At 66.9% G+C, this 55,539-nt stretch carries 52 protein-coding genes (2 of these 52 cut by a window edge); 26 read left to right on the top strand and 26 right to left on the bottom strand.

The features are described 5' to 3' along the window. A protein-coding gene (locus AC3FJ6_RS24800; RefSeq protein WP_488774140.1) for a ChbG/HpnK family deacetylase crosses the window boundary here: on the top strand, nt 1–602 show its 3' portion. 157 nt of this gene lie to the left of the window's left edge; only the last 602 of its 759 coding nucleotides appear in the window; the start codon falls outside the window, past its left edge; its stop codon occupies nt 600–602. A 73-nt stretch (nt 603–675) separates the two neighbouring features. On the opposite strand, the gene AC3FJ6_RS24795 is transcribed toward AC3FJ6_RS24800, so the two are convergent. The 4 genes from AC3FJ6_RS24795 to AC3FJ6_RS24780 form a co-directional block, all read right to left on the bottom strand. Beyond that, nucleotides 676–1,902 carry a glycosyltransferase family 4 protein gene (locus AC3FJ6_RS24795; RefSeq protein WP_488774139.1) on the bottom strand — a complete coding sequence of 409 codons (1,227 nt, stop codon included), beginning with the start codon at nt 1,900–1,902 and terminating at the stop codon, nt 676–678. Between the two features lie 2 nt (nt 1,903–1,904). Then, a complete protein-coding gene (locus AC3FJ6_RS24790; RefSeq protein ID WP_488774138.1) occupies nt 1,905–3,050 on the bottom strand; it encodes a glycosyltransferase family 4 protein in 1,146 nt (381 codons plus the stop codon). Between the two features lie 37 nt (nt 3,051–3,087). Continuing rightward, entirely contained in the window at nt 3,088–3,708 is a 621-nt protein-coding gene (locus tag AC3FJ6_RS24785) for a putative colanic acid biosynthesis acetyltransferase (protein WP_488774137.1), read from the bottom strand. 116 nt (nt 3,709–3,824) lie between these two features. Further along, complete coding sequence (locus AC3FJ6_RS24780; RefSeq protein ID WP_488774136.1) at nt 3,825–5,096, bottom strand: glycosyltransferase WbuB; 1,272 nt, start codon at nt 5,094–5,096, stop codon at nt 3,825–3,827. Nucleotides 5,097–5,406: 310 nt separating this feature from the next. Between AC3FJ6_RS24780 and AC3FJ6_RS24775 the strand changes: the two genes are divergently transcribed. Next, nucleotides 5,407–6,810, top strand: a complete 1,404-nt coding sequence (locus AC3FJ6_RS24775; protein WP_488774135.1) for a polysaccharide biosynthesis protein — start codon at nt 5,407–5,409, stop codon at nt 6,808–6,810. A gap of 301 nt (nt 6,811–7,111) precedes the next feature. Here the strand turns inward: AC3FJ6_RS24775 and AC3FJ6_RS24770 are convergent, their stop codons facing one another. The 7 genes from AC3FJ6_RS24770 to AC3FJ6_RS24740 all read right to left on the bottom strand — a co-directional run bounded on the left by AC3FJ6_RS24770 (nt 7,112) and on the right by AC3FJ6_RS24740 (nt 13,881). Next, nucleotides 7,112–8,560 (bottom strand): hypothetical protein, encoded by a 1,449-nt coding sequence (locus tag AC3FJ6_RS24770; protein WP_488774134.1) that lies wholly within the window; start codon nt 8,558–8,560, stop codon nt 7,112–7,114. Between the two features lie 17 nt (nt 8,561–8,577). Beyond that, entirely contained in the window at nt 8,578–9,567 is a 990-nt protein-coding gene (locus tag AC3FJ6_RS24765) for a GDP-L-fucose synthase family protein (RefSeq protein ID WP_488774133.1), read from the bottom strand. Next, on the bottom strand, nt 9,560–10,750 hold the full coding sequence (gene gmd, locus AC3FJ6_RS24760; protein WP_488774132.1) for a GDP-mannose 4,6-dehydratase: 1,191 nt from the start codon (nt 10,748–10,750) through the stop codon (nt 9,560–9,562). Before gmd ends, AC3FJ6_RS24765 begins: the two co-directional genes overlap by 8 nt. A gap of 107 nt (nt 10,751–10,857) precedes the next feature. Continuing rightward, nucleotides 10,858–11,406 carry a cupin domain-containing protein gene (locus AC3FJ6_RS24755; RefSeq protein WP_488774131.1) on the bottom strand — a complete coding sequence of 183 codons (549 nt, stop codon included), beginning with the start codon at nt 11,404–11,406 and terminating at the stop codon, nt 10,858–10,860. Between the two features lie 195 nt (nt 11,407–11,601). Then, nucleotides 11,602–12,543 (bottom strand): helix-turn-helix transcriptional regulator, encoded by a 942-nt coding sequence (locus tag AC3FJ6_RS24750; RefSeq protein ID WP_488774130.1) that lies wholly within the window; start codon nt 12,541–12,543, stop codon nt 11,602–11,604. Between the two features lie 835 nt (nt 12,544–13,378). Continuing rightward, nucleotides 13,379–13,684: a hypothetical protein gene (locus AC3FJ6_RS24745; RefSeq protein ID WP_488774129.1), complete on the bottom strand. Its 306-nt coding sequence runs from the start codon at nt 13,682–13,684 to the stop codon at nt 13,379–13,381. A 71-nt stretch (nt 13,685–13,755) separates the two neighbouring features. Next, the gene (locus AC3FJ6_RS24740; RefSeq protein WP_029050781.1) at nt 13,756–13,881 is read right to left on the bottom strand and encodes a hypothetical protein; all 126 of its coding nucleotides are present in this window, start codon (nt 13,879–13,881) and stop codon (nt 13,756–13,758) included. 564 nt (nt 13,882–14,445) lie between these two features. On the opposite strand from AC3FJ6_RS24740, the gene AC3FJ6_RS24735 reads away from it, so the two are divergent. Together AC3FJ6_RS24735 and cynS are read left to right on the top strand one after the other, a co-directional pair. Beyond that, the gene (locus AC3FJ6_RS24735) at nt 14,446–14,586 is read left to right on the top strand and encodes a hypothetical protein (RefSeq protein WP_488774128.1); all 141 of its coding nucleotides are present in this window, start codon (nt 14,446–14,448) and stop codon (nt 14,584–14,586) included. 59 nt (nt 14,587–14,645) lie between these two features. Beyond that, complete coding sequence (gene cynS, locus AC3FJ6_RS24730) at nt 14,646–15,089, top strand: cyanase (protein WP_066737728.1); 444 nt, start codon at nt 14,646–14,648, stop codon at nt 15,087–15,089. Between the two features lie 65 nt (nt 15,090–15,154). Here cynS and AC3FJ6_RS24725 read toward each other — a convergent pair whose 3' ends face one another. Then, nucleotides 15,155–15,319, bottom strand: coding sequence for a hypothetical protein (locus tag AC3FJ6_RS24725; protein ID WP_194946549.1), 165 nt, complete (start codon nt 15,317–15,319; stop codon nt 15,155–15,157). A 341-nt stretch (nt 15,320–15,660) separates the two neighbouring features. Between AC3FJ6_RS24725 and AC3FJ6_RS24720 the strand changes: the two genes are divergently transcribed. Continuing rightward, nucleotides 15,661–16,416: a phosphoribosyltransferase gene (locus tag AC3FJ6_RS24720; RefSeq protein ID WP_400395336.1), complete on the top strand. Its 756-nt coding sequence runs from the start codon at nt 15,661–15,663 to the stop codon at nt 16,414–16,416. Here the strand turns inward: AC3FJ6_RS24720 and AC3FJ6_RS24715 are convergent. From AC3FJ6_RS24715 to AC3FJ6_RS24700, 4 genes are all read right to left on the bottom strand, one after another. After that, entirely contained in the window at nt 16,391–16,915 is a 525-nt protein-coding gene (locus AC3FJ6_RS24715) for a LeuD/DmdB family oxidoreductase small subunit (protein ID WP_488774126.1), read from the bottom strand. The two genes, AC3FJ6_RS24720 and AC3FJ6_RS24715, sit on opposite strands and share 26 nt — an antisense overlap. Beyond that, nucleotides 16,912–18,231, bottom strand: a complete 1,320-nt coding sequence (locus tag AC3FJ6_RS24710) for a 3-isopropylmalate dehydratase large subunit (RefSeq protein ID WP_488774125.1) — start codon at nt 18,229–18,231, stop codon at nt 16,912–16,914. Before AC3FJ6_RS24710 ends, AC3FJ6_RS24715 begins: the two co-directional genes overlap by 4 nt. Then, a complete protein-coding gene (locus AC3FJ6_RS24705) occupies nt 18,228–19,244 on the bottom strand; it encodes a tripartite tricarboxylate transporter substrate binding protein (protein ID WP_488774124.1) in 1,017 nt (338 codons plus the stop codon). Before AC3FJ6_RS24705 ends, AC3FJ6_RS24710 begins: the two co-directional genes overlap by 4 nt. Nucleotides 19,245–19,343: 99 nt before the next feature. After that, nucleotides 19,344–20,126, bottom strand: a complete 783-nt coding sequence (locus AC3FJ6_RS24700; RefSeq protein ID WP_029050775.1) for a GntR family transcriptional regulator — start codon at nt 20,124–20,126, stop codon at nt 19,344–19,346. A 696-nt stretch (nt 20,127–20,822) separates the two neighbouring features. Between AC3FJ6_RS24700 and AC3FJ6_RS24695 the strand changes: the two genes are divergently transcribed. The 8 genes from AC3FJ6_RS24695 to AC3FJ6_RS24660 all read left to right on the top strand — a co-directional run bounded on the left by AC3FJ6_RS24695 (nt 20,823) and on the right by AC3FJ6_RS24660 (nt 29,347). Further along, complete coding sequence (locus tag AC3FJ6_RS24695) at nt 20,823–22,391, top strand: hypothetical protein (RefSeq protein WP_488774123.1); 1,569 nt, start codon at nt 20,823–20,825, stop codon at nt 22,389–22,391. Nucleotides 22,392–22,566: 175 nt separating this feature from the next. Next, the gene (locus AC3FJ6_RS24690; protein WP_400396767.1) at nt 22,567–22,980 is read left to right on the top strand and encodes a hypothetical protein; all 414 of its coding nucleotides are present in this window, start codon (nt 22,567–22,569) and stop codon (nt 22,978–22,980) included. Next, a complete protein-coding gene (locus AC3FJ6_RS24685) occupies nt 22,977–23,675 on the top strand; it encodes a C39 family peptidase (RefSeq protein ID WP_488774122.1) in 699 nt (232 codons plus the stop codon). Before AC3FJ6_RS24690 ends, AC3FJ6_RS24685 begins: the two co-directional genes overlap by 4 nt. A 169-nt stretch (nt 23,676–23,844) precedes the next feature. Next, nucleotides 23,845–24,849: a hypothetical protein gene (locus tag AC3FJ6_RS24680; RefSeq protein WP_488774121.1), complete on the top strand. Its 1,005-nt coding sequence runs from the start codon at nt 23,845–23,847 to the stop codon at nt 24,847–24,849. Nucleotides 24,850–24,915: 66 nt separating this feature from the next. Continuing rightward, nucleotides 24,916–26,352: an acetate kinase gene (locus tag AC3FJ6_RS24675; protein ID WP_488774120.1), complete on the top strand. Its 1,437-nt coding sequence runs from the start codon at nt 24,916–24,918 to the stop codon at nt 26,350–26,352. Between the two features lie 166 nt (nt 26,353–26,518). Next, on the top strand, nt 26,519–27,031 hold the full coding sequence (locus AC3FJ6_RS24670; RefSeq protein WP_153948673.1) for a DUF1269 domain-containing protein: 513 nt from the start codon (nt 26,519–26,521) through the stop codon (nt 27,029–27,031). A 320-nt stretch (nt 27,032–27,351) separates the two neighbouring features. Next, nucleotides 27,352–28,494 (top strand): ABC transporter substrate-binding protein, encoded by a 1,143-nt coding sequence (locus AC3FJ6_RS24665; protein ID WP_488774119.1) that lies wholly within the window; start codon nt 27,352–27,354, stop codon nt 28,492–28,494. 73 nt (nt 28,495–28,567) lie between these two features. Continuing rightward, a complete protein-coding gene (locus AC3FJ6_RS24660) occupies nt 28,568–29,347 on the top strand; it encodes an SDR family oxidoreductase (RefSeq protein ID WP_488774118.1) in 780 nt (259 codons plus the stop codon). A 30-nt stretch (nt 29,348–29,377) separates the two neighbouring features. On the opposite strand, the gene AC3FJ6_RS24655 is transcribed toward AC3FJ6_RS24660, so the two are convergent. Continuing rightward, nucleotides 29,378–30,280: a LysR family transcriptional regulator gene (locus AC3FJ6_RS24655; RefSeq protein ID WP_488774162.1), complete on the bottom strand. Its 903-nt coding sequence runs from the start codon at nt 30,278–30,280 to the stop codon at nt 29,378–29,380. 172 nt (nt 30,281–30,452) lie between these two features. Here AC3FJ6_RS24655 and AC3FJ6_RS24650 point away from each other — a divergent pair, with 172 nt between their 5' ends. The 6 genes from AC3FJ6_RS24650 (at nt 30,453) to AC3FJ6_RS24625 (ending at nt 36,466) form a co-directional block, all read left to right on the top strand. Further along, on the top strand, nt 30,453–31,817 hold the full coding sequence (locus AC3FJ6_RS24650) for an acyclic terpene utilization AtuA family protein (protein ID WP_488774117.1): 1,365 nt from the start codon (nt 30,453–30,455) through the stop codon (nt 31,815–31,817). Nucleotides 31,818–31,829: 12 nt separating this feature from the next. Further along, nucleotides 31,830–32,180: an AtuA-related protein gene (locus AC3FJ6_RS24645; protein WP_029050764.1), complete on the top strand. Its 351-nt coding sequence runs from the start codon at nt 31,830–31,832 to the stop codon at nt 32,178–32,180. 44 nt (nt 32,181–32,224) lie between these two features. Next, nucleotides 32,225–33,205: a Bug family tripartite tricarboxylate transporter substrate binding protein gene (locus AC3FJ6_RS24640; protein ID WP_153948668.1), complete on the top strand. Its 981-nt coding sequence runs from the start codon at nt 32,225–32,227 to the stop codon at nt 33,203–33,205. A gap of 501 nt (nt 33,206–33,706) precedes the next feature. Continuing rightward, nucleotides 33,707–34,375 carry a hypothetical protein gene (locus tag AC3FJ6_RS24635; RefSeq protein WP_488774116.1) on the top strand — a complete coding sequence of 223 codons (669 nt, stop codon included), beginning with the start codon at nt 33,707–33,709 and terminating at the stop codon, nt 34,373–34,375. 225 nt (nt 34,376–34,600) lie between these two features. Next, a complete protein-coding gene (locus AC3FJ6_RS24630; protein WP_488774115.1) occupies nt 34,601–35,416 on the top strand; it encodes a hypothetical protein in 816 nt (271 codons plus the stop codon). A 327-nt stretch (nt 35,417–35,743) separates the two neighbouring features. Continuing rightward, nucleotides 35,744–36,466 (top strand): NADPH-dependent F420 reductase, encoded by a 723-nt coding sequence (locus tag AC3FJ6_RS24625; protein WP_488774114.1) that lies wholly within the window; start codon nt 35,744–35,746, stop codon nt 36,464–36,466. A 51-nt stretch (nt 36,467–36,517) separates the two neighbouring features. On the opposite strand, the gene AC3FJ6_RS24620 is transcribed toward AC3FJ6_RS24625, so the two are convergent. Further along, nucleotides 36,518–36,907: a GNAT family N-acetyltransferase gene (locus AC3FJ6_RS24620; protein ID WP_101684913.1), complete on the bottom strand. Its 390-nt coding sequence runs from the start codon at nt 36,905–36,907 to the stop codon at nt 36,518–36,520. Nucleotides 36,908–37,157: 250 nt separating this feature from the next. Here AC3FJ6_RS24620 and AC3FJ6_RS24615 point away from each other — a divergent pair, with 250 nt between their 5' ends. Continuing rightward, nucleotides 37,158–38,648 (top strand): AMP nucleosidase, encoded by a 1,491-nt coding sequence (locus AC3FJ6_RS24615; RefSeq protein ID WP_400394724.1) that lies wholly within the window; start codon nt 37,158–37,160, stop codon nt 38,646–38,648. 171 nt (nt 38,649–38,819) lie between these two features. Here AC3FJ6_RS24615 and AC3FJ6_RS24610 read toward each other — a convergent pair whose 3' ends face one another. Both AC3FJ6_RS24610 and leuA read right to left on the bottom strand, forming a co-directional pair. Continuing rightward, nucleotides 38,820–39,476: an OmpW/AlkL family protein gene (locus AC3FJ6_RS24610; protein ID WP_488774113.1), complete on the bottom strand. Its 657-nt coding sequence runs from the start codon at nt 39,474–39,476 to the stop codon at nt 38,820–38,822. Nucleotides 39,477–39,830: 354 nt separating this feature from the next. After that, entirely contained in the window at nt 39,831–41,519 is a 1,689-nt protein-coding gene (gene leuA, locus AC3FJ6_RS24605; RefSeq protein WP_488774161.1) for a 2-isopropylmalate synthase, read from the bottom strand. 567 nt (nt 41,520–42,086) lie between these two features. Here leuA and AC3FJ6_RS24600 point away from each other — a divergent pair. Further along, nucleotides 42,087–43,478 (top strand): hypothetical protein, encoded by a 1,392-nt coding sequence (locus tag AC3FJ6_RS24600; protein WP_488774112.1) that lies wholly within the window; start codon nt 42,087–42,089, stop codon nt 43,476–43,478. Nucleotides 43,479–43,822: 344 nt separating this feature from the next. Here the strand turns inward: AC3FJ6_RS24600 and AC3FJ6_RS24595 are convergent, their stop codons facing one another. The 3 genes from AC3FJ6_RS24595 to AC3FJ6_RS24585 are packed head-to-tail and all read right to left on the bottom strand — an operon-like array spanning nt 43,823 to nt 46,427. Next, nucleotides 43,823–44,158 carry a DUF6587 family protein gene (locus AC3FJ6_RS24595; RefSeq protein ID WP_400395622.1) on the bottom strand — a complete coding sequence of 112 codons (336 nt, stop codon included), beginning with the start codon at nt 44,156–44,158 and terminating at the stop codon, nt 43,823–43,825. A 40-nt stretch (nt 44,159–44,198) separates the two neighbouring features. Further along, entirely contained in the window at nt 44,199–46,058 is a 1,860-nt protein-coding gene (gene feoB / locus AC3FJ6_RS24590; protein WP_488774111.1) for a ferrous iron transporter B, read from the bottom strand. 33 nt (nt 46,059–46,091) lie between these two features. Beyond that, nucleotides 46,092–46,427 (bottom strand): FeoA family protein, encoded by a 336-nt coding sequence (locus tag AC3FJ6_RS24585; RefSeq protein WP_488774110.1) that lies wholly within the window; start codon nt 46,425–46,427, stop codon nt 46,092–46,094. A gap of 218 nt (nt 46,428–46,645) precedes the next feature. On the opposite strand from AC3FJ6_RS24585, the gene AC3FJ6_RS24580 reads away from it, so the two are divergent. Continuing rightward, nucleotides 46,646–47,164, top strand: coding sequence for a sigma-70 family RNA polymerase sigma factor (locus AC3FJ6_RS24580; protein ID WP_488774109.1), 519 nt, complete (start codon nt 46,646–46,648; stop codon nt 47,162–47,164). After that, nucleotides 47,161–47,940, top strand: coding sequence for an anti-sigma factor family protein (locus tag AC3FJ6_RS24575; RefSeq protein ID WP_488774108.1), 780 nt, complete (start codon nt 47,161–47,163; stop codon nt 47,938–47,940). Before AC3FJ6_RS24580 ends, AC3FJ6_RS24575 begins: the two co-directional genes overlap by 4 nt. A 217-nt stretch (nt 47,941–48,157) precedes the next feature. On the opposite strand, the gene AC3FJ6_RS24570 is transcribed toward AC3FJ6_RS24575, so the two are convergent. Next, nucleotides 48,158–49,048, bottom strand: coding sequence for a LysR family transcriptional regulator (locus AC3FJ6_RS24570; protein ID WP_488774107.1), 891 nt, complete (start codon nt 49,046–49,048; stop codon nt 48,158–48,160). A gap of 126 nt (nt 49,049–49,174) precedes the next feature. Between AC3FJ6_RS24570 and AC3FJ6_RS24565 the strand changes: the two genes are divergently transcribed. The 3 genes from AC3FJ6_RS24565 (at nt 49,175) to AC3FJ6_RS24555 (ending at nt 53,273) form a co-directional block, all read left to right on the top strand. Next, nucleotides 49,175–50,986, top strand: coding sequence for an acyl-CoA dehydrogenase family protein (locus tag AC3FJ6_RS24565; RefSeq protein WP_488774106.1), 1,812 nt, complete (start codon nt 49,175–49,177; stop codon nt 50,984–50,986). Nucleotides 50,987–51,076: 90 nt separating this feature from the next. After that, on the top strand, nt 51,077–52,075 hold the full coding sequence (locus AC3FJ6_RS24560; RefSeq protein WP_488774105.1) for a Bug family tripartite tricarboxylate transporter substrate binding protein: 999 nt from the start codon (nt 51,077–51,079) through the stop codon (nt 52,073–52,075). Nucleotides 52,076–52,106: 31 nt separating this feature from the next. Further along, on the top strand, nt 52,107–53,273 hold the full coding sequence (locus AC3FJ6_RS24555) for a CaiB/BaiF CoA transferase family protein (RefSeq protein ID WP_488774104.1): 1,167 nt from the start codon (nt 52,107–52,109) through the stop codon (nt 53,271–53,273). A gap of 155 nt (nt 53,274–53,428) precedes the next feature. Here the strand turns inward: AC3FJ6_RS24555 and AC3FJ6_RS24550 are convergent, their stop codons facing one another. Together AC3FJ6_RS24550 and AC3FJ6_RS24545 are read right to left on the bottom strand one after the other, a co-directional pair. Continuing rightward, complete coding sequence (locus AC3FJ6_RS24550) at nt 53,429–55,138, bottom strand: lactate permease LctP family transporter (protein ID WP_488774103.1); 1,710 nt, start codon at nt 55,136–55,138, stop codon at nt 53,429–53,431. 66 nt (nt 55,139–55,204) lie between these two features. Continuing rightward, nucleotides 55,205–55,539, bottom strand: the 3' end of a protein-coding gene (locus tag AC3FJ6_RS24545; protein ID WP_488774102.1) for a LutB/LldF family L-lactate oxidation iron-sulfur protein. 1,111 nt of this gene lie beyond the right edge of the window; only the last 335 of its 1,446 coding nucleotides appear in the window; the start codon falls outside the window, past its right edge — the gene reads right to left on this strand; the stop codon is at nt 55,205–55,207.

Raw genomic sequence — 55,539 nt, 5'->3', positions numbered from 1 at the left:
AGCACCGCAAGTCCTTCGGGCTGCATTTCAACATCGTGGAAGGCTGGCGCCCGCCCGCGTCGAGTTCACTGTGCCGCAAGGACGGCTCGCTGTTCCCGCCGAAGATCCAGCGCGCGCGGGCCATGGCCGGCCTGATCGACGCGGCCGATATCCGGCGCGAATTCCGGCTGCAGCTGGAGGAACTGCGCGACCAGGGCGTGGATGTGTCGCACGTGGATGGCCATGGCCACATGCACAAGTACCCGGCCATCATGCGCGTGCTGCGCGATGAAATGCTGCGCGCCGGCATCTCGCGGGTGCGGCGGCCCCAGAACTGCTACTTCATGAAGAACCACGTGCGCGGCGCCATGAACGTGTTGCTGCTGCGACACTTTGGCGGCCTGCGCAGCCCGGACTTCTATGTCGGCGCCGATACGCGCCAGCGCGGCTGGGCGCTGCAACTGCCCGCCATCCTGCCGGAGGGAGTCACCGAGATGTCGGTGCATCCGGGCTACACCGAGACGTGGCGCCAGGAAGAGGGCGCGCCGCTGATGGACCCGGGCCCGCTCCACACCGTGCTTAAGGATGCCGGCATCACCCTGATGCGCTACCACGACATCTGAGGTCCCATCCGGGCTTCGTTCCCTTGTCCAGCGACGTCGCCGGCCTCGAACTTCGAGGCCGGCCGTCATTGGGTCACGCGTTGTGGGCCGCGTTGCTGTTCGCCTTGTGCGCGCTGATGGCGGCAATCGTGCGGTCCAGCACGTCCTCGGCGCGCTGCCGTTGCGCCTGAAAATGGATGAGCAGCGCGGCGCGCCGGGCCTCGGCGTGGCCGTCCGGTGTCATCAGCTTGCGCAGCCAGGCGATGGCGTACTCCGCGAAGTCGGCGTCGCGCGGCACCAGCACCCCGTTGCAGTCATCGATCATCGAGCCGATGCAGCCGCGATCGTTGGTGATCACGGGCACGCCGTGGCTGTGCGCCTCCAGCAGGATCAGCGGCGCGGCCTCGTTGTGGTAGGTCGTCGGGAACAGCAGCGCGTCCAGATGGCGGAAGAATGCTTCCTTCTGTGCGCCGTGCACCGGCCCCAGGTAGCGCACGCACGGGGTGCGGGCCAGCTCGGCATCGAACCGGGCGCGGATGTCGGGCGCCACGGGCCCCGCGATACGCGCGCAGACCGGCATGCCGATTTCCTGCGCCAGCCGCACGACCTCGAAGAACGTGAAGATGCCCTTGGCCGCCGTGATATTCGACAGGAAGCCGACACGGATCGCCTCGTCGGCCGCTTCCGGGGGCGGGGCCTCGGCCGACGCCAGCGCGGACGCGGCCGGCAGGTCGATCAGGCTCAGGTTCGACAGCACCTGGACGTTGCCTGGCGGCAGCCCGTAGATGCGGGACAGCTCGGCGCCCATCGTGTCGCACAGAACCAGGTGCCGGGCGCGCGGCGCGCAACGCATGATCAGGCGGGTGTACCAGGTGGCGCGGTTGATGTAGGCAAAGCTGTGGTGATGGAAGTAGATGGCCATGCCCGCCAGGTTTGCCAGCGCCACGAACGGTGCGTCGAGCAACTGCCCGAAGCCGCCGGACAGACCGAGATACAGCGTGTGGGGCCGCTCGTTCACGATCAGGCGGCTAAGGCGCCACAACTGCCGTGCGCGGTTGGCAAGCGCCTTCAGGCCTGCCGCGCGCCCCGAGGCCCGTTTGGCCACGTCGAGCACCTCCACCGGCGCATGTTCGCGAATGCGGTCGAGCATGCGCTGGTTCGATGCCGAAAAGCCGTTGTGCGGCGGCGGCAAGGGCCCCAGGAAGACCACGGGCCGGGCCAGTGCCGCAGGCGGCCGGTCGGACTCGATACGCGGCGTGGGCGCGGCTGGCGTGCCGGCTTCGGCGGGCTGTTTGGCAATCGGCCCGAAAGCGTTGGGCATGGTCATGCTCGTGCATCCTCCAGTATCTTGAGGCAGCCTTCCATGATCGAGCGGCCGGCGCACTCCGGCGAGTATTGCGCGGCCACGTCCAGGCAGCGCCGCATCGTCACGGCGACGTCGGCAAAGCTCCGGGTGGCGCGCAGCAGGGTACGGCTCAGGTCGGCCACGTCGCGCGTGACAAAGGTGTGGCCGGTCAGTCCGTCCTGGACCAGCTCGGGAATGCAGCCGCAACAATCGCTCACCACGATCGGGCAGCCAAAGCTCAGTGCCTCGTTGACGACGAGGCCCCAGGCCTCGGTGTGGCTGGGCAGCACCAGGCAGGTAGCCCGGCAATACTGTTGCGCCAGCTGGTCGATATCCATGGCCCCCAGGAACTGCACCGCATCGGCAATGCCTAGCGATTCGGCAAGCTGCGGCATCTGTTCGGACTCGACGACCGGCCCCGCCAGCACCAGCGTGGCCGCCGGCTGCTGGCGGCGAACGTCGACAAAGGCGCGTAACAGGTCTTCGATGCCCTTGGCGCGGCATACCAGCCCCACGAACAGGAAGCGGGGACGATCCGGCGCTGGCGCGTTGGCCAGCCGCATGCTGGCGGCCGACTCGGCGCTGTAGGTGTGCGGCAGTGCGGCGGCCTGGCAGCGGTAGACAATGCGCGCGGGATCGGCGCCCATGGCGATCACGTACTCGGCGGAACGCTGGCCGTAGACGAAGATGCCGTCGCACTGGCGGAAGAAAAAGCGCTTGAGCTGCCGCTTGAGCGGGTGATCGGCCTGGTCGCGCATGGTCGAATCGCAGAACACGCCGCGGCGCTTGCCCGCCAGCATGCAGGCGGCCAGCATGGCCCAGAACTCCACCCGGTGGTAGCCGGGCATGAGGATCAGCCGGCTGCGCGAGCGGAACACCTCGCGCATCAGCCGCAGCGATACCTTCCACGCCGGAATGGTCTCGTAGGGTGCGTCGAACAGGATCTGGTACGGGTACCGGTGGTAGCTGGTGTCGACACTGCTGTAGGCCGAGCGGCCGTAGCCGGTGGCGGAGATGTGGAAGAAGCGTACGTCCTGCCCCTTGCCGCGCGCGTGCGAAAACGCCTCCGTGAACACGGCGCCCTTGTACTTGGGCCAAAGCATGTTGTGATAGATGTCGATCATCGTCAGTCCCTGGGCTGCGAAATGACCTGGCGGCCGTCTAGTCGGCGTGGAGTGCTTCCACGTCCAGCGGCGCTCCGGCCGAAAGCGATGGCGATGTGTCGCCGGGCGGCGCGTCGTCCAGCCTCGGACGCCGCGGGCGGCACGGACTTCCCATGCAGACCATGCCGGCAGGCATGTCGCGGAACACGGCACTGTGGGCGCCGATCACCGCGCCGCGGCCAATCGTGACGCCCGGCGCGACGAAGCAGTGGCTGGCCACCCAGGCTTCATCGGCGATGCGTATCGGACGGCCGCGTATGGCGAAGTCGCTGCGCCGGTAGTCGTGGTCGCCGGCGCAAAGGTAGGTGTACTGCGATACCACGGCGTGGTTGCCGATCTCGATCTCGGCCAGGCTGTACAGCTCGGCGCCATCGCCAATCCACGCGTAGTCGCCGATCCTGACCTTCCACGGGTAGGTCACCCGTACGCTCGGGCGAATCACCACGTCGCGACCCACATGGGCGCCGAAGCAGCGCAGCAGCCAGCGGCGGAAGCCGTTGGCAAACTGGGGCGAGCGATGGAACAGCAGGCTCTGCACACACCACCAGAGCTGCACGACCAGCGCCGAGCGGCCACGAAACCCGGGCGGCATCCGGAAGGTCGACAGATCCTGAAACATGTTGGGGCTCCCTTCATCCGGCGGACCGGAAACGATGTCCCGATGCTGGCGCTGCAGCGCCGCATCTACAGTACGGAAGCCCACAGAACCGTGGCGCACGCCAGCTCGCTGCACCGTCACGAGTCGCCGACGGAGTCGACCGTGGCGGTGGCGGTGGCGGCGATCGTGTCGGCGGAAAGCAGGCGCAGCAACGTTTCCTCGAACGTGGCAAGCACGGCGTCCCGGTCCAGGTGCGCCTCGGCCCACGCCTTGCCCGCCGCGCCAAGCATGCGGCTGCGCAGCGGGTCGTCGGCAAGGGTGACGATGGCCTCGGCAAGCGCCAGACTGTCGCCCGGTTCCACCACGATGCCGCACTGGATGACGAGCTTGCCCAGTTCGGTCCCCGGCGCGGCGGTGGCCACCACGGGTTTGCCGCTGGCAAGCATCGCCGCGAGCTTGGACGGCAGCACCAGGTCCGCCGCGTCGGCGCGCTGGGGCATCAGGTGGATGTCGGCCGCCGCCAGGAGTGCGGAGAAGTCCGCCCACGGCTGCAGGGGCAGGAAGTGGATGCGCGGCAGGCCCTTGCACCGCGTGCGCAGGTCCTCGACGCCGGCCCCCTCGCCACAGAAGACGAAATGCAGGTTTTCCCGTTCGCGCAGGTGCTCCGCCGCCTCCGCCAGGATTTCGATGCCCTGCTTGGCGCCGATGGTGCCGGAGTAAAGGGCGATCACGGCATCGGCCGGGATGCCGAGCCGCTTGCGGTAGTCGGCGTCGCTGCGGCGTGCAAGGCCCTGCAGGTCCAGCCAGTTCGGCAACATGGTCAGGCGGCTTTCGTCGGCGCCCTTGCGCCTGGCCAGGGCCACCATCGCGTTCGAGACCGACGAGACATGGTCAAAGCGCGTCAGTACAAAGCGTTCCAGGGCCGTGGCCATGCGGCGCAGCCATTTGCCCTTGAGCAGGCCCAGTTCGAACGCGGCATCGACTTCGTAGTCGTGGATGTGAAGCCAGATCCTGGCATTGGTCAGCCGTGCGAACAGCAATGCCGCGGGGCTGCAGAACAACGGCGGCTCGACGATGAAGATCACGTCGGGGCGCCACTTTGCCTGGCGCACCAGCCAGCCGATGCTGGTCAGCGCGAACGACGCCAGGTGCAGCACGCGCTTCAGGCCGCTCGGGCGCGCGGGAACCCAGAGCGGTGCCCGCATGACGTCGACGCCATTGCGCATCTCTCGCTGGTAACGCAGGCCGGCGTAGGCCGGATCGACCTTCCAGGCGGGATAGTAGGGCGGTGCGGTAATGACCCGCACGTCGTAGCCGCGGGCGGCCAGCCATTCCGCCTGCTCGCCGGTGTACTTGCCAATGCCGGTCAGTTCGGGAGCATAGTTGAGGCAATAGAGCAGGATTTTCATCGCTTGTTCTGTCCTGGCGCCGTGCGGCGGACGCGGGGGGCGTGGATGGCACTGCGCCGGGCGCGCCTACCCCCGCTCGGCGAGCCAGCTTCGCAGTCTACGCAGCGCATGCCGTCGGCAATGTTCGAGGCCGCACGCTCTGTGCCCGGCGCTGCGCACCTGTGGGGGAGCGAACAGAGATGTGAGGTGCAAGCGGCTACCCTCCACTGCGACGGGACTTTCCATCGTTGCGGAAGTCCACGCTCCAGCATGTGCCGCACAGGCCATTCGGGGCGGGCGTGCAACGGTTGCTGGCAATGCGGAGGCGTGCGTGACGACAACAAAAGGCGGGCTGCTCGAGAGCGATACGACCATGGGTATATCGCCTCAGGGAAGCGATTCCCGCGATCAGGGCGCGACCGAACGGGCGCGCCAGGCTACCCGGGCGTTGCGCCTGGCCGTCGCAAGCTCGATGGTGTCCAAAGCGTGCAGCATCGGGCTGCAGGTGGTGAGTATCCCGCTGTTTGCCAAGGTGCTGGCCCCCGACGATTTCAGCGCGATGATGGTCTATTTCGGCATCTCGGCATGGCTGTCGCTCGTGGCGATCGGCGTCTGGCCCACGATCACGTCGATCGCCGCCGATGACAAGAAGGGGGGCCTGCTTCCGGGCGTGCTGGCGGTGTCGGTCGGCGGCCTGTCGGCCATCTTCGCATCGGTGGTGGCGCTGGTGCTGATCCTGCGGCCGACGCTGGAGTCCAGCGGCGTTAACCTGTTCTCCGCCAGTCACTACGGTCTGTTCACGGCGGCGCTGATCTGCTACGCCATGCTGACCGTGCTGTCCGTGGGCGAAGCCGTGAACCAGGGGCAGCATCGCCAGCACGTCAACAACCTGATCACGGCGGGGGGCAGCGTGCTGAACGTCGTGTTCATCCTGCTGGTGACGTTCGCGCGTGAACCCGGCCAGGAACATGTGGACGTGACGCTGCTGTTCGTGGCCAGCCAGCTCGGCTTCATCCTGTTGCGCGTGTTCAATATGACGACCGTGCTGATACGCGTCGGACGGCCACACTCGTATCCCGGGAAATCGTTCGCCCGGGAACTGGCCGGCAACACGCGTGCGCTGGTGCAGGCCCAGCTTGCGGTGGCGTTCCTGCAGCAGGGCACCGTGCTGCTCTGCTACGAAATGGGCATGCCGCGCGACGCCGCGCTGTTGGCCCTGCTGTTCCGCGCCATCATGCTGCTGCACAGCTTCGTCTTCATGATCAACCAGCCGCTCTGGCCCATCATCCATCGCAACATGCTGGCGGGCGACTGGCGCTGGGTGTCGCGCACGTACCGCAGGCTGGCCACGTGCTACATCAGCTACGGCCTGCTGGCCATTGCCGTCGCGGCCGTGGCCGGAAGCGCGGCGGTATCGCTGTGGACCGCCCACGAGTACGTAATCTCCAATGGCCTGGCGGCGCTGTGTGCCGTGTACTTTGCCGTGCTGGTGACCTCGGCCGCGAGCACGCCCGTGCTGATGGGCGGCCAGGCATTCGGCAGCCTGGGCAACATCGGCACGATGGAGTTCGTGGCCGCCTCCGTGGGCTGCATCGTGCTCTACGCCTGCCACGCCGTGAACTTTCCGAACATCGTTGCCATCCTGATCGCCGCCAATGCGGTGACCGCGCTCTGGATGACGCCGACGCGGGCCGTGGGCCTGATCCGTCGCGGCCGACTTGCCGGAAGGCACTGATCTGGCGGCGAGCGCAAGGCGCAGAGAGGAGGGCGCCAGGCCAGTCGTAGGCCCGGGTCCCGTGTAGCAGGAGCGGGAGGAGCGGCAGGAGCCGCCCGCCACGGTATTCGGCGCCAGTGCCGTCGCGAATGGCCGGCCGGGAACGGTCGGCCGGTGTGGCCGGTCATGATCCGCCATTCGCAACGAAACACCCCAGAGCCAATGCAGAACGCCCCGTCGTGCCGAATGCCGCGGGGCGTTTTGTTTGTCTGGGTGCAGCGAGGCTGGCGAAGCCACCGGGCAGCGAACCGCCCGGCCGATGTCAGTGAGCAGCGCGGGCCGGCTGTGTTCGTGGCAGTTGCACGCGCTGGCTGCGCGGGACACGACGCTTCCGCCTGCCGCCGACGAACCAGCCGATCGTCATGAACGCCAGCACGGCGCCGCTGCCGTAGGCCACCGCAATCATCAAGGCGCCTCGCAGCGCAAAGATCAGGAACAGGGCGAAATAGATACCGGCGGGCCGGGCCACGGGGCCATCGGCGCGGTACAGGCGGTCGAGCAGGCGCACGCACCACGCCAGGCCGACGGCGTAGGCAATGACACCGAACACGGAGAAGTCGATATAGGCTTCCGCGATCAGCGGCGCCGACAGGTTATCGAATTCGAGCTTGTAGTAGACCATCAGGAACTGGCCGATATCGATGCCGGTGGCATGCGGCTTGGCTTCCCATAGCGTGTGGGGCACGAAGAACAACAGGCTGCCCAGCAGCTGTTCGCCATAGCGCACGCCGTTCATGTTCACCATTTCGAGCACGGTGGAGATATTGGCCCAGGCGTCGTAATGCAGATCGATGAAGTGCTCGAAGTATATCCAGGGGTCGAGCACGTCGGTAGGACGCCAGGACGTCATGTCCGCGTGAGTGAAGACCGACAGCAACGGAAAAAAGACGCCGGTCAGCAACAACAGCGTGGCGGCCTGCCGGCGTGACGTGCGCGAGAACCACGGCACCACCAGCAGCATGAGCCCCAGGTAGACTGGGCCGATGGCGTTGCGTTTCTCGATCAGCGGATTCTGCGCGAAGAACACGCAGACCAGCAGGAACAGGGCCAACAGCAGCCAGAACGGCTGGCGCAGCAGTTTCCAGCCCTTTACGTTCACCAGCATCAGCAAAGCGGGAACGGGCAGGAAGCACAGGAACTTCTGCTGCAGCAGGTACTGCGGCGTAGCCTCGATGATTTCGGACTGCGCCCGCAGGTCGATCGACTGCCAGGAAAGTGCTGCCGCCACGGCGGCCACGCCAGCCAGGACGAAGCCGCGCGGCACGGTCAACCGTGCCGCGTAGCCGTGGTGGGCGGGGTGCGCCTGGCGAGGGCCCGGGCGCGGACGCTGGTACCGGTCGCGCCTGGCGATGTAGCAGCGCGCGCCGACATACACCATGATAAACAGCGTGCACAGCAGGTTGGTGGCCACGGCGGGCGCCTCGGACAGCGTGGCGGTGTTCACCATCTGCCCGTCGAAGTAGGCGCGCTGCACCGCGGGCGCCACGACCAGGAACAGGATCTCGAACAGCAGGACCCCCGAGTCTCCCAGCGACGGCTCGCGCTCGCGCGCGTGGACCATCCAGTGCATGACGACGGTCGCCGCCAGCAACAGGGTGGACAGCAGAAGCATCGGCGAATCGATGTTCGAGATCGCGTGGCAATAGCCCACGATCCCGAACAGCGTCGTCGCCAGCAACATGTCCCAGAGGGACCCGGCCGACAGGCGCATGATGTCCTCCCTACTTGCTATGCGGGGGTTTCCATTACGAGGAATTCCGGCAGCCGTTTGGTCGACAGGGCATCCTGGTACGCGATCCGCAGGCCCGTCTCCAGCGCCATGAGGGGTCGCCAGCCGGTGGCATTGATCAGGCTGCTGTTGAGCCGCTTGCGCGGCGTGCCGTCCGGGCGCGTGGTGTCGAACCGGATGTTCCCCTCGAAGCCGACCACCTTGCCAACCAGCAGTGCCAGGTCGCGGATCGTCACTTCCTCGTCGGTGCCCACGTTGAGGAAGCCTGGTGCGCCCGCATGCTTGCGGTAGACCTGGCTCGACAGCGTCATCACGTGCACGCATGCGCGCGCCAGGTCGTCCGCGTACAGGAATTCGCGCAACGGCGTGCCCGAGCCCCAGATGCTGACTTCCGAAGCACCCGCCAGCTTGGCTTCGTGGAAGCGCCGGAGCAGTGCCGGGATGACGTGGCTGTTTTCGGGGTGGTAGTTGTCGCCCGGGCCGTACAGGTTCGTGGGCATCACGCACCGATAGTCGGAGCCGTACTGGCGGTTATAGCTTTCGCACAGCATTATCCCGGCGATCTTGGCCACCGCATACGGCGCGTTGGTGGGCTCCAGGGGTCCGCTGAGCAGCGCCGATTCCTGGATGGGCTGCGCCGCAAGCTTCGGATAGATGCAGCTCGACCCCAGGAACAGCAGTTGGTTGACGCCGCTGCTCCACGCCTCGTGGATCACATTGGCCGCGATCATCAGGTTCTGCTGGATGAATTCGGCGGGGTACGTATCGTTCGCGTGGATGCCCCCGACGCGGGCGGCCGCCAGGTAGACCTGGGAGATCCGCTCGGTCGCGAAGAAGTGCCGGACCTCCAGCTGGTCGGTCAAATCGAGTTCACTGTGCGTGCGCAAGACAAGTTCCACGTCATCGCGCGTGGAAAGTGCACGGGCAATGGCGGAGCCGACCATGCCCCGGTGGCCTGCGATGAAGATTCTCTGGATATCTTTATTCATGGTGGTCGTATGTCCTGAAGCCTGCCATTTTGACCAGCGCATCGCGGCGGGCGGAAAGAAAGTCCGCCTCGATCATTTCATTGACCAGCTCCGTGAAGCTGATGCGCGGCGTCCAGCCCAGTTTTTCGCGAGCCCGCGTGGCGTCGCCAAGCAGCGTTTCCACCTCCGTGGGCCGGAAGTATCGGGGGTCAACGCGCACGATCACATCGCCCACCTTGCAGCGGGACGACAACTGCCGGCCATCGTGGTGGATCGCCGAAATGATGCCCACCTCGTCCACGCCGCTGCCTTCGAACGTGACCGTGATGCCCAGGCGCTGCGCCGCACATGCCACGAATTCGCGCACGCTGTGCTGTTCGCCGGTAGCAATGACAAAGTCTTCCGCCACGGATTGCTGGAGCATCAGCCATTGCATCTCCACGTAATCGCGGGCATGGCCCCAGTCGCGCAGCGCGGACAGGTTGCCCAGATAAAGCGTGTCCTGCAGCCCCAGCGCAATCCGGGCGATCGCGCGCGTGATCTTGCGCGTGACGAACGTCTCGCCGCGCACCGGGCTTTCGTGGTTGAACAGGATGCCGTTGCAGGCGTACATGTTGTAGGCCTCGCGGTAGTTCACCGTGATCCAGTAGGCGTACAGCTTGGCGGCCGCATACGGGCTGCGCGGATAGAACGGCGTGGTTTCCTTCTGCGGGATCTCCTGCACGAGGCCGTAGAGTTCGGACGTGGACGCCTGGTAGAACCGCGTGTCCTTTTCCAGCCCCAGGATGCGCATCGCCTCGAGCAGCCGCAGCGTGCCGACGCCATCGGTGTTGGCGGTGTATTCGGGCTCTTCGAACGACACCTGGACATGGCTTTGCGCGGCCAGGTTGTAGATCTCGTCGGGCTGGGACTGCTGCACCACGCGCACCAGGCTGGCCGTATCGGTCATGTCGCCGTGATGCAGGATAAGCCGGCGGTTGTCCGCCTGCGGGTCCTGGTAAAGGTGGTCGATGCGATCCGTGTTGAACAGCGAACTGCGCCGCTTGATGCCGTGGACCTCGTAGCCTTTCTCCAGCAGGAATTCCGCCAGGTACGAGCCGTCCTGGCCGGTGATACCAGTGATCAGCGCGCGACGGGTACCGTTGCGTCCACGCGGCAGCTGCGCCGCCTGATTGTCGAGTTTTTCCAGATCGCTTGCGCCCATGACCGTCACATGTTGGTTGCGGATGGGATGGACTCTATGGGCGGCGCAGGGGTGTCACTGTCTGGTATCCCACATAGTCGGCCGGCCCTCCCGCGCGCAGTACGGCCTCAGAGCGGCACTCCCATCAGGACGACGGTGGCGGCCACGCGTCCCGTGCGACGCAGCACAGGGGCCAGCCGATCGCCAAAGCGCGCAAGCAGCCCGGCCTTGCCGTGCCGCCCACGCGCCAGACGGCGCGCCACGCGGACCGGGAGCCGCATTCCGGGCGGAATCGAGGCGTGGCAAAAGGCGATCTTGCGCACGTAGTGGTCAACCTCCCACACCCACGAGGAGCCGTACGGAAAATACGCCACGTCGCCCTGGCAAAGGGTGCGGCTCATGCCATGGCAGTCCGTGACCCGCACACTGCCTTCGAGGATGACGACGACTTCGTCGAACTGATAGTGCCAGTCGAACTTGCTGCGCGTGCAATCCCAGATCGTGGTCCACGCGCCGCCGTCGTGCGTCGCGGAGTGATCGCGGCAGCGGGTGACGGGCGTGCCAGCACGAATCCAGGTGGGCTCTATCGGGCTCGGCTGGTCCGGCATGGCGCTGGTATGGCCGAAGACGCCAGAGTGTGGGAGATGTCGCGGATCGGCTTTGGGGCTGCCGAGCATGGAAGTTCCTCCTGTCACGTTGGGCCGCCGTGGGGGCGAGAGGCAATCGTTGCCGATCACGCCAGGTGGAAATGTGCGAAAACGCACGCATGAAACAGGACCGTCGGCGAAACGCCGCGCCATGCGTGGTCCCAAAACAAAGCGGGCGCCGCGTGATGCCGGCGCCCGACTGTTGAGGTAGCGCGACGGCGTCTTCTAGAGAGGCAGGCCGGTCTCGAAGGAAGCGTCATCGAGGCGCGAAAGCGGCTTGCGTGCGCTGGCCGCGCGTGCGGAATGCGGGTCGCCATTGACCCACTCCAGCGTCGCGCCGCGCTGCAGAGCCGCATAGACCGCCTCGCCCTTGTTGCGCACCTTGAGTCGCTGGTAAAGCGTGCAGGCGTGGCTCTTCACCGTGGCCACGGAGATATTGAGCATGCGGCTGACCGTCTTGATCGGATAGCCGCGCGCCAGCAGCACCAGCACTTCGTACTGGCGCGGCGTGATCTTGAGCATCTCCGCTTCGTCGTAGCTGGGCTCTTCCTCGGCCATCGGCAGGCCGTGGGCGGGCGCGACGGGCGCCGCGGCGATGGGTGTGCCAGGGCGCAGGCTGGTCAGGTCGCGGACTGCCACTGCGGCACGCATGGCACTGGCGCAGGCCGATGGCGAAGCCGCGTCCTGCGGTGTGACTGGCGACAGCGGCAGCGGGGCCGCAGACGCCAGCGACGTGGTGGCCGGCATGGCCGACCGCGAGGCCACGGGCGGTGCCGCGGCGTCACCGGCGAACATCAGTCCCTGCACGCTGGATATGGCCAGCCGGATGGCGGCCTCGATCACGGCCAGCGATGCCGATTTGGGCAGGCAGCCGCAGATGCCGCGTGCGGCGTCGGGCGATGGCACATGCAGCGGAAGGCTGTCGGACAGAACCAGGATGCGCTGTGGCGTCAGCCGTTCCCGGGCCTGTTCCAGCTGTTCCCAGCCGGTGGCCTGGTCGGCAGGCATGCCGAAGACCAACAGGTCGGCGTTTCGGTGCGGGATCTCCAGGCGGTTGATGTCGGCTGGCGCCAGCGCCAGTACATGTCCGGATTCCTGGATGGTTTCGAGCATCTGCAGCAGCCCGAGCCGGAGCAGCGGATGCTCCTCGATCAGCAAGGCGTTCATTCTTCTTGACTCCCCGTTTGTGGGTGAGATGCGGGACGCTTTGCGTGTGGGAACTACACCGCTGCACTGTGCGGACCACCGTGGATGGCACCGCTTGCTTCAGCTGTAACCCCGTGCTTCCGTGTCTGTCGACGCCCGCTTGTTAGAAGGGCTTGTCCGCGCGACCAGAAGTATGACCCGTACCTTAACCCGAAAGAAAATCTCGCTCCTAAATCGAAACTTAAATTCATCTTATGGGCTGGTTGGTACGAATGCAAGCGCACGGGTTGGGGTTGATGTGGAGATGTAATGCACTCCACCTCATAATCCATTGCCTGGATCGTGCATATGGCTGGAGAAGTATTTGCAAAGCCATCCAGCCGGCTCTGCCACAGGGGTTTCACGATTGATACATCATGCCGGCAAGTTGTTTCACGCATGCAACCGATCGGAATGAAAATGGTGTGGTGAATATCAAAAACTCACCCGCTTGGGGGGTGTGGCATTAACGGAAATGGTGTTTGGTGACGCATTGCTGAAACCCCTCGAAAATGTTCCGGATGTCAGTATTTTCCGCTGCGACTTTGGTGGGGATTCCGTCGGACTAGTGCAAAAGGATGAAGGGCGGATCGTGCCTCGGCACGAAAGAAAATCGCGTTGTACCGTTGCGGTCTCCCGGCCTTCAACCTGCCCGGGGTGGCTGCTGCGGCACGTTCCGGAAAGCGTTGCGGGCCGGACCCCATGCCCGTGGGTCCGGCCCGCTTCGCTGTCTTGATGCCGTATCGGTTGCCATGATCGTCCGCGGCATCAACGGTCGGGCACGCGCATGCGCGGACTTATCCGGCGTTGCCGGACATCAGCGTCCCCAGTAGCCGGGGCGCTTGTACCAGCCGTGCGGGCCATGCACCCAGCGGTCCGGCACATAACGCTGGCCGTGGCGCGCCGACTGCCAGTAGCCGCCACGCCACGCATACCCGTTGCTGGCGCGGTCGTAGTGTCCCGGCACCCAGACCTGTCCCGGGCGCGGTGCCGGCCGTACCTCGTGGCGCGGGGCCGGGGGCGGGTTGTCGTAGTACCCGTGGGCCTGCGCGGCAGGGGACAGCAGTCCAAAGACGCCACCCGTGGCAAGGACGGTGGCAGCAAGCAGGATCTGGCGTTTCATGTGGATCTCCTTGAGGCGAGGGCGCCGGAAATATGAGGGAAGCAAGCGGTCGATCGTCAGGCGCGATTCACTTAGTAGCGCCCGCCGCGGTAGTAGTCGTGGTGATAGTGCGGGCCACGCGGCGGCACCACGATGCACGCCGACAGCAGGGCGCTGGTGGTGGTCAGCAGGATGGCCAGGGCAATTGCGCGTTTCATGAGAGGGACTCCGTATCCGGTTCGCGTTGAACACGGGTTCACTCTAGCGGCGCACACTGTGCGAACGCGGTTGCACTTGTAAGCCTGTCTCACATGCGGTCCGGTCCCGGCCAGTTTCCCCGTGCACGCCGATGCCACCCGTAAAGGCTTATAGGGCAAGGGTTTGCAGGAATGTGACGTAGGCGTCCGAAAGATGTCTGACGGGTCAGCAGCAGGTAATGTGGCGTTACATCGGAAATGAGTCCTGCAAAGATTCGGCGATGTCCGCTGCGGTGTCGGCCGCTGCCGTATCCGTTTGCGAGGGCGCCTCGCACGCCTTGGCGGCTCGTGTCATCGCAAGCGACGTCCGCGACGTTCTCCGCAGAAACGGGTACGCTTGGGGCATGCCGGATGCGTTGCCGGTTCCCCGTGGCGGTGCGTGCGCCGCGCCATCGGGGGTGGCGGCGCGATGTCGAACGCCCCACGATGCGTCATCGCACCCGCCGAATATCCCAAAGTACGTGCCGGAGCGATGGCACGAAGCTTGCGCCAGTCTGTTTGCCGTATTCCCGGAGGGAGGACGTCATGCCGGTCATGTTCATCGTGCTGGTTCTGCAGGCACTTGAAGGGCTGAGCCCGCTTACCGTGCCCCAGTTCGCACGGGCAAGGTTCGACGATGGCCCGGCCGATGCCGTAGCGGTCATCGAGCGCACGCAGTCGCCCTAACCGCGCCGGCGCGCAGGTTCTCCGGGAAACACCATTCACACCAGACCGGAGCAACCGACATGAATCGCCAGGACGTGACCGACCTCATCATCGAAGCCAAGGTAACGCGCGGTATCTCGTGGGCCCAGGTGGCCGACCGCGTGGGCAAAAGCAAGGAATGGACGACCGCCGCCTGCCTGGGCCAGATGACCTTCGACGAGGCCGGCGCACGCGCCGTGATGGAGATCTTCGACCTGCCCGCCGAGGCGGAGCCGTGGCTGCGAACCGTTCCCTATAAAGGATCTCTGCCGACGCAGGTACCCACTGACCCGCTGATCTACCGGTTCTATGAATTGATCAGCGTGTACGGCACCACGTTCAAGGCGTTGATCAACGAGGAATTCGGCGACGGCATCATGAGCGCCATCGATTTCCGGATGGACCTGCAGCGCGAGGCCGATCCCAACGGAGACCGCGTGCGGATCGAGATGTCCGGGAAGTTCCTGCCTTACAAGACCTACTGAAGCCTGGCGGGGGGCGGCCGCCTTGCGCGGCCTTGCCCCATTGCCGGCGCAAGGCCAGCCCCGATTCAGCCGAAGTATTCCTGGTAGTAGCGCGCACACGTGCCCGTCGGGCGGAACGTGTAGGGCAGTTCGGCCATGGCGGCCGCTTCCAGCGAACCAAACGGGATGTCGAGATCGGCCTCGGTGCGATCGGCCACGTCGTCAGGGCGGGAGATGTGTTGCGGATTCACGATAACGCTCACTCAGTCGGGGGCGGCTTGTGGGCCGCCGCGTTGCACGGGATTGGTGGTCGGGCGGAATTTGTCGCCCCGCAGCAATCGTACGGAACCATCGCGCCGAGATCATCGGGCGGACGCTGAAAAGACTGTTCCAGTTACAGGATCAATCGCCGGCGCCTATCGCCGTGATAGCGGCGTATGCGCAACAAACCGCGCAGCCGGCCGACGCAACCCGGACAGAGAAAATCCCCCGCCGCCCGCACGCCCGGGGTCTATAGTGGCTGTGGAACGCGCGCCGCAAGCGATTCGTAAGCGGTCATTCACTTTCACGCCATCTGATGCGGGAGCCCGCCATGAGCCTGCCGCCCTGCTTTGCCGACCGCCGCGAGGCGGGCCAGTATCTGGGCCGCCGCCTGGTCGAACTTGGCTATGCGCGTCGTGCCGACGGAGATCCGCCGCTGGTGCTGGCCTTGCCGCGTGGCGGTGTACCTGTCGCCCACGAGGTGGCGCTGGCTGTGGAGGGCAAGCTGGACATCCTGCTGGTCCGCAAGATCGGCGCACCGGGCTACCCCGAACTGGCGCTCGGTGCCGTGGTGGAGGGGGATGACAGCGGCCACGGCCCGCATACGGTCATCAACGACGACCCCTGGGTGCAGCGGGCGGTGGAATCGGGTGCCTTCGATGCAGAACGCGGACGGCAGCTTGGCGAGATCTGCCGCCGCCAGCAGCGTTATCGGCAGGGGCGCCCTGTGGTGGCAATGGCAGGCCGATGCGTGATCGTGGTCGATGATGGCGTGGCGACGGGCGCGACGATGCGTGCCGCGCTCGATGCCGCGCGCATGGCGCGGGCGGCGCGTATCGTGGCCGCCGTGCCGGTGGGCTCCGCGCAGGGGCTCGACACGCTGCGCGAAGTCGCCGACGAAGTCGTCTGCCTCAACACGCCCGCCAGCTTCGGCGCGGTCGGTGCGTTCTATCTTGATTTCACCCAGACGTCGGACGACGAGGCCATGACGCTGCTGCGCGAGGCCCGGTGCGCGTCCACGCTGCCGCACCCGGCGGCACGGCCCCGTGGCGATCTGCCGCTCAGGGACGGCCCGTTTGCCCGCTGAGGCGCACTTTCAGGTGAGGCACCAGGCCGCCCGCATGCAGCAGGGCGCGCAGGAAGTCGGGCACCGGTTCGCATGCCACGCGGGAGCCGTCCTCCAGCCGCACTTGCGCGCCGTCGAGATCGAATGTGACGCGCGTGGCATCGATCAGCGTATCGGCCTGCTGGCAGACCAGCACGGGCAGGCCGATGTTGATCGCATTCCGGTAGAACAGGCCCGCGAACGACCGGGCCAGTACGGCGGCCACGCCCAGATGCCTGAGCGCCTGCGCGGCCTGCTCGCGCGACGATCCCATCCCGAAATTGGTGCCCGCCACCACGATGTCGCCCGGCCGGACATGCGTGGGAAAGTCCGCGCGCAGGTTCTCCAGGCAATGGCGCGCCAGTTCGTCGAGGCCGGACTTCATGTACGGACCCGGCGCCATGGCGTCGGTATCCACATCGTCGCCAAAGCGCCAGATGCGTCCTGCGGGCGGATGGGAGAAATCGGGTGCAACGGTCATGCCAGCAGCGTCCGAGGGTCGGTGATCCTGCCCGTGACGGCGGTGGCCGCCACGGTCATCGGCGATGCCAGCCAGACCGCGCTGCCGGCGTCGCCCATGCGGCCCGCGAAATTGCGTGCGGTCGAGGCTATCGCCCGGCTGCCGGCCGGAAAGCGGCTGGCGCCGTAGCCGGCGCAGGCGTTACAGGCGTTCGGCAGCAGTTCGGCGCCGGCATCGAGCAGCACGCCGAGCGTGCCTTCGTGCAGGGCCAGTTGCTGGTCGCGCGCCGACGCCGGCGCCACGCGCAGCGACATGCCGGCAGCCACCTTGCGCCCGCGCAGCACGCTTGCCGCCATGCGCAGGTCTTCGAGCTTGGCGCCGGTACACGCGCCGATATAGGCGATGTCGATCGCCTGACCGGCAGCCTGCGTCACGGGCGCGCCATTGGCCGGGCTGTGCGGCGCGGCCACATACGGCACGAGCGTCGTGGCGTCGAAGCGATGCGTCAGCAGCACCGGCGCATCGGCATCGCTGCGCCACTGGCGCGGGTCGATGGCCGCCAGCGTTGCCGTGGCCACTCCGGCCTGCGCCAGCCACGCCATGGTCGTGGCATCGGGCGCGATCAGTCCCGTCTGCGCACCCAGTTCGGTACACATGTTGGTGAGCGTCATGCGCTCCTGCATCGGCATGGCGGCAATCGCCGTGCCGGTGAATTCGATGGCCTCGTAGCGGCCGCCTGCCAGGCCCAGCGTGGCGCACAGGAACAGCATGATGTCCTTGGCGCAGACGCCCTCGGCCAGCTTGCCGTGCCAGTCCAGGCGGATGGTCTGCGGCACGCGCAGCCAGATTTCGCCCGTGGCCAGTACGCCGGCCATTTCCGTGGCGCCCACGCCGAACATGTACGCGCCAAAGGCGCCGCCGGTGGGGCTGTGGCTGTCGCCACCGACGATGAAGCGGCCCGGCAGCACGAAGCCCCGCTCGGGCAGCACCAGATGGCAAATGCCCTGGTTGTCGATCAGATGGGGGATGCCGGCCTCGCGCACCCAGTCGCGCGTGAAGCGCACGATGGCTTCGGCATCGGGGTCCGCAGCAGGTACATAGTGGTCGGTGACCACGACATAGCGCGATGGGTCCCACACCCGGGCGCCCAGTTCCCGCAACAGCGGCGCCACGCGGCGCGGCCCGCTGGAGTCGTGCGACATCGCCAGGTCGACCTTGCACATCACGATGCTGCCCGGTGTGACATGGGCCGTGCCGGCCGCGCGCGCAACCAGTTTTTGCGCGAGCGTCGCCGGCAGCTGCAGGGGGTCGACGGCGTTGCCGCTGGACAGGGTCATTCCGGCTGGGCTCCGGAGTACTTCACCACCGTGGCCCAGCGTTTGACGTCCTGCTTCACGAAATTGGCGAATTCGGCGGGCGGCATGGCGCTGGGCTGGGCACCGTCGTTTTCCAGACGCTTGCGCACGGCTGGCTGTTCCAGGCCATGGCGTGCTGCCTGATAGATCGTCTGTGTGATCTCGGGCGGCAGGTTGGCCGGACCGAACAGGCCGAACCAGGCGCTCGACTCGAAGCCCTTCACGGTCGCGCCGATTGGCTGCACACCGGGAAACTGCGGTAGCGGCGTGGGGCTGGTCACGCCCAGCACCTTGAGCTTGCCGGCCTTGACATGCTGCGCCACGTTGATGGTGCTGGCGAACATCAGGTCCACCTGGCCGGCCAGCAGGTCGGTGATGGCGGGGGTGGTGCCCTTGTACGGAATATTGACGATGTACGTGCCCGTCATCATCTTGAACATGTCGCCGGCCAGATGCACCGACGAGCCCACCGACCCGATGCCGAAATTGAGCTTGCCGGGTTCGGCGCGTGCCAGCCTGATCAGTTCGGGAATGTTGTTGGCGGGCAGCTTCGGCGTGGCGACCAGCACGCTCGGCACATTGGCCACCAGCGTGATCGGCGTGAAGTCCGCGATCGGATCGAACGGCAGCTTCTTGTACAGCGACGCGTTGATCGTATGGCTGGTGAAACTCATGAGCAGCGTGGTGCCGTCGGCCGGGCTCTTGGCCACCATGTCGGCGGCGATGTTGCCGCCGGCGCCGGGACGGTTCTCGACCACCACGGGCTGGTCAAGCGTCTGCGAGAGTTCCTGCGCGATGGTGCGGGCCAGCGTGTCGGTGGTGCCGCCGGCGGGAGCCCCCACCAGAATGCGGATCGGCTTGCCGCCGGCAATGGCCGCATGGGCGGCCGGCACTGCCAGCAATGATGCCAGGGCCAGCAGCGCAAGCGCGCGGCGGCGGCCTGGTCGGGTGGGGGTGCGGGCCGGATGATGCGCGCCCGGGCGAATGACTGGCATGACAAAGGCTCCTCGCAGTGTGATCTGGAGTGCGCAGTATGGCCCGAAATGTCTGGCCCGGAAAAGGCTTTGGGGCGCGGGGATATCCCTGCGCCGCGATCAGTCGCGCAGGCCGGTGCGGGTTTCGTTTTCCACCCACACGTTCGCGCTGTCGCCGCCGCCCATGGGGGACAGTTCCATCCGGTACTCATAGCGGTCGGGACGATACTGGCCCATCAGCAGCTGCACCGGGCGCCCGGCCTTGTCCAGCACCACACGGCGTACCGCCAGCAGCGCACCGCCCACGGGGACGTCGAGCAGCGGCGCCACGACGACATCGGCCAGGCGCGCGGTCAGCACTTGCGACGCGCGGCCCAGCTCGACACCGGCGGCTTCCAGCAGGCGCAGCATCGGCGTGGACTCGAGGTCCTTGCGCGCCAGCGGGCGGCCCAGGTCGGCAGGCAGGTACGTGGTGATGTGCGACAGCGGCCGGCTCTTGTAGTGGCGCACGCGCACGATCTTGATGACGGGGTCGCCCACCTGGATCTGCAGTGCCTCGGCCACTTCCGGCGTGGCATGCACTTCGTCGATCGAGATGACCTTGACCGCCGTCTTCTCGCCCATGTCGATGATGGTGCCGAGCAGGCTGGTGACACGTTCCTCGGCGGCCTGCGGCTTGACCGGGTGCGGGTTCACGAAGGTGCCCAGACCGCGGTGCCGGCGGACCAGGCCTTCCTGCACCAGGCGGTCGAACACGCGACGCATCGTCACGCGAGACGCATGGAACTGTTTGGCTAGGTCGATCTCGCCAGGCAGCGGACCCTGGCCGAAACGGCCTTCCACGATCTGCTGGCGGAGCACCACGTAAATCTGGTGATACAGGGGGACGACGGCTTCACTCATGGTTTGCCCTGGCGAATGCGCTAACAAGTGTTGACGCGACTAATGTACTGTAAATCAGACATAGAGCCTAGCATGAAACACCGCTGCGGCGTCCCGGCTACTGTGTTACGACACATTTAAAGGCGGCGGCCGTCGCAGCATCCAGGTTCCGCAAGAAACGTTGCCTGATCCATGCGATTCCCGTCGCGTGCAGGTTGCCTGTGCGGGCAACCCGCGGGCCCCCTGTCCATGTGCCGCCGCATGGATGACCTCTGGATAACCCCTGAATGACCGCGGCGGCCCGAGAGCGGCGTACAGATCATCGCCGGCCGCCTGTTTCATGGCCGTTACGCCGCGTGGCCATGTGGGTTGGCGGGAAGGTGCGCGCTAACTCCTTGAATGAAGGCGGGTTTTCGGCGGGGTGTTGGATGCTGGCCGACTACCGGCCGGAACCGGTGTCACAGCCCTGTGACATGTCTACTGCCAAGCACAGGCCGGCGCGGGCCGATAGGCGCGAATCCATCCCGAAAGTTCCTTCAAGCGCGTCCGGGAGCCGTTGTATTTCAACAGAATTCTGCGATGTGCTTGCGGGCTGGCACTGAATATGCGCAAGGGGAGGCTGGTCTGGTCACCGTGCCGGACCTGAACCTCCAGCCGATGTTCTCGAGAGCGCCGGCCGGAGGCTGAGCCGCAGTACAAACTTCCTGGGAGCTTCGTATGAAAAAGACTTTACTTGCGTCGGCGATTACCCTGGTTTTTGCAGGCACGGCCTGGGCGAATCCGACGAACAACAACACCACCGGAGGCGGCAACGATCAGACGGCCACGGCGACTTCCACGCAGTCCGGACCGGGAAACCACGCCAACGAGAATTCCACTGCGACTCAGGACAACTCCGACCGTAGCACCACCACCAGCACCGATACACGGACGGCAACGCTGACGTCGAACCGGACGTCCACCCGGACGTCGACCGCCACGAACTCGCGCAACCGTACCGACCAGGACATGTCCGGCTACGGTAACGCGGCTGCCGCCAACGGCAGCTCCGCAACCGCCAACTTCACCAACTCGTTCAACAGCAGCCGGGCCCTGGCTGTCAGCAGGCTGAGCGGCACGGTGTCAGGCAATGCCATCTCGAACATCGGCAACTACGCCACGAACAGCGGTGGCGCCAACGGCGCGACGGGCGGCGCAGGCGGAAATGGTACGGGCGGCACGGGCAACGGTGGCACGGGCGGTAATGGCGGCAATGGCGGCGCCAGCGGCAATGGCGGCGCTGGCGGCAGCGGCGGTTCGGCCACCAACGGCAGCGCCACGGCGGGTGCCGCAAGCAATGGCAGCTCGACGGCTGGCACCGGCGGCGCCGGCGGCGCGGCGTCCGGCCTTGGCGGCGCCGGCAGCGGCGGCCGCGGCTATGGCGGCGATGCCCTGTCGGCCAGCCTCAGTGCTGGCGGCCGTGGCGGTTCTGCCCTGGGCGCGGGCGGCAGCGCAGGCTCCGGGTCGCGTGGCGGCGCGGGCGGCGACGGTGGCTCGGCTCGTGGCAGCGGCGGCTCCGGCCTGGGTGGCGGTCTGGGCGCAGGCCTGGGCGGCGGCCTGGGTGCTGGTGGCAGCAGCGGCTCATCGAACCAGTCGAATGACCGTGGCGCAGGCAATGCGGGCACCGGTACGGCAACGGCCGGCGCTGGCGGCCTGGGTTCCGGCACCGGTACGGGCACGGGCACTGGCACTGGCACTGGCACGGGTGCAACCGGCACGGGCACGGGCGGTGCAGGCGCGGCAGGCGGCGCCGCAGCGGCGACGGCAAGCGCCGGTGCGGGCACTGGCACGGGCGGCGCTGGCGGTACTGGAACCGCCACGGCAGGCGCCTCCACGGGCGGTGCTGGCTCGGGTACCGGCGGCAACGGCGGTGCGCAAACCAGCCTGGCCGGCAACGGCGGCGCCGGCGGTACTTCCACCAACGGTGGTGCATCGACCTCGGCCTCGAACGGCAGCGCCACGGCCGGCAACGGCGCCGTGGGCGCCACCTCGGGCGCTGGCGGTGTGGGTGGTGCTGGCGGTGTTGGCCAGGGCGGCACGGGCGGTACCGGCAATGGTGCGGTCGGTGGCGCTGGCGGCTCTGGCGGCACCAACTACGTCGATGCCGGTACCTTCAACATGTCCAACGCCATGACCAGTGTCGGTCAATCGGCCGCGGGCATCATGATCGCCAACCAGAACAGCGGCATGGCATCGCTGGTGCAACAAAGCGTCAATGTGCAGGCCAACATGCAAGTTGGGAAGTAAGCCGTCCTGACGCGTGGTCTGTGCCGCTCCGCACGGAGCGGCACGGCCCGCCAGGATCGAATGACAGGACAGCGCGGCGCGCGGTTGCGTTTGCGCTGTCATGTCGAAAGCCTGCAGGTCCGAAGTCATGGCCCGGATGGGGGCCATGTCCACGGAGCACGAGGGGAGACGCACCATGCGATCGCATCGCCCAGCTGTCGTGGCACTCTCGACAGCCTTACTGGCCTGGCCGTTCATGCAGGCCAATGCAGGGCCGCCCAGCGCCGAGGCTTCCGCCACGGCCGTAGCGGTCGCAAGCCGTGACACGGGCGCGGCCACAGGTCCGAAACTGAACATATTTGGCACGGCCGCAGCGGCCGTGGCGACCGAGAAACTCGACGATGTGCGCGGTGGCGCCGAAGTGGTGGTCAACGACATGCGCCTGCATGGCACGGTTGGCGACAACGCGGCCATCAACACATTCTCCGGCAGCAATATCGTGTCGGAAGGATCGTTCTCGAACGCTTCGGGCTTGCCCACCGTGATCCAGAACACGGGCAACAACGTACTGATCCAGAACGCGACCATTCTTAACGTCCAGTTCAAATGATCATGCGCCGCCTGCTGTGTAAGACCGCTTGCGCGATGGCGGTGCTGGGCGGCGTTGCGGCCGCCCACGCCGACACGATCCGCGTGCCGGGCGACCAGGGCAACTCGTACTACGTGCCGGTGACCAGCCTGCGCGAGGCGCGTTTCCGGACCACGATCCGCCAGCAGTACGACTTCAGCTGCGGCTCGGCGGCAGTGGCCACGCTATTGACGTACCAGTACAACGTCCCGACGTCGGAGCAGACGGTCTTCGCCAACATGTACGTCAACGGCGACCAGGCGAAGATCCGCGCCGAGGGCTTTTCGCTGCTCGACATGAAGCGGTTCCTGGAGTCGCGCGGCTTCCAGGCCGACGGCTACGAAATGCCGCTGTCGAAACTGGAGGAGGCGCAGATTCCGGCGATCGTGCTGATCGTCGAGAACGGCTATCACCACTTCGTCGTCGTGAAGGGCGTCAAGGGCGACCGTGTCCTGATTGGCGATCCGGCGCGCGGCACGCGTGCGCTGGAGCGCGCGCACTTCGAACAGATCTGGGACAGCAGCCTGCTGTTCGTGATCCACAACCGCACCGAACAGGCGCGATTCAACATGGCCGCGGACTGGCGTGTCGCGCCGAGCGGCCCTTACTGGATGGGAGTACCCCGAGACAACCTGTTCTTCACCGTCATGCCCAAGCATGGCGCCTCTGATTTTTGAGTTGAGGAACATCATGGCCCAGACAAGCAATTCCAACGCGCCCAGACGCACAGCCGGTCAAGCCACCGCTGCCGTGCTGCTGGGCGCGGGCCTGGCCTGCGCTGGCAATGCGCAGGCCGGCGCCGGCGCGCTGGCCACGGAACGCACCGACGTCGCGGAAAGCGCCGCCGTGGCGATTCCGACCGCGATCGACATGGTCGCGCTGCCGGCCGCCACCGAACTGGCGGCACTGGCGCCACTGGCTGAACCCGCGGCCGATCCGCCTTCCGTGGTGGCCCGATTGCCAGGCGTGCCGACTGTTCCGGACCATGTCGCCGCCAGGGCAGCATCCATTTCCGAACCCGTTTCAGAACCTGTAGTCGTCGCAGCGGTCGCCGAAGCGCCTGCGCGAGTGGTTCCGGTCGACAAGGCCAGCGTGGCCCGGCATCACCCCCCTGAGGATCCGCTCGCGGTGGCCATGACACTGGCCGGGCGGGATCCCGGTGCGCCGGTGGCCGATGCGCGCAAGCAGATGGCCAAGTGGAAGCCGGTCGCGCAGGCGCGGCTTGAGGAATCCCGTGGTGGCTTCGATGCCGGGGGCCTGCAGGTGGGCTTCGGCATCGACCGCGCAGTGTTCGTCAACGGCGCGCTGGCGGTATCCACCAGCATCACCATTCCCGATATCAGCAGCATCACCGCCGCGCAGGCCAGCCAGCTGGCCCAGGCGCTGGGGCAGGTGACCGTGGCGGTGACAGCGGCCAACAGCGCGGCCAACGCCGCCGTGGCCGCCGCCGGACGAGCCGGACAGCCCGCCGTGGCCGCCGCCCAGGGCGCCGCAGCCAACGCGCAGGGTGCGGCGGGCACGGCCAGCAGCACGGCCAGCGCCGCGGCCACCGGCGCCTCGAGCATGGCGGCTGGGGCGGCGGGCGTGGCGCAGCAGGCCGTGGCCAATGCAACGGGCACGGTCGTGACCAACGGGTTGCTGACGGTGATCCAGAACGGCGCCGGCAATACGGCCAACCTCGGTGCGGTATCGAACATGCCCGGTACTGTGATCCAGAATAATCTCAACAACCAGAATATCCAAAGCCTGATGACGCTCAACGCAAGCGTGAATACCCTGGCCGCATTCCGTACACAAATGGCCAACACCGCGTTGAACAGCGTTCTTCAAAGGTCAGCCGCAATGAGGTAGTCGCGTGTAGTCATGAACAGGCGCGGGCCCCGCAGTATGCCCGCGGCCCCGGGGGAGGAAGACGTCATGAAGAAGCGTTCACTGCAGGGCATCGGCTATGCCGGATGCTCGATGCTGCTGTTGGGTGGCATGGCCCAGGCCCAGACGCCGCCCGATGCGGGGCCGCCGGCCGCCGCCAGGCTCGAATTGCTGCAAAAGGAACTGGCGGCCCAGGCGAGACAGCTCGAGGAAATGAAGCGGGCGCTGGCCGAACAGCAGGCCACGATCCGCGAACTGCGCCGCACCGTCGACAGCGAGACGCTGCAGCGCAAGCGCGGCGGGCAGGGGACTGCCGTGACGGGTGGCAACATGGCGACCAACGCCGCCGCCGCGGGCGCGGCAGCCAGCGCCACGCAGATCAACAACACGGCACAGCAAGGCGTGCAGGCCCAGCAGGCCCCCGAAGCCGCGCCGCCAGACGCGCCGCCGCAGGGCCAGGCCGCGCAGCCCGGCGAATCGGCCGCGGGGGTCGAGGAGCCCGTAGGCAAGCCGCCGGAGCGCGACACGCGTCCGCCGGAGATCGCGCCGATCTTCGATCAGCCTGGCGTGCTGACGCCCGCCGGCAAGATCATCGTCGAACCCAGCCTCCAGTACGGCTATTCGTCCAGCGACCGCGTGGCGCTGGTTGGCTACACGGTGATCCCCGCCATCCTGATCGGGCTGGTCGACGTGCGCCAGGTCAAGACGTCCACGTACGTCGGCGCGCTGGCCTTCCGCTACGGCATCACGAAGCGGCTTGAAATCGAAGCCAAGATTCCGTACGTGCATGCGAGCAGCGACACCGTCAGCCGCGAGGTGTTCACCGGCACCGCCGTGGACAACGTGTTCAATTCCAGCGGCAGCGGGCTGGGCGACGTGGAAGCGACGCTGCGCTACCAGCTCAACTACGGCAACGAGAAGATGCCGTTCTTCATCGGCTGGCTGCGCTACAAGTCGAACACGGGCCGCGATCCGTTCGAGGTGGTGACCGACTGCGTGACCCGCTGCGTGAGCAACACCACGGGTACCGGGCTGCCGCTGGGCATGCCGACCGGCACGGGCTTCCAGGCGATCCAGCCCGGCGTGACGTGGCTGCTGCCGACCGACCCCGCGGTGTTCTTCGGCACCTTCAGCTACCTGCACAACTTTGCGCGCGACAACGTCAGCCGCACGGTGCTCAATGGCCAGACCGAGAACCTGGGCAAGATCGCGCCGGGGGACATCTTCCAGTTCAACTTCGGCATGGGCCTGTCGCTCAACGAGCATGCGTCGTTCTCGATCGGCTACGACCAGAGCATCATCTGGCCGACCAAGCAGAACGGCCAGACCGTGCCGGGGTCGGTGCGCATTACGCAGGGCACGCTGCTGGTGGGCTACTCGTACCGTTTCAACAACCGCTACACGCTGAACCTTTCGGTGGGTGCGGGGCTGACGCGCGACACCCCCGATCTCACGGTGACGGTGCGCCTGCCGATCACATTCTGAACGCATGATGCGGCGCGAGGTGACGCCCGGAATTCTTCCGGCGCGCCTCGTGCGGAAGTCAGCCGTTCGGTACCTTGCACAGTCCTTTCGGAGAGAGTAGAACGAAACGAAACCGTCCCAGACGGATGACCCGGACACCGGGGCGGCCTGACAGAGGAGGCAAGTCATGCGCAAACGGATCTTCTGGTTGTTGCCCGACCTGGCAAGCGCCCGCCGTACCATGGACGACCTGCTGCTGGCCCGTATCGAGAACAGTCACATCCACTTCGTCGGCCGCGATGGCGCGGACATGACCGGCCTGCACGAAGCGAACCTGTTCCAGACCTCGGACATCGTGCACGCGGCGGAAATGGGCCTGATGGTGGGCGGTGGCGTCGGTATCGTCGCCGGGGTCGTGGTGGCGATGTTCCCGATCGTCAGCGATACGCCGCAATGGGGCCTGGTCGGTGTGCTCGCCGTGCTGGGCGCGGTGTTCGGTGCCTGGGCCGCCAGCATGATCGGCAGTTCGGCGCCCAACAGCCGGCTGCGGGGCTTCGAGAAAGACATCGAGGCTGGCAGGCTGCTGCTGATGGTTGACGTGCCGCGCGGCCGCGTGGAAGAAATCGAGGCGCTGCTGCAGAGGGCCCATCCGGAAGCCCGTTTCGCGGGGCTCGATCCCGCGGTGCCAGCCTTCCCCTGATCCGTACGCCGGCAGCCCCGGGCGCGCCGTGTCCGGGCTGCCGTTCCGATCGTCTTCGCGCGCCCCACGTGGCGCGCCCTGGCGCATGTTCCCCCATGCGCCACGCTGCGGCCACACCGGACCGCCACCGGACCAACGGGCCCTGGTGTGATGCCGCAGCAACAGTTCCCCGCCCTCGATTGTTCCAGCGTTTGAACAATTACCTCTGATGAGGTACTTTGCGCCATGCCGCCGTGTGGTGCATCGTGACGATGCGTACTGCCGCGCGGCGGGCAGCGGCACAAAACAATTCAAGCCAGCAGCTTCAGGAGGGGTCAACAATGAGGAACGCGCGATACATCGCGTGCGGCATGCTTGCCGTCACGCTCGGGTTTGTCACGTCCATGGCGGCGCATGCGGAACCCGGCATCAGCAAGTCAACCATCCGGATCGGCCAGTCGGCCGGTGTCAGCGGGCCCGTGGCCGGATCGGTCAAGGAACAGATCGCGGGTGCCCAGGTGTACCTGAACCACGTGAACGCCAATGGCGGCGTGGCCGGCCGGCGCATCGAACTGCTGACCTACGACGATGGCTTCGACGCCAGGCGCACGCCCGACAACGTACGCAAGCTGATCGGCGAGGACAAGGTGTTCGCGCTGTTCATGGTGCGCGGCACGCCGCAGAACGAGAGCATCCTGCCCATCATCGGAGCCGAGAAGGTGCCGCTGATCGCGCCGCTGACGGGTGCCATCACGCTGCACCGGCCAGTGAACCGCTACGTGTTCAACGTCCGCGCCAAATACCAGGACGAAGTGGCCCGCGCCATCAACCACCTGGCAACGTCCGGCATGAGCCGCATCGCCATTTTCTACGCCAACGACGGCTTCGGGCAGGACGTCTTCGAAGGCTTCAACACGGCGTTGCAGGCGCGCGGCGTGCAGCCGGCGGGCGCGGCGTCGTTCAACCGTCCCATGGGCGACATCAGCCAGGGCGTGGCCAGCGTCAACAAGGCCAACCCGCAGGCGGTGATGGTGATCGGCTCCGGCTCGGAGGCCGCGCGGATCATCCGCGAAATGAAGAAGGCCGGCAGCGAGGCGCAGTTCGTCACGCTGTCCAACAACGCGGCGGATTCGTTCATCAAGGAGCTGGGCGACGATGGCAAGGGCCTGATCATCACCCAGGTGGTGCCGGGCATGAATTCGAGCCAGATGAGCATTGCCAGCGAGTATCGCGGCCTGGCCAAGGCCCAGAAGCTGGAGCCCAGCAACGCGGGCATGGAGGGCTTCATGTCGGCCAAGGTGCTGGTGGAAGGGCTGCGCCGTGCCGGCCCCGAGCCCACGCGCGAAAAGCTGGTGGCCGCGCTGGAGGGCCTGCGCGATTACGACCTGGGCGGCATCCTGATCAGCTACAGCCCCACGCGTCACACCGGGTCGTCTTTCGTGGAAATGTCGATCGTTTCGTCGACCGGCAAGCTGATCCGCTGACCGGCGGCTCGCCCGCCCCCGCCCGCCCCGCGGGCCGCCAACGCGGCTCGAGGGCTGCGGTATAGTTGCCGCCATGGCGACTTCCAACGCAGCTCATCCTTTTTCGCTGGCCGGACGCGTGGCCCTGGTCACGGGCGGCGCGCAGGGCCTTGGCCTGGCCATGGCCGGTGCGCTGGCCGATGCCGGCGCGCATGTGCTGGTCTGCGCGCGCAACGCGCAGCGCGTGGCCGATGCCGTATCGCAACTGCAGGCGCAGGGCGCCATGGCCGAGGCGCTCGTGCTGGACATCACCGACGCGGCCGCCGTTGCGCAGGCCTTCGAAGGCATCGCGTCCCGGCATGGCCGGCTCGACATCCTGGTCAACAACGCCGGCACGCGCAATCGCAACAGCATGGCGCACCTGGATGCCGATGACCTGCGCGCGATGCTCGACACCAACCTCGTGGCACCCTACGCGCTGTGCCGGCATGCCGCGCGGCTGATGCAGCAGGGCCAGTACGGCCGCATCGTCAACGTGACGTCGATTGCCGGGCAGGTGGCGCGCGCCAACGACGTGCTGTATCCCGCCACCAAGGGCGGCCTCGACGCGCTCACGCGTGCGATGTCCGCAGACCTGGGCCGGTTCGGCATCACCGTCAATGCCGTGGCCCCCGGCTACTTTGCCACCGAGCCGAACCAGGCCATGGTGGACGATGCATCCGTGGCCGAATGGCTGCGCAATCGCACGTCACTGGGCCGCTGGGGCCAGCCTGCCGAGGTGGCGGGCGCCGTGGTCTTCCTGGCCTCGCCCGCCGCGTCCTACGTCACCGGCCAGGTGCTGGCCGTCGATGGCGGCTACCTCGGCCACTTCTGACTTCGGCAAACCGCCGGTCTCCCGGACGATTCAGATCCGCTTGCTCGCGCCATAGTGGGCGCGCAGGCAGTCGATCATGGCCGCCGAGGCGGCCGAATCGCTGCGCTCCCTGAGCCGCACCAGGCAGATCTCGCGCACCAGCGCGGGCATCTGCATCGGCCGGATGGCCAACCCCTCGCGCCGGAACTGGAACAGCGCCAGCGCCGGCACCACCGATACGCCCAGGCCCGCCTGGACCAGCGCGGCCACCGTGGCCAGGTGCTCCACCTCCATCACCCCGTGCAGCTTCAGCGGATGCATGGCGGCGTCCAGATGCTGCCGCACACTGCTGGTCCGCGACAGCTGGATGAACGGCAGCCCGGCCAGCGACTGGGGGGCGATGCGCCGCCTCGTGGCCAGCGGATGGTCGGCCGGGCACACCAGGTGGAAGGTGTCATGGACCAGCGATTCCACGCGCAGGTCGGCGTCCTGCGCCGGGGCCGGCGCCAGCGCGAAGTCCGCCTGCCCGCGTCGCACCATGTCGATGCAGCCATCGGCCAGCTGGTCGTACAGTTCCAGCGAGATGCCCGGATAGCGCCGATGAAAGTCCGCCAGCAGCGGCGGCAGGTCGCCGCCCGCCAGCGAGGGCAGCGCGGCAATGGCCACGCGCCCCTTGCGGCGTTCCGCGTGGTCGCGCAGGTCTTCGAACGCGCTCTCGAAATCGGCCAGCAGGCGGCGCGCCACTTCCTCGAACCGCTTGCCGTCGGCACTGAGGTCCACGTGCCGCGTGGTGCGCTCGAACAGCCGGCTCCCGGCCTGGTCTTCCAGCGTCTGGATCAGTGTGCTGAAGGCAGATTGAGACAGGTGGCAGGCCTGCGCCGCCCGGGTGAAATTGCGATGCGTGGCCAGCGCCACGAAGGCGCGCAGGTGCTTGACCGAGAGATTCGACAGCATGGCGGGATAGTCCGGCGGATTCATCCAGGAAGTCGATAGATTAATCCAAATAATCCGTTTTCGCGTGGCAGAACCCGGCCCTAGAATGAGACCGCTGCCAACCCGGCCACCGTGGCCGGTCTGGCCAGCACCCATTGCCGAAGAGTCATTCCTCCAGACGTTGCCAACGCCCATGACTGCTCCCCTGCTGATCGGGTCCGGGGCCGGATTCTCCGGCGACCGTACCGACGCCGCCCTGCCGGTGGTGCGTACGCTGATCGCCGCCGGCGGCCCGGCGGCGCTGATTTTCGAAACGCTGGCCGAGCGCACGCTGGCACTGGCCCAACTGGCGCGCCGCGACAACCCCGAGCACGGCTACGAGCCGTTGCTGGACCATCTGCTGACGCCTGTGCTGGGCCTTTGCCTGGCCAACCGCATCCCGATCATCGGCAATTTCGGGGCCGCCAATCCGCGCGCCGCCGCCCGCCGCATCCTGGCGCTGGCTGCCGAACTGGGGCTGGCCGCCCCGCGCGTGGCGGTGGTGGAGGGCGACGACCTGTCGCATGACGCCGGCCGCACCATGCTGCGCGGCATCGTCGGCGATGCGTTTCCCGAAGCGCGCTTCGTTTGCGCCAACGCCTATATCGGCGCCCAAGGCATTGCCGACGCGCTGGGCGACGGCGCGCAGGTGGTGGTTTGCGGCCGCGTGGCCGACCCGGCTTTGGCCGTGGGCCCGGCAATGGCCCATTTCGGCTGGGCCTGGGACGACTGGACCCGCCTGGCCGCCGCTACCATGGCCGGCCATCTGCTGGAGTGCGGCGCGCAGGTCAGCGGCGGCTATTTTGCCGACCCCGGCATGAAGGATGTGCCCGACGTCCACGACGTGGGCTTCCCGATTGCCCGGCTCGACGCCGACGGCGGCATCGAGATCTTCAAGGCGGCCAATACGGGCGGCTGCGTGGACCTGCGCACGGTCAAGGAACAACTGCTGTACGAAGTGCACGACCCCTGTGCCTACCTGACGCCCGACGTGGTGGCCGATATCGGCCAGGTCACCGTCGAGCAGATCGGCCCCGATCGCGTGGCCGTGCGCAATATCCGCGGCCATGCGCGGCCGGCGGAACTGAAGGCCAACCTGTTTCACCTGGGCGGCTGGTTTGCCGAAGGCGAGATTTCCTACGCAGGCCCCAATGCCGCCGCCAGGGCGCGTCTGGCCGCCGACATCGTGCGCAAGCGCATGCAGGGGCTGGGGTTCGATGTGCCGATCCGCTTCGACCTGATCGGCGTGCTGAGCGTGTTCGGCGACGATGCCGGCACCATGCTGGCCGCGCCACAGCCTGGCGAGGCCGAAGCCCGCGACGTGCGCATGCGCGCTGCGCTGGCGCACGAGGACAAGGCCGTGGCGCAGGCGCTGCTGCGCGAAGTCAACGCGCTCTATACCTGCGGACCGGCCGGCGGTGGCGGCGTACGCACCGCGCTACGGACGCGCCTGAACGCCACGTCGTGCCTGGTGCCGCGCCAGGCCGTGGCGGCGTCCCATTCGATCGTGACTGCCTGACCGGAGCCCGCCATGACCGCAACCCAGCAAGCGCCGCTCTACCAGTTCGCCCATGGCCGTACCGGCGACAAGGGCGACCGTTCCAACATCAGCGTGATTGCCTACGATGCACGCGATTTTGACCACCTGGTGGCCCATGTCACCGAAGACGCCGTGCGCGCGCTGTTCGCCGCGCGCCAGCCCCGGGCCGTGAAGCGCCACGTCGTGCCCTCCATCCAGGCCATGAATTTCGTGATCGACGGCGTGCTGGACGGCGGCGTCAACGATGCGCTGAATCTCGATACCCACGGCAAGGCGCTGGCCTTTCTGCTGCTGGGTTTGCCGATCCCCTTGCCGCCGCGGCTCGCCGGCGGCGCCGCATGAGTGCCGAGCCGTCCCATATGTCAAAACGATTCGAGGAGACACAGATGTACGGAATTCGCAGGCCGCAGGCCGTTGCCGCCGCTATCGCCACGTTCGCGTGCCTGGCCTTGCCCGCTGGCAGCGCATGGGCGGACTTCCCGGACAAGCCGATCCGCTTTGTCGTGCCGTTCGCGGCCGGCAGCGCCACCGACCAGCTTGCGCGGGCCATCGGACAAGCCATGACGGTGGACAGCAAGGCCACCGTCGTGGTGGACAACAAGCCCGGCGCGAACGGCTTCATTGCCGCCTCCGACGTGGCCAAGGCCGCGCCGGACGGCTACACGGTGCTGATCACCACCAACACCACCCACGCTGCCAACGAACACCTGTTCAAGAAGCTGCCCTATGACCCGGTGAAGGACTACGCGCCGGTGTCGGCGCTGGGCCGTGGCGGCCAGATCATGGTGGTCAACCCGCAGGTGCCGGCCAAGACCGTGGGCGAGTTCATCGCGCTGGCCAGGAAGGAACCGGGCAAGCTCAGCTTCGGCAGCGGCAGTTCGTCGTCGCGCATCGCCGGAGAGCTGTTCCAGCAGATGGCCCATGTGCAGCTGCTGCACGTACCGTACAAGAGCAATCCGCTGGCCATCACCGACCTGCTGGGCAACCAGATCCAGATGATGATCACGGACACCGCCACGGGCCTGCCGCAGGTCAAGACCGGCAAGCTCCGCGCGCTGGGCGTGTCGGGCAAGGCCCGCTCGCCGCTGGCGCCGGACGTGCCCACCATCGACGAAGCCGGCGTGAAAGGCTACGAGATGAGCTACTGGTTTGCCGCCTATGCCCCGGCCGGCACGCCGCCCGCAGTGGTCACGAAGCTGAACCAGATGCTGGTCAAGGCCGCGAAGAGCGATACGGCATCGAACTTCTACAAGTCGACCGGCACCGAAGTGTTCACCAGCACGCCGGCCGAACTGGCCAAGTTCCAGACCCAGGAATCGGACAAGTGGGGCCGCATCATCAAGGCCGCCAATATCCAGCCCGAATAAGACCGCAGCCCCCCTGCCTCCCGCGCTCCTTTCGTCCCTGCCGGCCAGGCGGACGAAGGGGGCCGGGACGGCCGCGCAGGCCGGCCCAGCCCAGCCTGCCCTCACACTTGCCTCACCCCGCCCCACCGGGATACAGCGTTTCGGCGTCCGCAGAAACGGGTACGCCTGTCGCAAGATCGTTGCACTCCGTTGTCCCCGCACATCACCAAAATCAGAATTCAAAAAGTTTGATATCAGGCACTTCCGATATTCGATTCTGGCGATTCTGCGAGATCGTCTTGCTCACTCCCTTGACCGGCGCGGCATTCCGGGCGGCGGGATTGCAGGCGTAACAGATTTGTGATCGGAAATGTGAAACGAGTAGGCATGAAGGGGGGTATCCATCACTTCCATTCATGGTTTACCCTGCGGGCCATTTTCGGATGCTTACATCCGGTGACGAGCGGCAATGTGTGGGTAGGCAGATGCTGGGGTTATGGAGCCGCCGTTAAGGCGTCCAACTTGGATGACAGCCTGTGCTTGGGTCACACATATGCATTCGCAAGACATATCAGTCATCTGACGGTCAACATGAAGTTTCCCCTTTTCGCAGCCCTATCCTTCTCTAGCGCCACCGCCATGGCGGCCACGCAAGCCGTTGTTCTGGAAACCCCGGTAACCTACGCTCCCGGTTCCGAGGTCGTCCAGCAGGTCAAGAACGAATGCCATATCGAGGACATGCTGGCCACCCGGGTGGGAGACGTCCTCCGCAAGCGCAACAAAGGCGGCCCCGGCACGGTAGCGGTGGGCGCCGATGCCAGCGGGTCGCAAGTGCTAAGGCTTCAGATTTCCCACGTGCTCGGCATTGGCGGCGGTGCGTGGACGGGTCCGAAGGCCATTACCGTCAATGCCGAGTTGCTCGAAGATGGCAAGGTTGTCCGGAATACGAAGGTAAATCGCTGGTCTATCGGCGGATTCTGGGGCGCGTTCAAGGGAACTTGCTCGATCCTGGATCGCAGCGCCATCGTGATTGCCAAGGATATGGCCCGGTGGGTGCGTGACCCGTCCTATGTCGTAAAGGACGAGGGCCCGCCGAAGGATGCGTCGTCCGCAGAGCCTGTAGCCGCCGAACCGGCGACCCCACCACTGCATGCACCCGCAGCCGAGCCCGCGCCCGCGCCGGTCGAGTAACACCAATCCAGATTATTTCCCAGTGCTTTGACGGGTGCGAAAACCCCGTCTGGCCCGTGTTACGCCGATGTCTTTCAAACCGTCTCACATTGCTGCTGCCGGGCACTCGCGGTAGCCCGCAGCCGTCCAGCATTCAACAGACCTGTCCCACTTAGCCTTCGATTTCCCAACCCAGGGCAGCACAGACTGCCCGCTCTCTTAATGCCCGCAAGGGGTCAAATATCCATGAAGAAGACGCTCGCATTTACGCTGTTGGCATCCGCCGCCGTCATCGCCGCCTGTGGCGGCTCGGACGGGGAAAGCACGAACAGCGCCGGCACCACCGGCGCCACAGCCGGTTCCACTGCAAACGCGATGGCGCCGCTCGATGCGCCTTGCCTGACGCCGATGGGGGATGGCAATAAGATGACCGTGTCGGCGAATGCCGGTCCGGTGACGGAGGTCGTGACGTTCGAAGGCAAGCACATCGGCCAGACCACGTTCGATGGCAAGCGCCTCGATACCATCGACGTTCAGGCCAGCGGCACGCTGTTCCACGCCGTATCGTCCAACTTCCGCATCTATCTGGATCCGGAAACCGTGCTGTTTCCGCTCGGCGTGACCGAGTTCGGGCACCGGGGCTATCCTGATGGGCCTTGGGTCAAGTATCGGCGCTTTACCTATGAGGATGCCGCGGGCAAGCCGGCCAGGCTGTCGCTGCTGGGCATGCAGCCCAACGAGACGCGCACCGTGACCATGGCGGAGGAGCGGGAGTCCGCGTTGGCCACCGATCCGCAGCCGGCGTTTACCCGTGGCGTTGATCGGAAGGTCCAGTTGACGGTGCAATACATTGGACGCGAAGACGTGGCCGCGATGGGCAAGTCCTACACCAACACGTGCAAGGTCAAGATCCGGTTTGACCGTGAGCCGGGGAGCTACTTTCCCAACCTTGAGGCGACTGTCTGGCTGGCGCCCGGCCTGGGCCCAGTCAAGCTGAGCGGCTTGCCGCTGCTGCGCGTGGACACCTTGTCGGCCGAGACGTCGGGCATCGTGGCCAACTGATCGGCCGTGCATTGCCCCCGCGCGATGCCCCAAGGCAAAACACCCGAGCCCTGCCTCCAGGCGCTGGGGTGTTCGCCTTGGCCTTCTGAGCGCCCGGCACTTGGCGCAGCGGCTAAGCCAGCTTGCGCCGGCCGGAACGTCAAGCGTGCAGCAGTTCGGCATGTGAGTCGTATGCAGCACATATCCGCGCGACAGACGATGAACGAGGGCTGACGTACCCGTGACAGCCTGCGGCCCCGACATCCCCGGATTTTTCCTGGGGATTCGCATAGAGTGATCGGAGCGGGACACTACGGAGGGCGGCCAATGGCGCACGGATTCCAACGAATGTCGCACGGACGGCGCAGGCTTGTGATCGCGGGCGGGTGGTCCATGCTGCTGGCGGCGCCCGCCTGGCACGCCATGGCGCAGCCGGTGCAGGGCAAGGCGAAATCGAAGGTTGGCGTAGTCGGCTCGGGCCGGCTGGGCAGCGCGGTGGGCAGTCTGCTGGTGAAGGCGGGACACCCGGTGATGTTCGCGTCGCGCCATCCTGAGGAACTGAAGGCGCTGACCGATTCGCTCGGGCCGTTGGCCCAGGCCGGTACCGTCGCCCAGGCCGTGGCATTTGCTGACGTGATCCTGCTGGCGGTGCCCTACGGTGCGGTGCCCGATGTGGGCCAGCAGAACCGTTGGCAGGGCAAGATCGTGCTGGATGCCACCAACGCCGTGGCGGCGCGCGACGGCGCCATCGTGGACGAGGTCAAGGCCAACGGCATTGGCGTCACCACGGCCAAATACCTGGCCGGTGCGCGCATCGTGCGCGTGTTCAATTTCACGGGGGCGGCTGAGTTCACGCGCGAAAGTCACCGCAAGCCGCCGCTGATGGCGGTGCCGATGGCCGGCAACGACGCCGAGGCGCTATCCGTGGCGGCCGGGCTGGTGCGCGACGCGGGGTTCGATCCAGTGGTGGTTGGGGGACTGTCCAGTGCCGACCGGTTCGCGCCCGGTGGCAAGCTGTTCCGCCAGATGGGGACTGCCGAAGAATTTCGCCGTGTGATGGACCAGCCGTAGTATGGACTGGCCGTTGCCGGCCGGCGCGGTGGGGGGCGAACGGGCAGCGCGTTAGCGCCGGCGCCACTCCATGGCCACCATCGATGGCGTGAAGCCCAGTTGGCCGAAGAATGCGGCTTCCGAGGAGCGCGCTGCGCGCAGGACCCAGGTGATGTCCGGGTCGTTGCCCATCACGTGGCGCAGCAAAGCGCGGCCGATGCCGCGGCGTCGATGCTGGGGCGCCACGGCGACCATCGAGATGTATCCGTTGGAGATATCGTCGCAGAGTGCTCGGGCGAAGCCGATGACCTCGCCGTTTTCCACCGCTACCGCCACGCGTTGGGAGTTGGCGATCAGTTGCGCGAACCGCTCGGGATTGCCGACCCGTTGTTCCCAACCGTTGGCAGCCAGCAGCAGCCGGGCCGCCTCCACCTCTGCGGGCAACGGATTACGGATTTCCATCGACAATTCCTCCTGCGTGATTCCGGAGCGCATGCATGCAGACCCTCCAGAAGTGGGGGGGCGCAGAGCGGCTGCGCCGCGTTTTCGCGCGATATGTCGCGACAATTCGTCGCGCATTTCGGCGCAGAGTGTAGCGAAGCCGATGCGGCGGCGTCAAACAACTTTGTCCGCAAAATGCGACCGTCCGCACGCACGGGCGCGTCCCGATGCGCGGCGCGCAACGGCCTGTCGCGCGCCGGAAGCTGGCGGTATGATGGCTGCCATGAACGCCCCCATCTTCTCCTCCGCACACCCGGCCGATCAGCTGGCCGAGTTCAGCAATGCCGATAGCGCCATGGCGCGTATCCGCGAGATCTACGACAGTTCCGTGGCGGCCGTGCGTGCGCGCTTCGACGCGTTTGCCAAGGGCAAGCCGCTGCCATCGGCGGCCCACGCGTGCTACCCGTATCTCGGCATCTCCGTCAACCTGGAAACCATGGTCACCGACAGCCGCCCGTCGTGGGGCACGGTGGCCTACCCCGGGGTGTACGGCACCACGGTCACGCGGCCGGATCTGCTGTGCGACTACTACCGCGACCAGATCGAACGGCTGATGCGCTATCACCGCGTGCCGGTGGTGGTGGGCCTGTCGCGCCGGCCGATTCCGCTGCCGTTCGTGATCGAGGCATCGACCACCGACATCAGCTACACCCAGGCCCGCGAACTGGAAGCCTCGTTCGTGCTGCCCGAGCTGAGCCGCATCGACGATTCGATTGCCAACGGCACCTACGAGCCCACACCGGGCGAAGCCTGGCCGTTGTCGCTGTTCCCGGCCGAACGCGTGGACCTGGCGCTGCAGCGGCTTTACCACTACACGGGCACGGCGCCGCATCACTTCCAGCGGTTCGTGCTGTTCACGAACTATCAGCGATATGTCGACGAGTTCGTGACATTGGGGCGCAACCTGATGTCTGGTGACGGTGGCGACGGCTATGTGCGGTTTGTCGAGCCGGGCGATGTGGTGCAGGACCTGGGCGGCGTCGAACCTGACGACGCGTCGCGCCCAAAGGCGCTGCCGCAGATGCCGGCCTATCACCTGGTGCGCGAGGACGGGCTCGGCGTGACGCTGGTGAACATCGGCGTGGGGCCGTCGAACGCCAAGACCATGACCGACCACCTGGCCGTCTTGCGGCCACATTGCTGGCTGATGGTGGGCCACTGCGGCGGACTGCGCCGCTCGCAGCAACTGGGCGATTACGTGCTGGCGCACGCCTACGTGCGCGACGATCATGTGCTGGACCACGACCTGCCGCCGTGGGTGCCGGTGCCCCCGATCGCCGAAATCCAGGTGGCGCTGCAGGAAGCGGTGGCCCGCGTGACGGGTTTGTCCGGCACCGAGATGAAGACGCGCATGCGCACCGGCACGGTGGTATCGACCGACGACCGTAACTGGGAGCTGAAGTCGAAGGCGCTGTACGCGCGCTTCAACCAGTCGCGCGCGATTGCGATCGACATGGAAAGCGCGGCCGTGGCTGCCAATGGCTTCCGCCTGCGCGTACCCTATGGCACGTTGCTGTGCGTATCCGACAAGCCACTGCATGGCGAGTTGAAACTGCGCGGCATGGCCAACGCGTTCTACCGCCAGCGCGTCAGCCAGCACATGACGATCGGCCTGGAAGCCATCCGCATCCTGCGCGAGAACGGCGTCGAGGAACTGCACTCGCGCAAGTTGCGCAGCTTCGACGAACCGGCGTTCCGCTAACGCCGGGGGCCCGGAGACCATGGCCGGCCTCACGCCCTTCGACGGGAAACAGAAATAAAAAAGCGCGCGGCGTTGCCGCGCGCAGTGAGGCGGGAAGGACGTCGGTTAGGCGGCCTTCCCTCGAGGAGACAAAGTGGAAAGTCTCGGAAAAACCTTAATTTCGTAGACCCCTCAGAAGCGATAGCCCACGCCGGCGCTGAACAGCCACGGGTCGAGGCTGACCGTCGACACCTTGACACCATTGGCGTAGACGTTGCTGGAAATCCAGACCTTCTTGGCGTCCACGTTCAGGAACCAGTTCTTGGTGAGCTTGTAGTCCATGCCGATCTGCAGGGCCGGACCCACGCTCCACTTGTCCAGACCCAGCGTGCCACCGGCCAGATCGGCGCCATAGATGCGCGTCGCGTTCACGCCGGCCCCGACGTACGGGCGGAACGTGCCGTTCGGCAGGAAGTGGTACTGCAGCAGGAGGCTCGGCGGCAGGTGCTTGAACGTGCCGATCTTCGTGCCGTCAAGGCTTACGTCCTGCTTCTGCGGAATGGTCAGCACCAGTTCGGCCGCGATATGCGGGACGATGAAGTAGGTGATATCGACTTCCGGGATCCACTTGTTGTTGACGTGGATGCGATCCGATGCACCCACCCCACCCACGGGATCCGACTTGTTGGCCATGTCCAGATAGGTGCCGCGCAGGCGGACCATCCAGTTGCCCTGCGCTTCGTCAGCGGCAATGGCGGGCGCGGAAATGCTGCCGAAGGTGGCGGCGGCGAGCGCCATGCAGATCGAGGAAACGAGGGTCTTGCGGCGGGGAGAAGTTGCAGTGGTCATGTTGGTCAGGCACAAAACATCGAAAAAGTGCGACCAGTGTGTCTTGAGCGAGGCCCCCAAACCTTGATGCAGGACAAGTGAAGTGCAGCCCACGCAAATTGGATGGAACTGCGTCGTCAATGCGCGACACCGGCGGTGGCGCAGCCCGGCAGGGGCTTGCGACACGCGGTGAATGCTTCTATGGACATGCGGATTTATTCGTGGCGCCCGCGCGTTGCGGCCCGTACGCTGTGGGCTCGTGGTTGTGCACCGCGCATGTCGTGGGCGTCCGCCAGGACGTCTTTTCAGGTGTGCCCTGTGGGGGCAGGGCACACCGTTTTTCCGCCAGATCGGACGATCAGCGCAAGCCGCGGATCAAGCCGCCTCGGCCTGGTCCTGATCCTGCGCCTGCAGATGCCGGTTGACACCCGACACCATGGCCTTCAGCGATGCCGTGACGATGCTGGCGTCCACGCCGGCGCCAAAGCCCGTCGGCGAATCGCCAACACGAACTTCCACATAGCAGGCCGCATTGGCATCGGCGCCAGTGGTCATGGCGTGCTCGTGATAGTCCATCACCCGCACGGCAATGCCCAGGCCGCGTGAGAACGCATCGACGGTGGCGTCGATGGGCCCGTTGCCCGCACCGCGCACCCGCACGGGCTGCCCGTCGCGTGTCACTTCCATCTCGATTTCCACGGCGTTGTCGCGGGTCGACACCATGCGGTGCGACACATAGCGCAGCGGCGCCTCTACGTCGAGGTATTCGCGGCGGAACAGCGCGTAGAGGTCCTCTGCACTGGCTTCGAGCCCGGTCTGGTCGGTCATCACCTGCACCGCGCGGCTGAATTCGATCTGCAGGCGGCGCGGCATGAAGATGCCATGGGCCTGCTCCAGCAGATACGCCATGCCGCCCTTGCCCGACTGGCTGTTCACGCGGATGACCGCGTCGTAGCTGCGGCCCAGGTCGGCGGGGTCGATCGGCAGGTAGGGCACTTCCCAGATGGCGTCAGGCTTCTGCTGCGCAAAGCCCTTGCGGATGGCGTCCTGGTGAGAGCCGGAAAAGGCCGTGAAGACCAGGTCGCCCACGTACGGATGGCGCGGGTGCACGGGCAGCTGGTTGCAGTGTTCCACGCACTGGCGCACTTCGTCGATATCGGAAAAATCGAGTTCGGGGTCTACGCCCTGGGTGTAAAGATTCAGCGCCAGCGTGACCAGATCGACGTTGCCGGTGCGTTCGCCGTTGCCGAAGAGGCAGCCTTCCACGCGGTCGGCGCCGGCCATCACGGCCAGTTCGGCGGCGGCCACGGCGGTGCCGCGGTCGTTATGCGGATGGACGGACAGCACGATGTGTTCGCGTCGCGCCAGATGCCGATGCATCCATTCGATCTGGTCGGCAAAGATGTTGGGCGTGCTGCATTCCACCGTGGTGGGCAGGTTCAGGATCATCGGGCGCGTGGCATCCGGTTGCCAGACGGCCGACACCGCGTCAGATACTTCCAGCGAGAAATCGAGCTCGGCCAGGCTGAAGGTCTCGGGCGAGTATTCGTACGACCAGGCTGTTTCCGGCATGGCATCGGTCAGCTCGCGGATCAGGCGCGTGCCGGACACGGCCACCTCCTTGATCTCGTCGCGCGACGCATTGAACACGATGCGCCGCCAGGCCGGGGCGATCGGGTTGTACAGGTGCACGGTGGCGCGTTTGGCGCCGCGCACCGATTCCACGGTGCGGCGGATCAGGTCATCGCGCGCCTGGGTCAGCACCACGATGGTGACGTCGTCCGGAATGCGGTCTTCCTCGATCAGCATGCGGACAAAATCGAAATCGGTCTGCGATGCAGACGGGAACGCGACCTCGATTTCCTTGAGACCGACCTTCACCAGCTGTTCGAAGAAGCGCAGCTTGCGGGCGCTGTTCATCGGCTCGATCAGCGCCTGGTTGCCGTCGCGCAGATCGGTGCTCATCCAGCGCGGTGCGCGGGTGATCTGGCGCGATGGCCACGCGCGGTCGGGCAAATCGACAACGGTGGCGGGACGGTACTTGGCGGCGGGGTTGCGCAACATGGGCATGGGTATCTCCTTCCTCGCTAAGGAAGCATCAGGAAGCGCCTCGCGGTACGAGGGCTTCGTGTGAACGGAAAAACAGGAAAACGGAAAAAGGGTGGCGAAAGGCTGCCGAACTGCCACGGGGCACTAGGCCCGGCAACCGATCGGTAGGCCTAGCAGTAGCGAGGAAGCGCCCAGCAGGGCGCGGCACGACGTCAGGGCGGCCAGCGAACCCTCAACACGCGCGCGCACGGCGGCACCGATGCGCGAGGCATCTGCGGCGTGGCGGAGGGTGAAGGTGTTGGCTGGCATCGTGCGAGAAGGATATCGTCGCGCCATCTGGCACGGACGAACAGGATGAGGGTAGTGCAAAACTGGCCACAGCGTCAACCGTCGGCATGTCGTCTGACAGGTCTGATTCGGCCTGGAATGCGAGGCACCGCACGTCAAAGCCTTACCCCGAACGGATGGACTCCACCCGATATGTGGGTTGGCGCTCAGTCCTCTGGCCGGTACATCGCCATCCACTTCCCGCCTAGGCTGACAGCAGCAGGAACGGGATCGATAACGACAGAGGGGGCAATCATGCGTACACGTACGTGGACGGGGTGGATCGCGTGCATGGCGACCGCCATGCTGCTGGGGGCATGTGGCGGCGGTGGCGGCAGCTCGGGCGCCGGCGCGACGGCACCCGCGGGAACCGGCGGCGATGCCGGTGGCAGCGCAGGTGGCAACGGTGGTAGCGGCAGCACGGCCGTCGCCAAGTCGTACACGCTGGTCATGAACCGTACGTCGGGGCAGGTAGGCGTGGGCAGCACCCTCTCGCTGACGGCATCGGTTGTCGACGATCTCGGCAACGACGTCACGAGCGCCACGACCTTCGTCTGGACCAGCGGCAACGGCTCCGTGGCAGCGGTGGCCAACGGCACCATCCCCGGCAGCGCCGTGGTGACAGGCGTGGGCGTGGGCACTACGGCCGTGAACGTGGCCGCGACGGTGGCCGGCGCCAATGGCACGGCAACCGCGCTCCCGCAGGTGGCCGCCACGATCACCGTGGTGGCACCGGGTGTGCGTACGTACAGCCTGGCGCTGCCGTATCCGGTGCTGTCGATGACCAACGGCCAGGTGCTGCCGGTAACGGCATCGCTGATCGACAGCGACGGCGCGGACCGCTCGGGCGCCGCCACCGGCTGGACGTGGCGCAGCAGCACGACGGCCGTCCAGGCCACCGGCTCCACCAACGTGGGCACACTGCGCGGCGTCAACACCAGCGACACCACGGCGCAGTCCATGGTGACGGTGCAGGTCACCGCGCCCGACGGCAATACCCTGACCGGCGCCTTCCTGGTGTCGGTGTTCAAGACCAGCGTGTCGACCTATCGCCTGGTGCTGTCGCAGTACGGCAAGCAGATCAACGCGCTGAACGTGCTGAATGGCTACCCACAGACCTACGATTCGCGCGTGCTGCGCAATGACGAGAGCGATGCCACGGCCGACTTCACCGGGCTGTGGACGTACATGACCACCTCGCCGTCGCTGGCGGTGGTGCCAAACGCGTCCACGCGCGTGACCACGGTCAGCACCAGCCGCCCGACCGGCATCGCCCCGCTGCAAAGCGTGCTGGACGAAATGGCCGGCAGCCTGACCATCACCGCCAAGCCGCGCGCCCAGCTGCTGGTGACCGAGCAGCCGACGTGGGGCCTGATCTACAGCGGCCCGAGCCCGTTCGTCGTGCCGAATGGCGGGGCACCGGTTTCCGCCCACCTGTTGCACCGTGGCATTGACGAAGGCGTCACGGGTTGCAACGGTACGTGGAACTGGCAGGTGGGCAGCGGTCCGGTGTCGATCGTGCCGCACGGGGGCAACCTGGCATCGGTGGTGCCCACCGGATCGGGACCCTTCACGGTGATCGTCTCATGTACCGCCGGGACCGAGGCCATGCCGGTGTCGCTGACGATTCCGGGGGTGGCGCAATAGGGCAGGGTGGACGCGAAGCATGCACGCTGGCGGGGGGTGTTTCGTTGGGTGGGCGCCACGCAGAAATGGGTACGCTTCGCCGATCGACCGCGGGTTTGCTCCCCTCTCCCGTACACGGGAGAGGGGTCGGGGGAGAGGGCAAGGGGGTTCAATCGGCGATATCGGTGCCTTGTGGGCCAACCCTCTCCCCCACCCCTCTCCCGCAGGCGGGAGAGGGGAGCGCATAGCGAGCGGCGCCGCGCTGGTACGCAGAAACGGGTACGCAAGGGCGCCGCGCCAAAACAAAACGGCGACCCCAAGGGATCGCCGTTGTCATTGCCGAGCCGCTCGGGCCGGTGCCGTCATCAGGATTTGCGTACGAAGCGGATGACCTGCTCGTTGCTGCCGCCGGAAGCGGTACTGCCCGTATCGCCGGAACCGGCGCCCGACGTGTTCGCGTCGCACGTGCCGCAGCCGCTGTTCGTATCGCAGCCGCTGGCGCACCCCGCGGCCTGGGTCGGGGCCAGGCGTCGTGCCAGCCATCCGCGCCAGCCGCTGGCCGCCGCGCCGCCCAGCATCGCCGCCAGCCGTGCCTTCGCGCGCTCGCGGGTGCGCGGCATATAGCGGCCCGCCACGTGGATGGCGCAGCCCAGCACGATTAGCGGAACGATCAGGGTTTCGAAGGCGTGATAGAGGGTCATGGCCGTTGGACTTGAAGGCAGCGCGTCAGTTTCCTCGCAGTCAGGTAAGCGCCAGCGCCACGCGGTACGTGATGAACGACGCGAGATAGGCCAGCCCGGCCAGGTAGGCGGCCGAGGCCGCCATCACCTTCCATGAGTTGGTCTCGCGACGGATCACCGCCAGCGTGGAAATGCACTGTGGCGCGAAGACATACCAGGCCAGCAGCGACAGCGCCGTGGCCAGCGACCATTGCGCCGCGATCATCGGCGCCAGCTGCACCGCCACGGCATCGTCGCTGCCCGACAGCGCGTACACCGTGGCCAGCGCACCCACCGCCACTTCGCGCGCGGCCAGGCCCGGTACCAGCGCGATGCAGATCTGCCAGTTGAAGCCGATCGGGGCAAACACATGCTCCAGCGCGCGGCCGATCATGCCGGCGAAGCTGTAGTCGATCGGCGGCATGGTGGCGCCTTCGGGCGGCGACGGGAACGTGGCCAGGAACCACAGCAGCACGGTCAGCGTCAGGATCACCTTGCCCACGCGCGACAGGAAGATGCGCGCACGCTCCCACAGGCCGATGCCGATATCGCGCGGATTCGGCACGCGGTACGACGGCAGTTCCATCAGCAGTGGATGGTCGGTGCGGTCGCGGCGGAACCACTTCAGCACGTAGGCCACCAGCAGCGCGCTGACGATGCCGGCCACGTACAGCACGAACAGCACCAGGCCCTGCAGGTTGAACAGGCCGGCCACGGTGCGTTGCGGAATGAATGCGCCGATCAGCAGCGCATACACCGGCAGGCGCGCCGAGCAGGTCATCAGCGGCGCCACCAGGATGGTGGTCAGCCGGTCGCGCGGGTCCTGGATCGTGCGGGTGGCCATGATGCCCGGAATCGCGCAGGCAAAGCTGGACAGCAGCGGGATGAACGACCGGCCCGACAGGCCCGCGCCCATCATCAGCCGGTCCAGCAGGAACGCGGCACGCGGCAGGTAGCCCGATTCCTCGAGCGTCAGGATGAACAGGAACAGGATCAGGATCTGCGGCAGGAACACGATCACGCTGCCCAGGCCGGCGATCAGGCCGTCCACCAGCACGCTTTTCAGCATGCCGTCGGGCATCAGGCCGCCGATCCATTCGCCAAAGACATGCACGCCGGCCTCGATGCCGTCCATCATCGGCTCGGCCCACGAGAACACGGCCTGGAACATGAAGAACAGCAGCACGGCCAGGATCACCAGGCCGAACACCGGGTGCAGCACCACGCGGTCCACGGCGTCGTCGAAGCGTGCGGTGCGCGTGGGCATCGTCACGGCGGCGTCCAGCAGGCGCTTGACCTCGGCGTGGGTATCGAGCTCGGACACGCTGTCGAGTGCCTGCGCGGGCGGCGCCGGGGGCAGCGTCTCGTCGAACAGCTTCACCAGCGCGGCGGCGCCGTCGCGCTTGACGGCCACGGTCTGCACCACGGGCACACCCAGCGCCCGCGACAGCGCATCGCGGTCGATCACGATGCCACGGCGTGCCGCCGCATCGCTCATGTTGAGCACCACCACCATGGGCAGGCCCAGGCGGCGCAGTTCCAGCACGAAGCGCAGGTGCAGGCGCAGGTTGGTGGCGTCGACCACCGACACCAGCAGGTCGGGCCGCACCTCGCCGGCACGCTGGCCCATGCAGACCTCGCGCGTGATGGCTTCGTCCAGGCTGGCCGAATGCAGGCTGTATGCGCCGGGCAGATCCAGGATGCGCACGGTGCGGCCGGCCGGCGAGACGAACTGGCCTTCCTTGCGCTCGACGGTCACGCCGGCGTAGTTGGCCACCTTCTGGCGGCTGCCGGTGAGGCGGTTGAACAGTGCGGTCTTGCCGCAATTGGGGTTGCCTACCAGCGCGATGCGCAAGGCGGAGGCATTCTGGGCAACTGACATGATGGGATAGGGTCAGGCGACGCGCGGGGGCCGTCAGGCGATGCGCTGGGCGTCGGAATCGGAAGCGTCGGTCGTACCGGCCGTCCTGGCCATATCGGCCTGGCCTGCCGGCGCGATGCGCGACACGGTGGCGGTGGCCACCTCCACGGCAATCCGGTCGGCCTCCGAGCGGCGCAGTGCAAAGCGCGTGTAGCCTACCTGGGCGACCAACGGATCCTTGCCGAACGGGCCGAAGGTGACAATCTGCACGGATTCGCCGGGCACGAAGCCAAGATCGCGCAGGCGTCGCGCAACAGGGTCGCCAGGGGTGGCATCGTCCACCGATTTCACGATGGCGACCGTGCGCCGGGGCAGTTCAGACAACCGCATATGCTTCCAGTCCAAGGGCGGGATCGCCGCCGCGCGGCAGGGAAAATCCTGCTGGGTACGTAAATAGAAATCGTTCTCGATTGTATAGCATCCGCGCCATTTGCGCGCTGAAGCCACACCGTTGTCAGCTGTATGTCATGTGGACGGAATAATTCGTCCTGCCGGACGTTTACCAAATAACCACGCTCTCGGACCGCCCTCCGCCGCCCCCCATACCGATGGACAACGATTTCTCAGACGATGCGCTGCGCGAAGTGATCCCGAGGCTGCGCCGCTTCGCGGTGTCGCTGACGCGCAACGAGGCCAGCGCGGACGACCTGGTGCAGGCGTGCCTGGAACGCGCGCTGTCGCGCCGTGTGACGCGCCAGGATGGCGGCGACCTGCGCGCCTGGCTGTTTTCGATCCTCTACCGGCTGTTCCTCGACGGCCAGCGCCGCGCCAGGCGGTACGCGGGCCTGCTGACGCTGTTCGGCGTGGGCAGTGACGAAGACAGCGCCCCCTCCACCGAAGATGTAGTGCTGACCCGCTCGGCGCTGGACAACTTCAACCAGTTGTCAGCCGAACAGCGCGCGCTGCTGATGCTGGTCACGGTGGAGGGGCTCAGCTACCAGGAGGCCGCCGATGCGCTCGACGTGCCCATCGGCACCGTGATGTCTCGCATCTCGCGGGCGCGCAAGGCACTGCGCGAACTCACCGACGGCAAGGTCGTCCATTCCCCCCTGCAGGTGCTCAAATGAATACCCTGATGCCCACCGAACCGGAACTGCATGCCTACGTCGATGGCGAACTGGACGAAACGCGCCGACTGCAGATCGACGCACTAATCGCCAGCCACCCCGACCTGGCGCGCGAAGTGCAGGAGATCCGGCTCGACATGCAACGCCTGCGCGCCAGCATGGAGCCGCCCCCGGCCGACACGCCGGCCCGGCTCGATCCGTTCCGCATCCGCCGTGGCCTGCGCGACCGCCTGCGGCACCGCGCGGCCATCGCCGCGTCGCTGGTCATGGCGCTGGCCGTGGGCGGCATGGGCGGCTGGCAGTCGCGCGAGATTGCACTGCGCCAGAGCTATCCGCCGATGGCCGATGCGATGTCGGCCTATCGGCTGTTCGCGGTCAGCGCCACGCCGCAGATGGTCGATGTGAAGGTCGATGTGAAGGTCGATGGCACGGCCGCCGACGCGCGCGAACTGCAGTCATGGCTGAATCGCCATTTCGTGCAGCCGGCCCCGCTGCCCGATTTTTCGACCTACGGGTTTCATCCCGTGGGTGGCCGCCTGATGTCGACCGAACAAGGCCCCGCGGCGATGATCCTGTACCGGAACCCGCAGATGCAGGCAATCGTTTACTACGTGCGGCCGCAAGGCGATCTGCGCCTGCGTAACGGGTCGCGCACCGAGGGCAACCTGATGGCCCAGTACTGGCGCAATGGCCGCTATCTATATGCGGTGGTCAGTCCGACCGACAATCCGGCCGCGCTGCCCGTGCAGCGCGCCGTGGCGCCGGGCGATACGTGAACCATGCGGGTTAATGCTAGGGATTACCCCGAAGGGTGCCCGAATCCGCGGCGTATTCGCCATTTGGCCGTCGAATAACACAATTGCGGTATTGGTGCGGCGCACGCCCCGGCCCTAAGCTTCACGCACGCTGAACACCCCGTTCCACGCGTACTTCATAGCCACTGGCCCTTGGGCCGGTGGCTTTTTCTTTTGCCCCCGGGCTGGCATTTCCCAGCTAGACGCCGGTCTGCGCGGCCGCCCTGACTGTCGCCACGAAGTGGTCGCGTGCGGGATGATCGGGTGCCTGCTTCCACACGCAATAGACCTCCGATGGCACCGTGGCGTCGGCCAGCGGCCGGAACGCCGCCCCCGCCATGCCGGACCGCGCCATGGCTGCCGGCACCACGGCCACCCCCATGCCCTGCGACACCAGCGATACCACCGACAACCAGTGGCGCACCTCGTGCCGGATGCGCGGATAGAAGCCATGTGCCGCGCACATGTCGAAGATGCGGCTGTAATAGTCGGGCGAGGCCTTGCGCGAAAACAGCACAAACGGCTCGCCGCGCAAGTCCGTCAGGGCCACCGTATCACTGGCCGCCAGCCGGTGGTCGGCCGGCATGCAGCAGACGAACGGCTCGGCATGCGCCAGCGTGGCCGCCAGTTCATCGGGCACCCGGCTGGTGTGGACAAAGCCCGCATCGAGCTCGCCATGCAGCAGGGCGTCGATCTGTTCCTGCGAATTGAGTTCGGTCAGCGCCACGTGGATGCCCGGATAGCGGCGCTGGAATTCCTGCAGCCGCTGCGGCAACCCGCGATACAGCATCGACCCGACAAAGCCCACCCGCAGGCGGCCCACCGCGCCGGCCTCGATCTCGCGCGCCAGCAGCCGCGCCGATTCGGCCTGCGCCAGCAAGGCGATAGCCGATTCCTGAAATGCCCGGCCGGCGGCGGTCAGGCGCACGCCGCGACTGTCGCGCTCGAACAAACGGGCACCCACCGACGCCTCGAGCTGCTGGATATTGAGCGACAGCGGCGGCTGTGAAATCGACAGGCGCCGGGCGGCGCGGCCGAAGTGCAGTTCCTCGGCCAGCACGAGGAAGTAACGGAGGTGGCGGAATTCCATGGCGATACAAATTTTGTATTGATCAAGCCAATTTTAGAATTGGACGCGAATCGTTGGCCACCAAATAATGGATCCCAAACCATCCCGCCCGCCGTTCTGCAGGGCAGGGAGCCACGGAGACACCGCATGCCGACCAGCGCCACCCGCCCCGCCGCATCGCAGCCCGCGCGAGATGCCCGGCCCGACGCACACCCAGACGCCCATCCGGTGCCCGACCGCCATGGGTCGAGCCTGTTCGCGGCCGACCCCGACCTGCGGGCGCTGCTGCCGCTGTACCTGCCGGCCGACCTGTTCAATCACCTGCTGCCGCACCTGGAGCGCATGGGCGCGCTGGCCGGCGGCGTGCTCGACGAACTGGCCAACGTGGCCGACCACGAGCCGCCGACGCTGTCGCACCGGACGCGCACGGGGCTGGACGGCCAGCGCATCCACAAGCATCCGGCCTACGTCGAACTGGAACGCGTGGCGTTCTCGGAATTCGGCCTGGCCGCCGCGTCGCATCGTGGCGGGGTGCTGGGCTGGGACAAGCCGATGCCGCCGGCAGCCAAGTACGCGCTGACCTATCTGTTCGTGCAGGCCGAATTCGGACTGTGCTGCCCGCTGTCGATGACCGATTCGCTGACGCGCACGCTGCGCAAGTTCGGCGCCCCGGCGCTGGTGGACCGATTCCTGCCGAACCTGACCACGCAGGTGTTCGACGACCTGTACCAGGGCGCGATGTTCATGACCGAACAGGGTGCCGGCTCCGATGTGGCCGCCACGGCCACGCGGGCGATCCGCGACGACAGCGCCGAAGGCGGCTGGCGCCTGGTGGGCGACAAGTGGTTCTGCTCCAACCCCGACGCCGCACTGGCCATGGTGCTGGCGCGCGTCGAAGAGGCCGACGGCACGGCCGTGGACGGCATCAAGGGCGTGTCGCTGTTCCTGCTGCCGCGCACGCTGGCCGATGGCAGCGCCAACCACTACCGCATCATCCGTCTAAAGGACAAGCTCGGCACGCGATCGATGGCCAGCGGCGAAATCCGCCTGGAAGGCGCGCACGCGCACCTGGTGGGCGAACTGGGCCGTGGCTTCGTGCAGATGGCCGACATGATCAACAACTCGCGGCTGTCCAACGGCGTGCGGGCGGCCGGCCTGATGCGCCGCGCGCTGACCGAGGGCCAGTTCATCGCCCGCGAGCGCCGCGCCTTCGGCAAGCGGCTGGCCGACATGCCGCTGATGCGCCGCCAGTTGCTCAAGCTCACGCTGCCCACCGAGCAGGCCCGCACGATGGTGTTCCAGACCGCCGAGGCGCTGCGCCGTGCCGACGCGGGCGAGACCGACGCCTATCCGCTGATGCGCATCCTGACGCCGCTGATCAAGTTCCGCGCCTGCCGCGACGCCCGCAAGGTGACCGGCGATGCGATGGAGATTCGCGGCGGCTGCGGGTACATCGAGGAATGGAGCGACCCGCGCCTGGTGCGCGACGCCCATCTGGGATCGATCTGGGAAGGCACCAGCAATATCGTCGCACTCGACGTGCTGCGCGCCATCCGCCGCGAAGGCTCGCTGCCGGTGCTGCAGACGCATCTGTCCGCTCTGCTGCAGGACACGCCGCTGCAGGCGCAGGCGCGCGAAGTCTTTGCCGAGGCCATCGCCAACGCCGCCGCACTGGCCGCGCGGGCGGCCGATGCCGGTGCCGATGGCGACGTGCTGGCCCGCCAGGCCGCGTCGGCGCTGTACCACGTGACCAGTGCCGTCGCCATGGCCTGGGAAGCGGGCCGGATCGGCTCGGTGCGTCGCATGCGCCTGGCGCAACTGGTGCTCGTCCATCGCGTGCTGCCACAAGACCCGCTGGGCGGCGGCACCGAACCCGACTGGCTGGCCGATACCGTGGCTCCTCCTGCCGATGGCGTGGTGCGCGCCGCCGGTCAGGTCGATCAGGTCAACGTGTTCTGACGTTTGGCAGTCTGCTGTTCTTGAACGGGCGCGCGTCCCCAACCCGAATCGCGCGCCCGATATAAAAAGCTTCACCGGAGACAACGCATCATGCCCCAATGGCACCGCCGCGCGGCCCTGGCCGCATTTGCCTCGATGGCCGCCTGCACGCTGCTTGCAGCGGCCACCCCTGCCTTCGCGCAGAAGGATTTCCCGAGCAAGCCGATCATGCTGGTGGTGACCTACCCGCCGGGCGGCCCCACCGATGCAATGGCCCGCACGCTGGCCGCCGCGCTGAAGAACAGCCTGGGCCAGCCCGTGGTGGTGGAAAACCGCGCCGGTGCGGGCGGCAACATCGGTGCCGAGGTGGTGGCGCGGGCCGAGCCCGATGGCTACACGCTGATGTTCGGCACATCGGCGCCGCTGGCGATCAACGTGAGCCTGTATCGCAAAATCAACTACGACCCGGTCAAGAGCTTCACGCCGGTGATCCAGATCGGCCAGTTGCCCAATGTGCTGGTGGTGAATCCGGCCGTGCCGGCCAGGAACGTGCAGGAGCTGATTGCCTATGGCAAGGCGCATCCGGGCAAGCTTAGCTATGCGTCGTCGGGCAACGGGGCGTCGTCGCACCTGGCCGGCGTGCTGTTCAACAACCTGGCCGGCACCGACTTCCAGCACGTGCCGTACAAGGGCACCGGCCCCGCGCTGAACGATCTGCTGGGCGGGCAGGTGAGCATGACCTTCACCGACGTGCTGACGGCGCTGCCATTCATCAAGAGCGGCAAGGTGCGCGCGCTGGGCGTGACCACCAAGGCGCGCTCGCAGGCGCTGCCCGATGTGCCGACCGTGGCCGAACAGGGTGTTGCCGGGTTCGATGTTTCGGTATTCTTTGGCGTGGTGGCACCGGCGGGCACGCCGCCTGCCGTCATCGGCAAGCTGAACCACGCGTTCGCCGACGCGCTGCAGCAGCCCGAAGTCCGCAAGACGCTGCTGGCGCAGGGGCTGGAACTGGCGCCGTCCACGTCGCCGGAACAGCTGGGCAACTTCGTCAAGGCCGAGGTCGGCAAGTGGCGTACCGTCGTGCAGAAATCCGGCGCGCAGCTGGACTGACATCACGACAACAGCATCACAAGGAAGAGACATGACGCCATCCCAAACCGGCATCAGCGGCAAGAGCAGCACGAGCGGCGCGCTGGCCGGCATCCGCGTAGTGGATTTGTCACGCATCCTGGGCGGCCCGTTCTGCGGGCAGATCCTGGGAGATCACGGCGCCGACGTGCTCAAGATCGAACCGCCGCAGGGCGACGACACGCGCACCTGGGGGCCGCCGTTCCGCGACGGCGTGGCGTCGTACTACTTCGGCCTGAACCGCAACAAGCGCGTGATGAAGCTGGACCTGAGCGCCGACGCCGACCGCGCGGTGCTGCTGGCCCTGCTGGCCGATGCCGATGTGCTGGTCGAGAATTTCAAGACCGGCACGATGGAGAAATGGGGGCTGGGCTACGACGCGCTGTCGCAGCGTTTTCCGCGCCTGGTGCATTGCCGCGTGTCGGGCTTCGGTGCCGATGGCCCGCTGGGCGGCCTGCCCGGCTACGACGCTGCCATCCAGGCGATGGCCGGCATCATGAGCATCAATGGCGAACCCGACCGCGACCCGCTGCGCGTGGGTTTGCCGGTGGTCGACATGGTGACGGGCCTGAACGCGGCGCTGGGCGTGCTGCTGGCGCTGCAGGAGCGCGAGCGCAGCGGGCGCGGGCAGTTCGTCGAGGCGGCGCTGTATGACTCCGGCCTGTCGCTGCTGCATCCGCACGCGGCCAACTGGTTCATGAGCGGCAAGACGCCGGGCCGCACCGGCAACGCGCATCCCAACATCTACCCTTACGACACGGTGGCCACGGCGACCGATCCGATCTTCCTGGCGGTGGGCAACGACCGGCAGTTCCGGATCTTCTGCGAGCACATCGGCGTGGCGGAACTGGCCGACGACGAACGCTTTGCCACGGCCGGCGCGCGCTCGGTCAACCGGGCGGAGCTCAAGGGCACGCTGGAATCGAAGCTGGCCGCGTGGGACGGCAAGGCGCTGGCCGACGAACTGTCGGCGGCCGGCGTGCCGTGCGCGCCCGTGCTGTCGGTGCCCGACGCGCTGACACATCCGCACACCGCGCACCGCGAGATGGTGGTGGAAATGCCCGGCGGCTACAAGGGGCTGGGCGCCCCGGTCAAGCTGAGCCGCACGCCGGCCACCTACCGGTATGCGCCGCTGACGGAGGGCAATGCGTTCCTGCCGAGAGAAGCGGCGAACGATTGAGGTGGCTGTTGCTCCCCTCTCCCGCACAGCGGGAGAGGGGTTGGGGGAGAGGGCCAGCAGTTCAAACCACGACACGTCGCAATGTGAACCTCAACGCCCTCTCCCCACCCCTCTCCCATAAATGGGCGAGGGGAGCGCATAACAAGCGGTGTCGCTCACCCCGGAATCATCCCCGTCAGCCAGTAAGCCTGGATCATCGTGATCACGCCCACGATGAACGCGAACAGCAGGCTGTGCTTGACCGTGAAGCGGAACAGCTCCGATTCTTTGCCCACCAGGCCGGTTGCCGCGCAGGCCACTGCGATCGACTGTGGCGAGATCATCTTGCCCGTCACGCCGCCCGTGGTGTTGGCGGCCACCAGCAGCGTGTCCGACACGCCGATCTGGTGCGCCGTGGTGTGCTGCAGCGAGCAGAACAGCGCGTTCGACGACGTGTCCGAGCCGGTCAGGAACACGCCCAGCCAGCCCAGCAGCGGCGAGAAGAACGGGAACGCGGCGCCGGTACCGGCCAGCAGCAGCGCCAGCGTGGATGACATGCCCGAGTAGTTGGCCACGAAGGCAAATGCCAGCACCAGGCCGATCGACAGCACCGGGCGGCGCAGTTCCAGCAGCGTTTCGAAGAACGTGGCGATGGCGTCGCGCGGCTTCATGCGCAGCAGCGCCACCGAGATGACCGCTGTCAGCAGGATGGCGGTGCCCACGGCCGACAGCAGGTCGAGCTTCAGCACGGCCTCGTAAGGCTTGGGCGATGCCACGATTGGCGCGGCCTTGATGACGAGCTGGTCCAGCATCGGCACCTTGAACTTGAGCACCGAGCCGGCCAGCGCCCCGTTGCCGGCAAACAGCGCCTTGAACGATGGCAGGCTCCACACCGTGACAATGGCCGTCAGGATGCCGAACGGCGCCCAGGCGCGCACGGTCTGGCCGAACGTGTACGGCGACGGCCTGCGGTTCGACGGCGCGCCCATGCCGCCGCCAAAGCCGGCCATGGCCACCGTGCCGCCCGACATCGTGCCGGCGGACGCGCCTCGTGCCGCCTGCGATGCCGAACGCGGCTGCCACACGCGCAGGAACGACGCCAGCGCGATGAGGCTGACCAGTGCGGACGTGATATCCGGCAGCTCGGGCCCGATGTGGTTCGACGTGAAGTACTGCGTCACCGCGAAGCTGCCGCCCACCACGAACGCGGCGGGCCACGTCTCGCGCACGCCCTTCCAGCCATCCATCATGAACACCAGCCAGAACGGCACGGCCAGCGACAGCAGCGGCAGCTGGCGGCCGGCCATCGCGCCAATGTGCATCGGGTCGATGCCGGTGACCTGGCCCGCGACGATGATGGGGATGCCCATCGCGCCGAAGGCCACCGGCGCCGTGTTGGCGATCAGGCAGAGCCCGGCCGCGTACAGCGGGTTGAAGCCCAGGCCCACCAGCAGCGCGGCGGTAATGGCCACCGGCGCGCCAAAGCCGGCCGCGCCTTCCAGGAACGCGCCGAACGCGAAGCCGATCAGCAGCATCTGCAGGCGCTGGTCGTCGGTGATCGACAGCACCGACGCACGGATCACGTCGAACTGCCCGGTCTTCACGACGATCTTGTACAGGAACACCGCCGTGACGATGATCCAGGCGATGGGCCACAGCCCGTAGGCAAAGCCGAATCCGGCGGCGGCAAAGGCCTGCTGCGCGGGCATGCCGTAGGCGAAGATCGCCACGGCCAGTGCCAGCGCCAGCGTGACGGCGGCCGCCACGTGGCCTTTCATGCGCAGCACGGCCAGCGCGACGAAGAAGAACAGGATGGGTACCGCGGCGGCGAGCGCGGACAGCCAGAGGCTGCCCAGCGGCGTATAGAGCTGGGTCCAGGGTTGCACGGGATGTCTCCTCGTTGGTGTTTGGGTTCTTGAATTCTTGTGGTGGCGGCGCGGGTGCCGGCGCCGCTACCCGGGCTGGTTCCGTTCGGCCAGCAGGTCCGACAGGCTCCTGGGTGCCGGCGTCAGCGGCTTGCGGTGCTGGGTCCACCCCATCTGCGCTGCCGGCGTGAAGGCGCGCAGCCGCGTGGCGGCCCAGCGGAACACGCGGTAGGCGGCCGGATGCGCGAACGCCCCGCTCCAGAAGCGCCACACCAGGTGTTCGCGCCTGCTGTACTTGGCGCCCTGGCCCTTCAGCGGATGCGGCACGGCCTCGTCGGGGTTGCGGTTCGCTTCGGTACGCAGCCGCACCAGCAGTTGCGGAATCGGAATGCGCACCGGGCACACCTCGCCGCAGGCGCCGC

The organism is Cupriavidus sp. 94F1, from assembly GCF_057798875.1.
This window is presented reverse-complemented; position numbering and strand designations above follow the sequence as displayed.

Bases quoted from the DNA above. Each gene is read 5' to 3' on its own strand.
- AC3FJ6_RS24705 (WP_488774124.1), bottom strand. From the start codon at position 19,244: ATGCCAGTCATTCGCCCGGGCGCGCATCATCCGGCCCGCACCCCCACC.
- AC3FJ6_RS24720 (WP_400395336.1), top strand. From the start codon at position 15,661: ATGAGCCTGCCGCCCTGCTTTGCCGACCGCCGCGAGGCGGGCCAGTAT.
- AC3FJ6_RS24650 (WP_488774117.1), top strand. From the start codon at position 30,453: ATGACTGCTCCCCTGCTGATCGGGTCCGGGGCCGGATTCTCCGGCGAC.
- AC3FJ6_RS24560 (WP_488774105.1), top strand. From the start codon at position 51,077: ATGCCCCAATGGCACCGCCGCGCGGCCCTGGCCGCATTTGCCTCGATG.
- AC3FJ6_RS24640 (WP_153948668.1), top strand. From the start codon at position 32,225: ATGTACGGAATTCGCAGGCCGCAGGCCGTTGCCGCCGCTATCGCCACG.
- AC3FJ6_RS24585 (WP_488774110.1), bottom strand. From the start codon at position 46,427: ATGCGGTTGTCTGAACTGCCCCGGCGCACGGTCGCCATCGTGAAATCG.
- AC3FJ6_RS24770 (WP_488774134.1), bottom strand. From the start codon at position 8,560: ATGCGCCTGTCGGCCGGGTCCCTCTGGGACATGTTGCTGGCGACGACG.
- AC3FJ6_RS24580 (WP_488774109.1), top strand. From the start codon at position 46,646: ATGGACAACGATTTCTCAGACGATGCGCTGCGCGAAGTGATCCCGAGG.
- AC3FJ6_RS24700 (WP_029050775.1), bottom strand. From the start codon at position 20,126: ATGAGTGAAGCCGTCGTCCCCCTGTATCACCAGATTTACGTGGTGCTC.
- AC3FJ6_RS24570 (WP_488774107.1), bottom strand. From the start codon at position 49,048: ATGGAATTCCGCCACCTCCGTTACTTCCTCGTGCTGGCCGAGGAACTG.
- AC3FJ6_RS24565 (WP_488774106.1), top strand. From the start codon at position 49,175: ATGCCGACCAGCGCCACCCGCCCCGCCGCATCGCAGCCCGCGCGAGAT.
- AC3FJ6_RS24685 (WP_488774122.1), top strand. From the start codon at position 22,977: ATGATCATGCGCCGCCTGCTGTGTAAGACCGCTTGCGCGATGGCGGTG.
- AC3FJ6_RS24600 (WP_488774112.1), top strand. From the start codon at position 42,087: ATGCGTACACGTACGTGGACGGGGTGGATCGCGTGCATGGCGACCGCC.
- AC3FJ6_RS24630 (WP_488774115.1), top strand. From the start codon at position 34,601: ATGAAGAAGACGCTCGCATTTACGCTGTTGGCATCCGCCGCCGTCATC.
- AC3FJ6_RS24790 (WP_488774138.1), bottom strand. From the start codon at position 3,050: ATGATCGACATCTATCACAACATGCTTTGGCCCAAGTACAAGGGCGCC.
- gmd (WP_488774132.1), bottom strand. From the start codon at position 10,750: ATGGGCGCAAGCGATCTGGAAAAACTCGACAATCAGGCGGCGCAGCTG.
- AC3FJ6_RS24610 (WP_488774113.1), bottom strand. From the start codon at position 39,476: ATGACCACTGCAACTTCTCCCCGCCGCAAGACCCTCGTTTCCTCGATC.
- AC3FJ6_RS24795 (WP_488774139.1), bottom strand. From the start codon at position 1,902: ATGCCCAACGCTTTCGGGCCGATTGCCAAACAGCCCGCCGAAGCCGGC.
- feoB (WP_488774111.1), bottom strand. From the start codon at position 46,058: ATGTCAGTTGCCCAGAATGCCTCCGCCTTGCGCATCGCGCTGGTAGGC.
- AC3FJ6_RS24675 (WP_488774120.1), top strand. From the start codon at position 24,916: ATGAAGAAGCGTTCACTGCAGGGCATCGGCTATGCCGGATGCTCGATG.
- AC3FJ6_RS24750 (WP_488774130.1), bottom strand. From the start codon at position 12,543: ATGAACGCCTTGCTGATCGAGGAGCATCCGCTGCTCCGGCTCGGGCTG.
- AC3FJ6_RS24785 (WP_488774137.1), bottom strand. From the start codon at position 3,708: ATGTTTCAGGATCTGTCGACCTTCCGGATGCCGCCCGGGTTTCGTGGC.
- AC3FJ6_RS24625 (WP_488774114.1), top strand. From the start codon at position 35,744: ATGTCGCACGGACGGCGCAGGCTTGTGATCGCGGGCGGGTGGTCCATG.
- AC3FJ6_RS24740 (WP_029050781.1), bottom strand. From the start codon at position 13,881: ATGAAACGCGCAATTGCCCTGGCCATCCTGCTGACCACCACCAGCGCC.
- AC3FJ6_RS24665 (WP_488774119.1), top strand. From the start codon at position 27,352: ATGAGGAACGCGCGATACATCGCGTGCGGCATGCTTGCCGTCACGCTC.
- AC3FJ6_RS24620 (WP_101684913.1), bottom strand. From the start codon at position 36,907: ATGGAAATCCGTAATCCGTTGCCCGCAGAGGTGGAGGCGGCCCGGCTG.
- AC3FJ6_RS24735 (WP_488774128.1), top strand. From the start codon at position 14,446: ATGCCGGTCATGTTCATCGTGCTGGTTCTGCAGGCACTTGAAGGGCTG.
- AC3FJ6_RS24755 (WP_488774131.1), bottom strand. From the start codon at position 11,406: ATGCTCGGCAGCCCCAAAGCCGATCCGCGACATCTCCCACACTCTGGC.
- AC3FJ6_RS24765 (WP_488774133.1), bottom strand. From the start codon at position 9,567: ATGAATAAAGATATCCAGAGAATCTTCATCGCAGGCCACCGGGGCATG.
- AC3FJ6_RS24595 (WP_400395622.1), bottom strand. From the start codon at position 44,158: ATGACCCTCTATCACGCCTTCGAAACCCTGATCGTTCCGCTAATCGTG.
- AC3FJ6_RS24660 (WP_488774118.1), top strand. From the start codon at position 28,568: ATGGCGACTTCCAACGCAGCTCATCCTTTTTCGCTGGCCGGACGCGTG.
- AC3FJ6_RS24670 (WP_153948673.1), top strand. From the start codon at position 26,519: ATGCGCAAACGGATCTTCTGGTTGTTGCCCGACCTGGCAAGCGCCCGC.
- AC3FJ6_RS24655 (WP_488774162.1), bottom strand. From the start codon at position 30,280: ATGCTGTCGAATCTCTCGGTCAAGCACCTGCGCGCCTTCGTGGCGCTG.
- AC3FJ6_RS24615 (WP_400394724.1), top strand. From the start codon at position 37,158: ATGATGGCTGCCATGAACGCCCCCATCTTCTCCTCCGCACACCCGGCC.
- AC3FJ6_RS24555 (WP_488774104.1), top strand. From the start codon at position 52,107: ATGACGCCATCCCAAACCGGCATCAGCGGCAAGAGCAGCACGAGCGGC.
- cynS (WP_066737728.1), top strand. From the start codon at position 14,646: ATGAATCGCCAGGACGTGACCGACCTCATCATCGAAGCCAAGGTAACG.
- AC3FJ6_RS24745 (WP_488774129.1), bottom strand. From the start codon at position 13,684: ATGAAACGCCAGATCCTGCTTGCTGCCACCGTCCTTGCCACGGGTGGC.
- AC3FJ6_RS24645 (WP_029050764.1), top strand. From the start codon at position 31,830: ATGACCGCAACCCAGCAAGCGCCGCTCTACCAGTTCGCCCATGGCCGT.
- AC3FJ6_RS24690 (WP_400396767.1), top strand. From the start codon at position 22,567: ATGCGATCGCATCGCCCAGCTGTCGTGGCACTCTCGACAGCCTTACTG.
- AC3FJ6_RS24695 (WP_488774123.1), top strand. From the start codon at position 20,823: ATGAAAAAGACTTTACTTGCGTCGGCGATTACCCTGGTTTTTGCAGGC.
- AC3FJ6_RS24710 (WP_488774125.1), bottom strand. From the start codon at position 18,231: ATGACCCTGTCCAGCGGCAACGCCGTCGACCCCCTGCAGCTGCCGGCG.
- leuA (WP_488774161.1), bottom strand. From the start codon at position 41,519: ATGTTGCGCAACCCCGCCGCCAAGTACCGTCCCGCCACCGTTGTCGAT.
- AC3FJ6_RS24715 (WP_488774126.1), bottom strand. From the start codon at position 16,915: ATGACCGTTGCACCCGATTTCTCCCATCCGCCCGCAGGACGCATCTGG.
- AC3FJ6_RS24780 (WP_488774136.1), bottom strand. From the start codon at position 5,096: ATGAAAATCCTGCTCTATTGCCTCAACTATGCTCCCGAACTGACCGGC.
- AC3FJ6_RS24575 (WP_488774108.1), top strand. From the start codon at position 47,161: ATGAATACCCTGATGCCCACCGAACCGGAACTGCATGCCTACGTCGAT.